This is a genomic window from Streptomyces sp. NRRL F-5755, from assembly GCF_001279365.1.
GTDB lineage: Bacteria > Actinomycetota > Actinomycetes > Streptomycetales > Streptomycetaceae > Streptomyces > Streptomyces rimosus.
The window spans coordinates 1-56,605 of record NZ_LGCW01000268.1; the positions used below are offsets into that span (position 1 = coordinate 1).

Consider the following 56,605-nt stretch of genomic DNA (forward strand, 5'->3'; position numbering starts at 1 on the left):
GCCCCCCTCCCCCCCACCCTCCTCACCCACCGCCCCGACGCCACGCTCCTCCGCTGCGGAAGTGTCGTGGCCAAGGCACACGCGCCGGACTGCGACGCGGAGCGGCTGGCCGTCCGGCTCCGGGTCGCGGCACACCCGTACCTGCGCGGCACCGTGCTGCCGCCGCTCCCGGTCACCGGCCCCGACGGCCTCCCCGCCCCGCTCGCCGACGGCCTTCTCGCCCTGCTCGCCGACGGCCGCCCCGCGACCTGCTGGCCCTACGGCAGGCCGGTCTCCCCGGGCGATCCGGACGCCGCCCCGTGGGAGGAGACGGCCCGGCTGCTCGCCCGCCTGCACTCCGTTCCGGCGGCGCGGCTGCCGGGCCCGGTGCCGCCGATGCGCGGCCCGGCCAAGGCGGCCCGCGCCCTGACCCGTATGCGCGCCGCGCTCACCGCGTCCGGCCCGCCGCCCTTCCCCTCCGCCGTCCTCGCCGTCGAACACGCCTGGTCCCTGCTGCCCCCATGGGCCCGCAACGAGGCGCCGTCCCCGCGCGCCGACGTCCTGTGCCACGGCGACCTGCACCTCGGACAGCTCGTCAGGCACCCCGGTCCGGACGGCCCCTGGCTGCTCATCGACATCGACGACCTGGGCCTCGGCGACCCCGCGTGGGACCTGGCCCGCCCCGCCGCCTGGTTCGCCACCGGGCTGCTGGCCCCTGACCTCTGGTCCCGGTTTCTCGGCGCCTACCGGGCGGCGGGCGGACCCGCGGTACGCCCGTACGGCGATCCCTGGCCCGAACTGGACGTGCCCGCCCGCGCCCTGACGGTCCAGACGGCAGCCCTCGCCCTCGCCAGGGCCGCGCCCACCGGCCGCCCACCGGACGCCGACGAGACGGCTTGCGTGGACGCCTGCGACCGGATGGTCCGCGAGGCCCGTAAGGCCCGAACGGCTTGCGTTCTAAGGGAGTTGGCGGGCCGCCCGCGGCCGTAGGGTGAATCCGTCACCACCGGACGGCCGCTCCGGGAGCCGCCTCTCGTCAGGAGACGATCGCCATGCAATGTCCCAAGTGTCACGGCCCGATGCAGACGTACAACCGCAACGGCGTGCAGATCGAGCAGTGCGCCGGCTGCCGGGGGATCTTCCTGGACTACGGGGAGCTGGAGGCGCTGTCCCGTATGGAGGCGCAGTGGTCCACCCAGGCCCCACCGCCTCCGGCCCCGCCGCAGGCGTACCCGCACGCCCCGATGGCGTACCCGGCCGCCCCGGCCTGGGGTACCGCGCACCACGGCCATCACGGGCACCACGGCCACCGCGGATTCGGGCGGATGCTGTTCTCCTCCTGAGCCGCGGTCCGGACCCGCACCCACAACGGCGAAGGGCCGGAGCGTCTGCTCCGGCCCTCGACCGTACGGTGTGGACGATACTGGGATTGAACCAGTGACCTCTTCCGTGTCAGGGAAGCGCTCTCCCGCTGAGCTAATCGTCCTCGGGACCGCGGCCGGGGCCGCGGGGTGCTGCGTGCGCGATACTGGGATTGAACCAGTGACCTCTTCCGTGTCAGGGAAGCGCTCTCCCGCTGAGCTAATCGCGCGGGGTCCGCCCTGCCCGAAGGCGGGGGGAGCGGTCCTTGCGGACCAGTGGACGATACTGGGATTGAACCAGTGACCTCTTCCGTGTCAGGGAAGCGCTCTCCCGCTGAGCTAATCGTCCTTGGAGGTGGAGACGGGATTTGAACCCGTGTAGACGGCTTTGCAGGCCGTTGCCTCGCCTCTCGGCCACTCCACCAGGAGTGCGGGGGTTCGGGAAGATCCCCCACTTCGAGCGGACGACGAGACTCGAACTCGCGACATCCACCTTGGCAAGGTGGTGCTCTACCAACTGAGCTACGTCCGCAGGTGCCTTTCCCGGACCAGGTCCGGGGAGGAACCCCGTCTGCCGTTTCGCTTCCGCGTCCCGGCGACGTGTTGAACTCTAGCGGATTCCCGGGCCAGTACAAAAACGCGTTTGTGCAGCGTGCTGCGCTGCTCGCCCGATCGGGGCGGCCGGCGGCCCCCAGCCATAGACTCGATGGCGTGAACGACCTCCCCCCGCTGGCCCGATTCGGCGGCCGTACAGCCACTGACCTGCGCGATGTCACCCGTGATCCGGAGGCCCTGGACTCGGCCGGCTGGTGGGCCGTCGTCGCCGACTACGAGGGGGGCGTGATCTGCGCGCGCTTCGGCGACGTGCGGGACACCGGGTCCATGCCCCCGCCCGACCCCGCCCGCTGGCGGGGCCCGGCCCCCGGGGACTGGCGCAGTTCCCTGGACCGCGCCGCCTACACCGCGGGCGTACGGCGCATACGCGAGTACATAGCCGCGGGCGAGGTCTATCAGGTGAACCTCTGCCGCATTCTGAGCGCGCCGCTGCCGGATCCCGCGCGCGCGGACGTGGAGGCGCTGTCCGCCGTCCTGGCCCGCGGCAACCCGGCCCCGTACGCGGGCGTGGTCCGGCTCCCCGCGCACGGCACCGAGGTCGCCACCGCCTCCCCCGAGCTGTTCCTGCGCCGCTACGGACGCATCGTCGAGTCCGGCCCGATCAAGGGCACCGGACGGGTCCCCGAGGACCTGCGGGACAAGGACCGGGCGGAGAACGTGATGATCGTGGACCTGGTCCGCAACGATCTCGGGCGGGTCTGCCGCACCGGTTCCGTCACCGTCCCGGCACTGTGCGCGGTCGAGGCGCACCCCGGCCTGGTCCACCTGGTCTCCACCGTGCGCGGCGAGCTGGCCGAGGAGCACCGGAAGACGGCCTGGGCGGACCTCCTCGACGCCACCTTCCCGGCCGGTTCGATCACCGGGGCCCCCAAGCTGGCGTCCCAGCGGATCATCGAGGAGCTGGAGACCGCGCCGCGCGGCCCCTACTGCGGCGGCATCGGCTGGGTGGACGCCGACCGCGGCACCGGTGAGCTGGCCGTGGGCATCCGTACATTCTGGATCGACCGGACGGCCCCCGAGGGCCCGGTGCTGCGTTTCGGCGCCGGTGCCGGGATCACCTGGGGGTCGGACCCCGAGGGGGAGTGGGACGAGACCGAGCTGAAGGCCCGCAGGCTGCTGGCGGTAGCGTCGGGCCTGCACGAGCCGACTGGAGGGAGACGACCATGAAGATCTGGCTCGACGGGGAGCTGCGGGACGCGGACGGCGCCCGGGTTTCGGTCTTCGACCACGGGCTGACGGTCGGCGACGGGGTCTTCGAGACGCTGCGGACCGTGGACGGGCGCGCCTTCGCGCTCACCCGCCACCTGGACCGGCTCGCCTCCTCCGCCCGCGGCCTGGGCCTGCCCGACCCCGACCTCGACGAGGTACGGCGCGCCTGCGCGGCCGTCCTGGACGCCAACCCGGTGCCCCTCGGCCGGCTGCGCATCACCTACACCGGCGGCCTCTCGCCGCTCGGCTCGGACCGGGGCGAGGCGGGCCCCACCCTGGTCGTCGCGCTCGGCGAGTCCCCACGCCGCCCCGACACCACCGCGGTCGTCACCGTTCCCTGGACCCGTAACGAGCGCGGCGCGCTGGCGGGCCTGAAGAGCACGTCGTACGGCGAGAACGTCGTCGCGCTGGCCCGCGCCCGCGCGGCGGGCGCCTCCGAGGCGCTGTTCGGCAACACCGTCGGGCAGCTCTGCGAGGGCACCGGCTCCAACGTCTTCGTCGCCCTGGACGGTGTGCTGCACACCCCGCCGCTGTCCTCCGGCTGCCTGGCGGGCATCACCCGCGCTCTGACCGTCGAGTGGACCGGCGCCAAGGAGACCGACCTGCCGCTGGACGTCCTGGAGCACGCCGACGAGGTGTTCCTGACCTCCACGCTGCGCGACGTACAGGCCGTCACCCGCGTGGACGGGCGGCAACTGGGTGACACACCGGGCCCGTTGACCGCCGAGGCGATGCGGGTCTTCGCGGAGCGCGCCGCCGCCGACTTCGACCCGCGCTGATGACGGACGCCCGGGAAACCGGGTAGAAAGCCAGCGTGACCACTACGCTGCGCCCCGCCGGGCCCGAAGAACGACGCGCCGACGGCGGCCGGGCCCGTACGTACGAAGTCTGCGTCAACAGCCGTCCGGTGGGCCGGATAAGCCTGACCACCGACGCCGGGCTGGGCCCGTCCGCCGGGCGCATCGCGAACCTGCGCATCGACGACCCCGACCGGCACCGCGGCCGCGGCACGGTCGCGGCCCTCGCCGCCGAAGAGGTGCTGCGCGGCTGGGGCTGCCGGCGGATCACGGTGGACGTGCCGGCCGACGCCGATGTGGCCCTGCGGCTGGCCGCCGCCCTCGGCTACACGGAGCACAGCCGCCGGATGCGCAAGGAGCTGACCACCCGGCCCGGCCTCCCGGCGGGCAGCGCCGACCGGCCGATGGACGCGGCGGAGTACCCGGCCTGGCTGGCCGCCGCACACACCGAGTACGTCGACGTGCAGGTCGCCCACGGCATGCCGCGCGGGCGGGCGCAGGAACGGGCGACGCGGGACCACGCGCGGCTGCTGCCGGACGGCCCGGCCAGCGCGCACCAGTCGCTGCGCGTGCTGGCCCACGAGGGCACGGACGTCGGCACCGTCTGGGTGACGACATACGACCCGGCCCGGCCCGGCGGTTTCGTCATGGACGTCCAGGTGGCACCCGAGCACCGCGGCCAGGGCCACGGCCGTACGCTCATGCTCGTCGCCGAGCGGGAAACCCTCGCCGCGGGCCGCGACGTGCTGGGGCTCAACGTCTTCGCCGACAACCAGCGGGCCCGCGGCCTGTACGAATCGCTGGGCTACCGCCCGGCCGGCTACTCCCTGCACAAACTGCTGCTGTGAGCGGGCGCGGCCCGCCCGCCCCGGCGGACCGCGTCAGTCCTGCTCGGCCAGCAGCCGCCCGGCGATCTCCTCGATGCGCTCGCGCAGGCCCTCCTGGCTCTTGCTGCCGTCCAGCAGTTCCCCGCCGATCACGTACGTGGGCGTGCCGGTCACCCCGATCGCCTTGCCCTCCGCCTGGTCCGCGTCGACGGCGAGCAGATGGCGGCCGTCGATCAGCGCGGTGTCCATCTCCTCGGCGTCCAGCCCCAGTTCACCGGCCACCTCGACCAGCAGCGGCTCGCCCTTGCGGCCGAGCTCTTCCGTACGGGCCAGGACGGCTTCCACGTACGGCCAGCCCCTGCCCTGCTCCGCGGCCTCCTCGGCGGCCTGGGCGGCGGCGTACGCGTGCTGGTGCTTGGACAGCGGGAAGTGGCGCAGCCGGATGTCCAGCCGGTCCCCGTGGCGCTCGCGCAGGGCCCGCAGGTCGTCCAGCGCGGCGGTGCAGTCCGGGCACTGCAGCTCGCACCACACGTCGAGGACGACGGGGCGGGCCGGGCCGGAGGTCGTGGCGTCGTTCATGGGGCCAGTCTCCCAGCAAGCGCCGCCGGGCCCGAACCGGGACCTGCGGAGGAGCCCGACCCCGAGATGTCCCTGAGCCCGCCTCCGATCGTGGCCCCGGGCGCCCGCGAGAGGGCAGGATGGAAGGAGGAACGGGGGCGCCGCCGTGTGCGCAGCGCCGTACGGAATCGACCGGCAGGAGGACCGGATGCTGACCTCGACCGTCTGTGCCGCGGTGTCGGCGGCGGGCCTGGGCATCGCCGCGCTGACGGCCTACCGCAAGCGCTTCCTGGCCGCCACGCGCATCGCGGCGTTCTCCCTGGTGCCCGTGGGCCTGGTGATGACCGGCGTGATCGACTGGCTCACCGATGTGGTCTTCAAGCCCACGGTCTGGGCGGGCTTCGGGGTGCTGGCCCTCTCCGTCGTGCTTTTCATGATCGCGAGGGTGGCCGAGCGGCATTCCCTCAAGGCCGGCGGCAGCCGCAAGGAGCGGCGGGCCGCGGCCCGGCAGCGGGGGCCCGCCGCGGTGGCGCCGGCGGCCTCCGCGCCGTCGCTCGGCGCGGGCGCCCCGGCGAAGCGGCCCGCGGCCCAGGGCAAGGGCGGCGCGCCGCAGGAGGATTTCTCCGACATTGAAGCCATCCTGAAGAAGCACGGCATCTGAGAGGTGCGCTGGTGGTGGCGCCTCCCCAGCCCGCCGTACGGCCCGCGTGGGTGACACCTCGGACACCGTAGCGATCACGCAAATGCACGGGAAGGGATGAACTCCCTGCGCTGAGGGGTGATCCGGCCGCCGCGGCCTGATCGCCTGCGCCATCATCGGCGGGAGATGAACGACGAGTGCGCCCTGCCCCGGGACCCCGCCGTCACACCGGCCGAGCCCCCGTCCCCCGAACCGCGCGGCTGCCTTTACGCGCTGTCCCAGCCGCCGCTGATGCTCTTCCTCACCTTCATCGCCGTCCTCCTGCTCATCGGCGCCCTCCACGACCTCCTGCTGCTGTGAGGCTCCCGCGCGGCGCGCCGGGCGGGCGTCAGCGCGTGGCCTCCCGGCGGCGCGCCCGGTACGCGGCGACGTGCAGCCGGTTGCCGCACGTACGGCTGTCGCAGTAGCGGCGCGAGCGGTTGCGGGACAGGTCCACGAACGCGAACCGGCAGTCCGGCGCCTCGCAGTGCCGCAGCCGCTCCCGTTCCCCGGCCACGACCAGGAACGCCAGCGCCATCCCGCCGTCCGCCGCCAGGTGCTCGGCGACCGAGGCGCCCGGCGCGAAGTAGTGCACATGCCAGTCGTAGCCGTCGTGGTCGGTCAGCCGCGGGGTGGTGCCCGCCGCCGCGACCAGCTCGTTGAGCCGCTCGGCGGCCGTACGGTCGTCCGGCGCGGCGAAGACCTGCGCGAGCCGCGTCCGCACCGACCGCACGGCCGCCAGGTCGCGCTCGTCGAGCGTGCCCACGTCGCTGATCGCGTTGCGCGCGACGAACGCCTGGAGCGCCGACAGGTCGGTGAGGCTGTCCGGGGCGCCGGCAGCGTCGCCTTCCGGAGCGGTGTTCAACAGGTCGACGACCGCGTCGAGCGCGCACCGGGTGTCGTGGGTGATCATCACGGTTTCGCTCCCTGGCCGGGCGGGGTCGGACGGCGCCGCCCCGGTGTCCTTGCCGAATGGTCGCCGACTCTAGCGCGTCCAACAAGCTTCGGCGCCGTCTCCGCGGTGGGTCCGCGGCGACGGCGCCGGCTCGTGCCGTATGAACTTATAGGTCCTGTCCCGTCGCCCCGAGTCGGACGGTGCAGGTGTGCGCGGTTCGGTGCGGTGAGGGGCCGCGGGCGGCCGCCGCGCCGTCGTTCAGTTCTCCGCGAGGATGTGGGAGAGCTCGGTGTCGAGATCGAAATGCCGGTGTTCCGTGCCCGGTGGCACGGCGGCGTCGGTCCGCTTCAGGAACGACTCCAGGGCCCGCGCCGGGGCCTCCAGAAGGGCCTCGCCCTCCGGGGAGCTCAGGGCGATGCAGACGACGCCCTGTCCATGGCTCCGGGACGGCCAAACGCGGACGTCTCCGGTGCCCGTGGGCCGGTGCAGGCCCTCGGCGAGGAGGTCGCGGGCGAAGACCCACTCGACGGTTTCCTCGGCTCCGGTGTGGAAGGTCGCGTGCACGGCATACGGATCGGCCGTGTCATACCGCAGGCCCGCGGGTACAGGCAGTGACGACTCGCTCGACACAACGAGGCGCAGGTGCAGCTCGCAGCTGACCGTGGTGTTCATAAGCGCCAGGGCCTTTCGCTCAGTGTGCGCTCGGGGATTCGCACGTCGGCGAAATCGACATGCCACCTACGGTGCCGTTGTAAACCCCTCTGAGGGTTTTGGGTGACTTCCGGTACCTCTTACGGCGGAGTTGCCAATCCTCCCGGGCGGCCATTCCGGTGACCGTCTTCCGTCGGGTAGGTTGGGCCGTATGAATACGGAGAGTAACGGGGGGCCGGGGATCGCCGACGTGGCGGCTCCGGCTGCGGATCCGGCCGCCGCGGGGGAGACTGCGGGCGTGGAACAGCGTCTCGGCTCGCGGGCGCCGCACTTCATCAGGCGTTCCCGCCCGCTGCACCTGAGCTGGCAGGTCGGCATCTTCATCGTCGGCCTGGCGGTGGTCGTCGGCGGCATCATCATGCTGCCGCTCCCCGGCCCCGGCTGGCTGGTCATCTTCGCCGGTATGGCGATCTGGGCGACCGAGTTCGTCTGGGCGCAGCTGGTGCTGCGCTGGACCAAGCGCAAGGTCACCGAGGCCGCGCAGAAGGCACTGGACCCGAAGGTGCGGCGCCGCAACATCATCCTGACCAGCGTCGGCGCGGTGATCATCGTGGCCGGGCTCGCGGTCTACCTGTGGAAGTTCGGCTTCGTGCTGCCGTGGAACGCGGACCGCTGATCGCTGCCCGGCTCCGCAGGTGGTCACGAGACCCCTCCGACGTGCGGTAATGTTCTCTCTGCGCCCGGGCGATTAGCTCAGCGGGAGAGCGCTTCGTTCACACCGAAGAGGTCACTGGTTCGAACCCAGTATCGCCCACACCGGCCGACGGCCCGGAGGTCCCAGACCTCCGGGCCGTCTTCCGTTTTCTTCTCGCCATTCCCCCTCACGGGCGCCGCCCGCGCGGCAGACTCGGGTCATGCCCGCCCGGCCGCACGCCCTGCACCGCTACCGCTTCCGCAGCGAGTGGCGCCTGCCCGCGCCGCCCACCGCGGTCTACGCCGCCCTGGAGGACGCCGAGACGTACCCGCACTGGTGGCCCCAGGTGCGCCGGGTGACCCGCGTCGACGAGCGCAGCGGCACGGCGTCCTTCCGGTCCCTGCTCCCGTACGTCCTCACCGTCACCGCCACCGAGGCGCGGCGCGACCCGGAGGCCGGGATCCTGGAGATCACGATGCGCGGGGACCTGGAGGGCTTCGCGCGCTGGACGGTCGGCGCGGCCGGCGGCGGCACGCGCGCCGTCTTCGAGCAGGAGGTCGAGGTGCGGAAGCCGTCGATGCGCCGGCTGGCGGTGCCGGGGCGGCCGTTCTTTGTCGTCAACCACTCGCTGATGATGCGTGCCGGGCGCCGGGGACTGGCCTCCTGGCTGGCCCGTGAATGATCTCCGGGCCGGTGTTCCCGGGCCGGCCGGCGCCGGAACGGGAACGCGGTGGCGGGGAATTTGATGGAAAGGCGCGGCGGCCTGTATTGTTCAGGTCGTTCGCGGGGGAAACCCCGGGGACACGAAACCCGGGCGATTAGCTCAGTGGGAGAGCGCTTCGTTCACACCGAAGAGGTCACTGGTTCGAACCCAGTATCGCCCACCGGGACCGAGGGCCGGACTGCCAACAGGCAGCCCGGCCTTTGGCGTTGGTACGGGACGTACGGCGCGCGCCGGTCAGGCCGCGGCCGGGAGCTCCGGGCGCATCGGCCAGTGCGGGTCCACCGCCTCCTCCGTGCCGTTGCGCGCGAACCACGCCTCCAGGCCGCGCGCCTGCGCCGCGTGCCACACCGCCTGCCGGGTGTGCAGCTGGGCCGGGCTCAGCGACTCCAGCCGCTCCGCGAACCGGCGCCCCAGCGCCCGTACGACCTGGAGCGCGGCGTCCGCGTCGGCCGCGGCGTCATGGGCGCCGGTCAGCTCGACGCCGTACTCCGCGCACAGGTCGGACAGGGTGCGGCGGCCCTTGCGGTAGCGGTCCAGGTGCTTGTCCAGCACCCGCGGGTCCAGTACGGACAGCGGGTGGGTGCCCAGGTAGTGCTGGAGCGAGGCGGCGCGGTGCCGCCGCAACTCGCGGTCCAGCAGCGTCAGGTCGAACGGCGCGTTCATCACGATCAGCGGCCGCCCGGCGAGCGACTGATCGGTCAGCGCCCGGGCTATCTCCTCCATCACGGGCGACGGCCAGCGGCCGTTGAGCGCCAGGTGCTCGGCCGTCAGACCGTGCACGGCGACGGCCGCTTCGGGGATCGGGACGCCCGGGTTGACCAGCCACCGGGTGACGCGGGGCACGCTGCGCGGGGTTTCCTGGACGACCAGGGCGGCGGACACGATGCGATCTCGCTCCACGTCGATCCCGGTCGTCTCGGTGTCGAAGGAGGCCAGCGGACCGTCGTACCAGCACGGCATTCTCACAACTCCTCGCGCTCGTGCGGTGGGTGGCCGACACGGCCACCCGACCTGGTGATACCCGAGGCTTCCGGTTGTCGAACCGTCCTGGTTTGTTGACCACTTGAGGCGGACAAGAACACAGCAACGGGCCGTCGCCACGATGACGGCCCCTTCGAACGACCCGGCCCGGAAGGCACTTGAGCGATGACGCTCGCGCAGCCAGAACCGGGAGGACCCATGCCCGCGCGCACGGCTTCGCTGCGCGGCGCGCTCGCCACCACGGCCTGTATGGAGACGCTCCAGGTGGGCTATCTTCACGCGGTGGCCGCCGCGTCGGGCTGCTCGCTGGCCCAGCCCTTCCCGGACAACGGCATCGACTGGCACGTCAGCCATGGCGCGCCCGGACACGCCGTCGACGACGAAGTGACCATCAAGGTGCAGTTGAAGTGCACGTACCAGGTCGCCCCCCGGCCGCCCGGTGCCAGCTTCGCCTTCACCTTGGACAACGACCATCTGGCGAAGCTGGCGCGCACGCCCGTGGCGGTGCACAAGATCCTGGTCGTGATGCTGGTGCCGCGGACCCAGGAGGACTGGCTGCGGGCCGGCCACGACCGTCTCGAACTGCGGCACTGCTGCTACTGGATCAACCTGGCCGGCCACCGGGTGACCGGCCGGCGCAGGACCAACGTGCGGATCCCGACCACGCGGATCTTCGACGACCGCGCGCTCTGCGAGATCATGACGCGGGTCGGGGCGGGAGGGAGACCCTGATGCACCGGCCGATCGATGCGTACGAATTGAGGCTCCCGGATCCGGCCCAGCTGGACCCGGCGGTGCTCGGCGCCCTGCTGGCGCGGCACGGCTGGCGGCGGCGGGGAGGCGCCGCCGGCCACTACGCCCGCTGGACACCGCCGGGCGGCGCCACCGGAGGCACCAGCCTGCTCGTGCCCCAGTCCCGGACGTTCCCGGACAGCACCGACCTCATCGCGGAGGCGCTGGCCGCCCTCGCGCACAGCGCCGCGCCGTCCGCGCGCGAGGTGCTGGCGGCGCTCGCGGTGCCCAGCGACGAGGTGCGCTGGGAGCGCGAGGTGCCGGACGACGGGGTGGGCGGCACGCCGTGGGTGGCGCAGGAGCAGCTGCGGACCGCCGCGCGCTCGATGCTGATGGCCGGCGCGCTCGGCACGTACGGGCGGGCGGGCTATTACGGCGCGCGGCACAAGCGCAAGGCCGAGGCGTTCATGGCGGACGTGCTGGTCGGGCCCGCGCCGGCCGGGCGGCGGCTGACCGCGTACGTCCCGGTGGCGGCGGGCCGCGCGGCCGTCGCCGGACTGCAGCGCGCGCTGCACGCCACCCGCGACGCCACCGACTACCAGCGGGCGACCGGCGGCATGGAGGCGTTCGAGGCGGCCGTGGAGCTGGGGGTGTGCCACGAGCTGGCGGAGGCGCTGATCTCGCTGGTGCGGGAGGCGGAGGGGGTGCGGATATCGGTGGAGTGGTCGCCGGGGGCGGGGCCGCCGCCCGGGTTCGCCGCCCGGCCGGAGCCGGTGGAGTTCTCGCCCGGCGACCTGCCCGCGCTCCAGGCGGCCGCCCAGCGCTACGTCCGCGACGAGCCGTCGCTGCCGGTGCGGGTGACCGGCGCGGTGGTACGCCTGCGGCGCGAGCGGCCCGGCGGCCCCGGCGTCGTACGGCTGCGGGTGCTGACCGGGGCCGACGTCATGCAGGTGCGGGTCGCGCTGGACGAGGAGGACTACCGCATCGCCGGGCACGCCCACCTGGTGGGCCTGCCCATCCGGGTCAGCGGGCGGCTGGAGAGCCGGGGCGGCTTCCGGCGCATCACGGGCGCGTCGGACGTCACCCCCGTACAGGTCGACGAGGCCGAACGGGACCGGCTGCTGAAGTCGCTCCAGGAGAACCTGGACTTCTTCGAGGAGGCGTGCGGCGGGCCGCTGCCGGGCGACTGAGCGCGCGCGGGCGCACCGGCCGGAAGGGGATGCCGGCCGGTGCGCCCGTCCGCCCGGGGGAGCGGACGGCACAACCGTTTCGCGAGGAAGACCGGTGGCTCGGTACGATTCGGCTGCGCAGCAAACGCTGACGCGCCCGAGAAGTCAGGAGAGACCGGTGTCAGACGTCCGTGTGACCATCCAACGCGATTCCGAGCGGGAAGAACGCGTGGTGACCACGGGCACTACGGCCGCCGACCTCTTCCAGGGCGAGCGCTCCGTCGTCGCCGCGCGCGTCGCCGGGCAGCTCAAGGACCTGGCGTACGAGCTCGCCGAGGGCGACGAGGTCGAGCCCGTCGAGATCACCAGCCAGGACGGCCTGGACATCCTGCGGCACTCCACCGCCCACGTGATGGCGCAGGCCGTGCAGGAGCTGTTCCCCGAGGCGAAGCTCGGCATCGGCCCGCCCATCAAGGACGGCTTCTACTACGACTTCGACGTCGAGACCCCGTTCACCCCCGAGGACCTCAAGCGCATCGAGAAGAAGATGCAGGAGATCCAGAAGCGCGGACAGAAGTTCGCCCGGCGCCCGGTGAGCGACGACGACGCCCGCGCCGAGCTGGCCGACGAGCCGTACAAGCTGGAGCTGATCGGCCTCAAGGGCTCCGCCGCGGAGGCCGCCGAGGGCGCGTCCGCCGAGGTCGGCGCCGGTGAGCTGACGATCTACGACAACCTCGACGCCAAGAGCGGCGAGCTGTGCTGGAAGGACCTGTGCCGCGGCCCGCACCTGCCGAGCACCCGGGTCATCCCGGCCTTCAAGCTGATGCGCTCGGCCGCCGCCTACTGGCGCGGCAGCGAGAAGAACAAGCAGCTCCAGCGCATCTACGGCACCGCGTGGCCGACCAAGGACGAGCTCAAGGCGTACCTGGAGTTCCTCGCCGAGGCCGAGAAGCGCGACCACCGCAAGCTGGGCGCGGAGCTGGACCTGTTCTCCATCCCGGAGGAGCTGGGCTCGGGCCTGGCCGTCTTCCACCCGAAGGGCGGCATCATCCGCCGGGAGATGGAGAACTACTCCCGCCGCCGCCACGAGGACGCGGACTACGAGTTCGTGAACACCCCGCACATCTCGAAGGAAGGGCTCTTCGAGACCTCGGGGCACCTGCCGAACTACGCCGAGGCGATGTTCCCGCCGCTGGAGTTCGACGGGCAGAACTACCGCCTGAAGGCGATGAACTGCCCCATGCACAACCTGATCTTCAAGGCGCGCGGCCGCTCGTACCGCGAACTGCCGCTGCGGCTCTTCGAGTTCGGCACGGTCTACCGCTACGAGAAGTCCGGCGTGGTGCACGGCCTGACCCGGGCCCGCGGCTTCACCCAGGACGACTCGCACATCTACTGCACCAAGGAGCAGATGGCGGACGAGCTGGACTCGCTGCTGACCTTCGTGCTGGACCTGCTGCGCGACTACGGCCTGAACGACTTCGAGCTGGAGCTGTCCACCCGCGACCCCGAGTCCGACAAGTTCATCGGCGAGGACGCGGAGTGGGAGGAGGCCACCGAGGCGCTGCGCCAGGCGGCCGAGAAGCAGGGCCTGCCGCTGGTCCCGGACCCGGGCGGCGCCGCCTACTACGGGCCCAAGATCTCCGTGCAGGCGCGGGACGCGATCGGCCGGTCCTGGCAGATGTCGACCATCCAGGTCGACTTCCAGCAGCCCAAGCGCTTCGGCCTGGAGTACACCGCGGCGGACGGCTCCAAGCAGCAGCCGGTCATGATCCACCGCGCGCTGTTCGGCTCCATCGAGCGGTTCTTCGCGGTGCTGCTGGAGCACTACGCGGGCGCCTTCCCGGTGTGGCTGGCCCCCGTGCAGGCCACCGGCATCCCGATCGGCGACGACCACGTCCCCTACCTCCAGGAGTTCGCGGCCGAGGCCAAGAAGACGGGGCTGCGCGTCGAGGTGGACTCCTCCGCGGACCGGATGCAGAAGAAGATCCGCAACGCGCAGAAGTCCAAGGTCCCGTTCATGATCATCGCGGGTGACGAGGACGTGTCCAACGGGGCGGTGTCGTTCCGCTACCGGGACGGCTCGCAGAAGAACGGCATCCCGAAGGCCCAGGCCATCCAGGAGCTGCTGGACGCGGTGGAGCGCCGGGTCCAGGTGTGAGACGGGCCCCGCGCACGCGGGGCACAGGCTCTGCGGGGCGGTCCCGGCCGGGACCGCCCCTCGCCGTCTGTACGCCAGGGCCGGGGAATATGCTGGCCCGCATGACGAGTGAGCCGGAGCAGCAGATCGGAGTCGGGACACAGGACGCCTTCCAGCGACTGTGGACGCCCCACCGGATGGCGTACATCCAGGGGGAGAACAAACCGACCGGACCGGGTGCCGAGGACGGCTGCCCCTTCTGCACGATTCCGGCCAAGTCGGACGAGGACGGGCTGGTGATCGCCCGTGGCGAGCGCGTCTACGCGGTGCTCAACCTCTACCCGTACAACGGCGGCCACCTGATGTCGGTCCCGTACCGCCACGTGGCCGACTACACCGACCTCGACCAGGCGGAGACGCTGGAACTGGCCGAGTTCACCAAGCGGGCGATGACCGCGCTGCGGGCCGCCTCCGGGGCGCACGGTTTCAACATCGGCCTCAACCAGGGCGCGGTCGCCGGGGCCGGTATCGCCGCCCACCTGCACCAGCATGTGGTGCCGCGGTGGGGCGGGGACACCAACTTCATGCCCGTCGTGGGCCAGACGAAGGTGCTGCCGCAGCTGCTCGCCGACACCCGCCAGATGCTGGCCGACGCCTGGCCGCAGTAGCCCGGACGCCGCAGCGCGGCCGAGACACGTCCTCCGTTTAATCGGATAAATAGACAAAATACGGACAGGTTGCCCTGTAATGGTGGGGTGACTTCCCTGCATCGTCGCTCCGTGCTGCGCGCCGCCCCGGCCGCGGTCGCCGGCGCGCTCGCGACGGGGTGCGCGACGGCCCGTACGGACACCACCGCCGTACGGGCCTCCGGCTCCCCGCCGCCGGGCGGCACCGGCCCGCCGGCCTCGGGGGCGCGCCCCTCGGGCCCGGGCGCCGCCCGCCCGCCGACCCGCGCCCCCGGCCAGCCCGTACAGATCCAGCACGGCCCGCCCCGGGGCAGCGCGGTCGCCCTCACCTTCCACGGCCAGGGCGACCCGAAGGCGGCCACCGCGCTGCTCGGCGAGGCCGAGCGGGCCGGTGCCCGGGTGACCGTACTGGCCGTCGGCAGCTGGCTCGACGAGCAGCCCGCGATGGCCCGCCGCATCCTCGACGGCGGCCATGAGCTGGGCAACCACACCCAGCGCCACCTCGACATCTGCGCCCTGCCGGCGGACGCCGCGTACGCCGAGATCACCGGCTGCGCACAGCGGCTGCGGAAGCTCACCGGCACGATCGGCAGCTGGTTCCGGCCCTCCCGCGCGCAGTACGCCACCGACCTGGTGACCCGGCTGGCCCGCCGGGCCGGATACCCCCACGTCCTCTCCTACGACGTCGACTCCCTCGACGCGGACGACCCGGGCGCGCCCGCCGTCCGGCGCACCGTGCTGGACCGGGCCCGCGCCGGATCCATCGTGAGCCTCCACCTCGGGCACCCCGGCACGGTTGCCGCGCTGCCCCCGATCCTCGACGGCCTGCACCGGCGCGGACTGCGCGCGGTGACGACAACGGAGCTTGTGACCTGATGGCTGACCGCACCCATATCCAAGATCCGAAGCGTGTACGCGGCGGCCGCCGGGCCGCGCTGCTGGCCGTCGCCTGCGCACTGGTGGCGGCCGGGTGCGGTGACGGCGGGACGAAGGCCGCCGACCGCAGCCCCGGCGCCTCGCCCCCGGCCTCGCCCGCCAAGGCCGCCAGGCCCCTGCTGCCCGGCATGCCGCCGCTGCTGGACGAGCACGACCTGTACGCGGCGGACCGCCCCGGCAAACTGGCGCCGCAGGTCAAGGACTTCCCCTCGCGCGTGTACGTGCCGAACACCGGCTCCGACACGGTGAGCGTCATCGACCCCAAGACGTACAAGGTCATCGAGACCATCCCGGTCGGGGTGCAGCCGCAGCACGTCGTCCCGTCGTGGGACATGAAGACGCTGTGGGTCAACAACAACCGCGGCCACGACCTGACGCCGATCGACCCGGCGACCGGCAGGTCAGGCCGGGCGGTGGACGTGCACGACCCGTACAACCTCTACTTCACGCCGAACGGCAAGTACGCGGTCGTGATGGCCTCGATGGACAAGGAGCTGGTCTTCCGCGACCCGAAGACCATGGAGGTGCGCAAGACCGTCCCGGTGACCTGCGCGGGCGTCAACCACGCGGACTTCTCCGCGGACGGCAAGTACTTCATCGTCTCCTGCGAGTTCTCCGCCGAGCTGCTGAAGGTCGACACCGAGAAGATGAAGGTCGTCGGACAGCAGAAACTGCCGTTCCGGGGCGCCATGCCGCAGGACGTGAAGATCTCGCCGGACGGGCGGACCTGGTACGTCGCGGACATGATGGCCGACGGCATGTGGGTGCTGGACGGCGACAAGTTCGAACAGCCCCGGCTGATGCCGACCGGCAAGGGCGCCCACGGGCTCTACGTCAGCCGCGACTCCAAGACGATGTACATCTCCAACCGCGGCGAGGGCTCGGTGTCCCTGCTGGACTTCAAGAGCGGCAAGCTCGTGGACAAGTGGCACATCCCCGGCGGCGGCAGCCCCGACATGGGCGGGGTCTCCGCCGACGGCAAGGTGCTGTGGCTCTCCGGCCGCTACAACTCCGAGGTCTACGCGATGGACACCCGGACGGGGAAGACCCTGGCCAAGATCCCGGTGGGGGAGGGGCCGCACGGCTTGGCGGTGTATCCGCAGCCGGGGCGGTACTCACTGGGGCATACGGGGATCTTCCGGTAGGCGGTTCGTACGCGGCGGGCCTGGCCGGGGTTCTCGGCCACCCGCCGCACCAGCGGCTACGCGTTGTACTCGTCCGCCTTGCGCGGCTCCGCGGCCTGCACCTGGCCGCTCAGCACCAGCGAACGGCTGTCGAAGCGCGCGATGTCCACGCCGTTCTCCTTGAGCACGCTCAGCGCGGCGGAGTGCACCACGCGCAGCACCGGCGTCGCGGCGCGCAGCGCGTCGTCGGCCATGAAGCGGTGCCGCCAGGGCTTGTCGGCCCAGGCGTGCCGCAGTCCGAACGGCTCCGGCAGGGTCAGCTTCCCGCCCAGGAACTCCAGGAAGCCGGGGAACCAGGTCAGCGGGGCGCGGGCGGCCAGGCGCACCACCTCGCTCGCGTCGACCAGCGGCAGGTTCACGGACTTGGTCTCCCAGAACTTGACCGTCTTGGAGACGCTCTTGGTCTTCGGCGAGGGCTTGGAGGTGAACAGCGGGTTCACCGGACCGAGGGCGTGGCCGGTGACCTCGACGCGCAGCGTCTCGTGCAGCACGGTGACGGTGATCAGCAGCGTTATCACCAGCTGCCCGTCCCACAGGACGAACTGCACGCCGAGGTAGTGCCGGCTGCCGGCGCCGAACTGCTGCTCGTTGCAGATCCGCTCTATCTCGTGGCCGCGCACCTGGAACGCCTCCACCTCCGTGCCCGAGGGGCGGGAGACCGAACCGGCCTTCTCGCCGACCGGCACCACGATCCAGTGGCGTACGGAAGGGGCGTCCTTGAAGCCGCCGGTGTGCAGCGGGCTGCGCTCCAGCAGGCGCAGCCGGTCGTGGACGACGCGGATGACGTCGTAGCTGCGGAACGGGTTGATCTCGCCGTTCTCGTCGGCGGGCCGCAGCTCCTCGGCCATCTGCCAGCTGCCCCAGCGGGTGCCCATGCCGAGTATGCCGTTGGGGCCCGCGTAGAAGGCGACGTTGCTCTGCTGCTCGGCGGTGAGCTTGGCCAGGTTCTGGCGCATCTGCTCGGCGGCGGTCTCGTTCGGGTCGCGGGGCACCGCCTCGGGGATCTTGGCGCCCACGCCGCCGCCTTCGAGCAGGCCCTTCCACGCGTCCCGCAGGTCCCGCGCGGTGGCCTCGCTGATCCGCTTCGCCCACCACCAGCCGATCACCGGCACCACGACCATGGCCCGCAGATACACCGACCAGAAGCCGGTGAACGGCAGCTTGACCAGGAACAGCACGGCCAGCCCGGCCATCGCGATCATCAGCGCCACGCCGAGCGCCGAGGTGCCGGTGCCCTGCGCCCTGGCGAGCAGCTTCTTGAGCTGGAAGGCGCCCAGCCACAGCAGTACGCCGGGCAGGAAGAGCAGCCCGAAGACCAGCATCAGCACGGTCAGTTTGACGTCGCGGATCTTGCGGATGCGGGTGGCGGCCAGGCAGTGCTCGACGACCGTCTGCGGTTCGATGCCGAAGGACTGGATGAGCGCGCCACGGGCCCCGCCGAGCATGCGCAGTTGCAGCGCGCGGGAGAACGCCTCACCCAGATTCGGCTCGAACAGGGACAGTTTGGGCGGCTTGATGGTCGACTTCGCGGTGTCGGAGTCCGCCTTCGAGATGTCCGAGAGCGGATTGTCCCGGTACGCGGCCGAGGCCAGCGCCTGCGTGGCCGCGGTCTGCCCGGCACCGCCGGACAGCGGGACCTGCGCCCCGGGACTGAAGTCGAAGCCGTCTGCTGCCACTGCCGCCCCCATCACCCGCACGCATCCGCTGCTGCGGCCTTCTTCCCAACTACCGCCGTTCGCACACCTTCTGAGCTGCGATCACAGCCTACCGGCCGACGGCCGCCCGGAAAGGGCCGAGGGGCCGCCGGCCGGCCAGGACTCACGAACCCTCGTCCTCCTGTTCCCGCAGCCGGGCGGCGAGCTGCGGCGGCATCGGCTCGTGCCGCGCGTAGGACCGGTGGAAGCGCCCGGTGCCGTGCGAGAGGGAGCGCAGGTCCACGGCGTACCGGCTGATCTCGATCTCCGGCACCTCGGCCCGTACGAGGGTGCGGCCGTGCCCGGCCTGCTCGGTGCCCACCACCCGGCCGCGCCGCCCGGACAGATCGCTCATCGCCGCGCCGACGTACTCGTCCGCCACCAGGACGGTCACCTCGGCCACCGGCTCCAGCAGGTGGATACGGGCGTTTGAGGCGGCCTCGCGCAGCGCCAGCGCCCCGGCCGTCTGGAACGCGGCGTCCGAGGAGTCCACCGAGTGGGCCTTGCCGTCCAGCAGCGTGACCCGGACGTCGACCAGCGGATACCCGGCCGCCACACCCCGCGCGGCCTGCGCCCGTACGCCCTTCTCGACGGACGGGATGAACTGCCGGGGCACCGCGCCGCCCACCACCTTGTCCACGAACTCGATGCCGCTGCCGCCGGGCAGCGGCTCCACCTCGATCTCGCAGATCGCGTACTGGCCGTGCCCGCCGGACTGCTTGACGTGCCGCCCGCGGCCCGCCGCCTTGTCGCCGAAGGTCTCGCGGAGCGGGACCTTGTACGGCACGGTGTCGACCTGTACGCCGTACCGCGACCGCAGCCGCTCCAGCGCCACGTCCACATGCGCCTCGCCCAGGCACCACAGCACCACCTGATGGGTGCCCTGGTTGTGCTCCAGCCGCATCGTCGGGTCCTCGGCGACGAGCCGGGACAGGCCCTGCGAGAGCTTGTCCTCGTCCGCCTTGCTGTGCGCCTGGATGGCGACCGGCAGCAGCGGGTCCGGCATCGACCACGGCTCCATCAGGAGCGGCGCGTCCTTGTCGGACAGGGTGTCGCCGGTCTCCGCGCGGGTCAGCTTCGCCACACAGGCCAGATCGCCGGCGATCGCCTTGGTCAGCGAGCGCTGCGTCTTGCCGAACGGGGCGGACAGCGCGCCGATCCGCTCGTCCACGTCGTGGTCCTCGTGGCCCCGGTCCTGCAGCCCGTGCCCGGACACATGCACCGTCTCGTCCGGGCGCAGGGTGCCGGAGAAGACCCGTACCAGCGAGAGCCGGCCGACGTACGGGTCCGAGGAGGTCTTGACCACCTCGGCGACCAGCGGGCCGGCCGGATCGCAGGTCAGCGCGGGGCGGGGCTTGCCGTCAGGAGTGGTGACCGCCGGGGCCTCGCGCTCGGCGGGGGTGGGGAAGCCGCGCGCGATCAGATCGAGCAGTTCGATCGTGCCCAGCCCCTGCCGGGCGCCCTCCGAGGCCGGCGCCGCGGCGAGCACGGGGTGGAAGGTGCCGCGCGCGACCGCCGTCTCCAGGTCCCCGACGAGCGTCTTGAGGTCGATGTCCTCGCCCGCCAGATAGCGGTCCATCAGGGACTCGTCCTCGCTCTCGGCGATGATGCCCTCGATGAGCCGGTTACGGGCCTCCTCGATCAGCGGCAGCTCGTCGGCCTCCGGCGCGCGCTCGACGCGTTCGCCGGAGGAGTAGTCGAAGACCCGCTGGGTGAGCAGGCCGATCAGGCCGTGCACGGGGGCGTGGCCGTCGGCGCCCGCCGCGCCGTACAGCGGCAGGTACAGGGGGAGCACGGCGTCCGGGTCGTCGCCGCCCAGGGTGGTGCCGCACAGCCGGGTCATCTGGTCGAAGTCCGCGCGGGCCGCCTCCAGGTGGGTGACGACCAGCGCGCGCGGCATGCCGACCGCGGCGCACTCGTCCCAGACCATACGGGTCGCACCGTCCACCCCGTCCGCCGCCGAAACGACGAAGAGGGCCGCGTCCGCTGCCCGCAGACCGGCCCTCAATTCCCCGACGAAGTCGGCGTACCCTGGGGTGTCCAATAGATTGATCTTGATACCGCCCCAGTCCACCGGGACCAGGGACAGCTGTACCGACCGCTGCTGCCGGTGCTCGATCTCGTCGTAGTCCGACAGGCAGCCGCCGTCCTCCACCCGGCCCGCCCGGTTGACCGCGCCGGTCGCCAGGGCCAGCGCCTCCACCAGCGTCGTCTTCCCCGCACCACTGTGGCCGACCAGCACCACATTTCTCAGGGACGTGGGCTGGTCGGCCGATGTCGCCCTGCCGGCGGCTCCCGGATGTGTCCTCTTCTCGCCCATGTGCCTCGCCTCCCGGTCGACACTTTGCGGTGGTTCGAGCTTTCCACCCTGGTCATGGCACGTCCATACATCGCACAAGGGACGATCAGGGATCTTGCGGGACGCGCCGAGCGGGTGCCTTGGGCGGTGCGGCGGTCCGCGCCCCGGCGGTGTGACGCCCCGCACCCCGGCGGCGCGACGGCCGCCGCCGCGCCGTCCTGGCCGGTCACCGGCAGTGCGCCGGGCCGTGGTGCGTTCGCGGTACGCGGGTGCCGCCTGGCTACGATGGGCCAGCCGGTGGCCCCTTGACCGCGCGGCCCGTATCGACCTTTCGGGAAGGCCATGCTGAACACGTACGCGCGTGCATTCTTCACGCGTGTCCTCACGCCATTCGCCGCCCTGCTCATCCGCCTCGGGGTCAGCCCGGACGCGGTCACCCTCGTCGGCACGGGGGGTGTGGTGGCGGGGGCCCTGGTCTTCTTCCCGCTCGGCGAGTTCTTCTGGGGCACGATCGTCATCACCCTGTTCGTCTTCTCCGACCTGGTGGACGGCAACATGGCGCGGCAGCTGGGCCGGTCCAGCCGCTGGGGCGCCTTCCTCGACTCCACCCTCGACCGGGTCGCCGACTCGGCGATCTTCGGCGGGCTGGCCCTTTGGTACGCGGGGGCCGGCGACAGCCTGTGGCTCTGCGCGGTGGCGATCTTCTGCCTGGCCAGCGGGCAGGTGGTCTCGTACACCAAGGCCCGGGGCGAGAGCATCGGACTGCCGGTCGACGTCAATGGACTCGTGGAGCGGGCCGAGCGGCTGGTCATCACGCTCGTCGCGGCCGGCCTCGCCGGGCTGCACGCCTTCGGGGTACCCGGCGTGCAGTACCTGCTGCCGGTCGCGCTGTGGGTGGTGGCCGTCGGCAGCGCCGTCACCCTCGCCCAGCGCGTGGTGACCGTACGCCGGGAGTCCGCCGAGGCCGACGCCATCGCACAAGGGGGGAACAGCGCGTGACGCGCCCGACTCGTACGGTCCCCGACCGTACCCGCACGATCATCGACCGCGAGAAGCTGACCGACGGGGCATACGCCCTCGGCTGGAAAGCGGTCAGAAAACTGCCCGAACCGGCCGCGAAGGCGCTGGGCCGGCGGATCGCCGACACCGTCTGGAAACGGCGCGGCAAGGGAATCCTCCGCCTGGAGGCCAACCTCGCACGCGTCGTACCGGACGCCACCCCGCAGCGCCTCGCCCAGCTCTCCCGCGCCGGGATGCGCTCCTACCTGCGCTACTGGATGGAGTCCTTCCGGCTGCCGGCCTGGAGCAAGGAGCGGATAAAAGGCGGCTTCGCGCCGGCCGACGTGCACCACCTGGTGGACGGCCTCAAGAGCGGCCGCGGCGTCATCCTCGCCCTGCCGCACATGGGCAACTACGACCTCGCGGGCGCCTGGGTCACCACCAAGCTGGGCGTGCCCTTCACCACCGTCGCCGAACGCCTCAAGCCGGAATCGCTCTACGACCGGTTCGTCGCCTACCGCGAGGGCCTGGGCATGGAGGTGCTGCCGCACACCGGCGGCGCCGCGTTCGGCACCCTCGCCCGGCGGCTGCGGGCCGGCGGCCTGGTCTGCCTGGTCGCCGACCGCGACCTGTCCGCCTCCGGCATCGAGGTGAAGTTCTTCGGCGAGGCCGCGAAGATGCCGGCCGGACCCGCGATGCTCGCGGTGCAGACCGGGGCGATGCTGCTGCCGGTCACCCTGTGGTACGACGAGAGCCCGGTCATGCGGGGGCGGGTGCACCCGGAGATCGAGGTGCCCCAGACCGGGACCCGCGCGGAGAAGGCCGCGGCCATGACGCAGATGATGGCCGACGCGTTCGCCTCCGGCATCGCCGATCATCCTCAGGACTGGCACATGTTGCAGCGGTTGTGGCTCGGTGACCTGGAGCCGCGCGAGCCCGCGCGGCGGACGGACGTGCCGGACGGCGGTGCGTCGGGTATGGATGGGGCGCCCGCGGGCGCGCGGCGGACGGAGCGGTCTTGAGGATCGGAATTGTCTGTCCGTATTCGTGGGACGTCCCCGGGGGCGTCCAGTTCCACGTACGGGATCTGGCCGAGCATCTGATCCGCCTGGGCCACGAGGTGTCGGTCCTCGCCCCGGCGGACGACGAGACACCGCTGCCGCCGTACGTGGTCTCCGCCGGACGCGCCGTACCCGTGCGGTACAACGGCTCGGTCGCCCGGCTCAACTTCGGCTTCCTGTCGGCCGCCCGGGTCCGCCGCTGGCTGCACGACGGCGCCTTCGACGTCATCCACATCCACGAACCCGGCACGCCGTCGGTCGGGCTGCTCGCCTGCTGGGCCGCGCAGGGCCCGATCGTGGCCACCTTCCACACCTCCAACCCGCGCTCCCGCGTCATGATCGCGGCGTATCCGATCCTGCAGCCCGCGCTGGAGAAGATCAGCGCGCGGATCGCGGTGAGCGAGTACGCGCGGCGCACCCTGGTCGAACACCTCGGGGGCGACGCGGTGGTCATCCCCAACGGCGTCGACGTCGACTTCTTCGCCCGGGCCGAGCCGCGGCCGGAGTGGCAGGGCCGCACGATCGGCTTCATAGGACGCATCGACGAGCCCCGCAAGGGACTGCCCGTCCTGATGCGGGCGCTGCCGCGGATCCTCGCGGAGGTTCCGGACGCGCGGCTGCTGGTCGCCGGTCGCGGTGACGAGGAGGAAGCCGTCGCGGAACTGCCCGCCGAGCTGCGGTCGCGGGTGGAGTTCCTGGGGATGGTCAGCGACGAGGACAAGGCGCGGCTGCTGCGCAGCGTGGATCTGTATGTCGCGCCCAACACCGGTGGCGAGTCGTTCGGGATCATTCTCGTCGAGGCGATGTCGGCGGGGGCGCCGGTGCTTGCCAGTGATCTTGACGCGTTCGCGCAGGTTCTGGATCAAGGGGAGGCGGGGGAGTTGTTCGCCAATGAGTCGGCGGAGGCGCTCGCCGCTGCGGCTGTGCGTCTTCTCGGTGATCCGGCGCGTCTGGCGGAGCTGCGGGAGCGGGGGAGTCGGCATGTGCGGCGGTTCGACTGGGGGACTGTCGGGGCCGACATTCTTGCGGTGTACGAGACGGTTGCTTCGGGGGCTGCGGCGGTGGCTACGGATGAGCGGGGGGGGTTTCGGGGGCGGTGGGGGTTGGCTCGGGAGTAGGGGGTCCTGGTCCGCGCATGCGGGGAGTGTCCCCCTGCACACCCCCTCCCGTCGGTTTGGCGAGTGCGGGCCGGTGGGGCTCCTGGTGACTGGGGCGGATGCCCAGTAGGGATACGCCGTGCCGGGCTCGGAAGCGGCGGGCTCGGCGGAGGGGGATCAGTACGGTGGCGCCCAGTACGACGGCTGTCTGGCAGCGGCCTATCAGCGGGACCACGTCTACGGGGAGCGTCAGGGCGGTGATGACTCCTACGGTCGCGTCGAGGAGTTGGCCTCCGCCCCATATCGCGGTGATTTTGCGCAGCTCCTGGCGTAGGGCGGGGGACGACTCCCAGAGACGGTTGCGCTCGGCGGAATCGCCTCCCAGTCGAATCCCGAAGTGGTAGGCGAACGGGCGCTGTGTGAGCAGTGAGCCCGTTATCCACGCGCCCAGTGCCACCGACATGCCTACGTCCTTGAGCAGGAGTACGCGTGGGCTGCCGCTGATCAGTGATGTGGCGGCGGATATGGCCAGCAGGCCGGCGACGAACAGGTCGATGCTGTCCGTGCGGCGGCCGGTGGCCAGGGTCCACACCACGCGGAGGGCAGGGACTGCGCTGCTGAGCAGTAGGGCCAGCCACTGTTCGGCTCCTTGCGCGCGTAGGGCGTAGAAGAGTGCGAGGGGCAGTACGGCGTTGATGGTGAGGGAGCGGGCCAGCGGGCCCCAGGGGCCGTGGCGCTTGTTGGGTTGAGGCATGGGTGGGTCTCCTGGCCGGTGCGAACGGGTGCCGGAAACGCTAGGGACGGGGCCCGTCGGGCGGATCGGAGTACGGGTCGGTTCCCGTGGGCCCTTCTCCACCTCCGGCGTCCACCCACGGGTTGAAGCGGGGCGGCCGGTACTGTGATCCGGCGTGACCACTTTGATCTGGATCGCGGCGGCCCTTGTCGTCATCGGCGTCTATCTGAGCTGGACCGCGGGGCGGCTGGACCGTTTGCACGCGCGTATCGACGCGGCCCGCGCGGCGCTGGACGCGCAGTTGTTGCGCCGTGCCTCGGTGGCCCAGGAGCTGGGGACGTCGGGGCTGCTCGACCCGGCCGCGTCGATCGTGCTCTACGAGGCGGCGCACGAGGCGCGGCAGGCGGCCGAGGAGCAGCGGGAGGTGGCGGAGAGCGGGCTGAGCCAGGCGTTGCGGGCCGTCTTCGACGACGAGGGGCAGTTGGAGGCCGTACGGGAGGCGCCCGGGGGGGAGCAGACGGTCACCGAGCTGACGGCGGCGGTGCGGCGGGTTCCGATGGCGCGGCGGTTCCACAACGACTCCGTACGGGCGGCCCGTGCGGTGCGCCGCCATCGGGTGGTGCGGTGGTTCCGGCTCGCGGGCCATGCGCCGTTTCCGATGGCCTTCGAGATGGACGACGAGCCGCCGGCTGTTCTGGGGGACCGGTCGGCGGGCCGGTGATCCGGGCGGGCCACGAGCCACCGCCTTGCAATTGGCCCTTTTCAGTGGCCCCCGGCAAAGGGTTGTGTGGGCGGCGGAGTACATCCGCCTGCACCGAGTGAGGTCATACCGTGTCCACCACGCCCAACGCCACGTCCGCCACCGCTGCCGCCGGTACGCCCGAGACCGGAACCGCCCGCGTCAAGCGCGGCATGGCCGAGCAGCTCAAGGGCGGCGTGATCATGGATGTCGTCACGCCGGAGGAGGCGAAGATCGCCGAGGACGCCGGCGCCGTCGCGGTGATGGCCCTGGAGCGGGTCCCCGCGGACATCCGCAAGGACGGCGGCGTGGCCCGTATGTCCGATCCGGACATGATCGACGGCATCATCGAGGCGGTTTCCATCCCCGTGATGGCCAAGTCGCGTATCGGGCACTTCGTGGAGGCCCAGGTCCTGCAGTCGCTCGGTGTCGACTACATCGACGAGTCCGAGGTCCTCACCCCGGCCGACGAGGTCAACCACTCCGACAAGTGGGCCTTCACCACCCCGTTCGTCTGCGGCGCGACCAACCTGGGCGAGGCCCTGCGCCGTATCGCCGAGGGCGCTGCCATGATCCGTTCCAAGGGCGAGGCCGGCACCGGCAACGTCGTGGAGGCGGTGCGCCACCTGCGTCAGATCAAGGGTGAGATCGCCAAGCTGCGCGGCTGTGACAACAACGAGCTGTACGCCGCCGCCAAGGAGCTGCGCGCCCCGTTCGAGCTGGTCAAGGAGGTCGCCGAGCTGGGCAAGCTGCCGGTCGTGCTGTTCTCCGCCGGCGGTGTGGCCACACCGGCCGACGCCGCGCTGATGCGCCAGCTCGGCGCCGAGGGCGTCTTCGTGGGCTCCGGCATCTTCAAGTCCGGCGACCCGGCCAAGCGCGCCGCCGCCATCGTGAAGGCCACCACCTTCTACGACGACCCGAAGGTCGTCGCGGACGTCTCCCGCAACCTGGGCGAGGCCATGGTCGGCATCAACTGCGACACCCTCCCCGAGGCCGAGCGCTACGCCAACCGCGGCTGGTGAGCGGACCCGGACACGAGGGAACGGCGAGCGGGAGAGCGACGGACGGATGAGCAACCCCACCATCGGCGTGCTGGCCCTCCAGGGCGATGTGCGCGAGCACCTGACGGCTCTGGCCACCGCGGACGCCCTGGCCAGGCCGGTGCGCCGGCCGGAGGAACTGGCCGAGGTCGACGGCCTGGTCATACCGGGCGGCGAGTCCACGACCATGTCCAAGCTGGCGGTCGTCTTCGGGATGCTGGAGCCGCTGCGGGAGTTCGTGGCTTCCGGCAAGCCGGTCTACGGCACCTGCGCGGGCATGATCATGCTGGCCGACAAGCTGCTGGACGGGCGCGCCGACCAGGAGACCCTGGGCGGCATCGACATGATCGTGCGCCGTAACGCGTTCGGGCGGCAGAACGAGTCCTTCGAGGCGGCCGTCGAGATGGCCGGCGTCGCGGGCGGGCCGGTCGAGGGCGTCTTCATCCGGGCGCCCTGGGTGGAGTCGACGGGCGCCGCCGTCGAGGTCCTGGCCACGTACGACGGGCACACGGTGGCGGTGCGGCAGGGTAACGTCCTCGCCACGTCCTTCCACCCGGAACTCACCGGCGACCACCGGGTGCACGCGTCCTTCGTGGACATGGTGCGCCGCGCCTGACGGTCCCGCAGGGCCCGGGCCGCCGCCCTCGCGTGTGCGGCGGCCCGATCCCGTCCCGGTAGGATCTGTGGCGTTCGTTTCTCAATCTGGTTACGCGAAGGAGACAGGCGGATGTCCGGCCACTCTAAATGGGCTACGACGAAGCACAAGAAGGCCGTGATCGACGCCAAGCGCGGCAAGCTCTTCGCGAAGCTGATCAAGAACATCGAGGTCGCGGCCCGTATGGGCGGCGTCGACCTGGACGGTAACCCGACGCTCTACGACGCCGTCCAGAAGGCGAAGAAGCAGTCGGTCCCGAACAAGAACATCGACTCGGCGATCAAGCGCGGCGGCGGTCTCGAAGCCGGCGGCGCCGAGTACGAGACGATCATGTACGAGGGCTACGGCCCGAACGGTGTCGCGGTGCTCATCGAGTGCCTGACCGACAACCGCAACCGCGCGGCCTCCGACGTCCGCGTGGCCATGACCCGCAACGGCGGTTCGATGGCCGACCCGGGCTCGGTGTCCTACCTGTTCAACCGCAAGGGCGTGGTGATCGTCCCCAAGGGCGAGCTGACCGAGGACGACGTGCTGGCCGCGGTCCTGGACGCGGGCGCCGAGGAGGTCAACGACCTCGGTGAGTCCTTCGAGGTGCTCAGCGAGGCCACCGACGTGGTCGCGGTCCGCACCGCGCTCCAGAAGGAGGGCATCGACTACGACTCGGCCGACACCAACTTCGTGCCGACCATGCAGGTCGAACTGGACGAAGAGGGCGCGCGCAAGATCTTCAAGCTGATCGACGCGCTGGAGGACAGCGACGACGTGCAGAACGTCTTCGCCAACTTCGACGTCCCGGACGAGGTCATGGCCAAGGTCGACGCCTGACGGGCGGACGGCCGCGCACGTGGCGGGCCGGCGGGGACACACCCCGCCGGCCCGTTCTGCGTTGTCAGTGGCAGCCGATACTGTGCTGATCAGGGGCGACACGGCCCCGAGTCGAACAGTTGGTCCAACAGGAGAAGTGGGGGAGCGGGCCGATGAAGGTGCTGGGGGTGGACCCGGGGCTGACCCGCTGCGGCGTCGGCGTGGTCGACGGCGTCGCGGGCCGCCCGCTCACGATGGCCGGCGTCGGCGTCGTACGGACGCCCGCCGACGCCGACATCGCGCACCGCCTGGTCCTCATCGAGCGCGGCATAGAGGAATGGCTCGACGAGCAGCGGCCCGACTGCGTCGCCGTCGAGCGCGTCTTCAGCCAGCACAACGTCCGTACGGTCATGGGCACCGCCCAGGCCAGCGCGGTCGCCATGCTGTGCGCGGCGCGCCGCGGGCTGCCCGTCGCGCTGCACACCCCCAGCGAGGTCAAGGCCGCCGTGACGGGCTCGGGCCGCGCCGACAAGGCGCAGGTCGGAGCCATGGTCACCCGGCTGCTCCGGCTGGACGCGCCGCCGAAACCGGCCGACGCGGCGGACGCGCTCGCGCTGGCCATCTGCCACATCTGGCGCGCCCCCGCCGTCAACCGCCTCCAGCAGGCCCACGCGGCCGGCCGCCTCCAGCAGGCCCAGGCCGCCGCCCGGGCCCGCCCGGCGCCGGCCGGCGTCCGACGTACTCCCGCACGCGCTCTCGGACCGCGCTCCGAGGCACCCCAGAAGGGCACCCGATGATCGCCTTCGTCTCCGGCCCGGTCGCGGCCCTGGCCCCGGACACCGCCGTCGTGGAGGTCGGCGGTATCGGCATGGCCGTGCAGTGCACCCCCGGCACCCTGTCCGGACTGCGCGTCGGCCAGCAGGCCAAACTGGCCACCTCCCTTGTCGTACGGGAAGACTCGCTCACCCTGTACGGCTTCGCGGACGACGACGAGCGGCAGACCTTCGAGCTGCTGCAGACCGCCAGCGGCGTGGGCCCGCGGCTGGCGCAGGCCATGCTCGCGGTGCACTCCCCGGACACGCTGCGCCGCGCCGTCGCCAACGGCGACGAGAAGACGCTCACGGCCGTGCCCGGCATCGGCAAGAAGGGCGCCCAGAAGCTGCTGCTGGAGCTGAAGGACCGGCTCGGCGCCCCCGTCGGCACGGGCGCGGCGGGCGTCGGCAGCGCCGTGACGGCCGGGTGGAGCGACCAGCTGCACGCCGCGCTGATCGGCCTCGGGTACGCCACCCGCGAGGCCGACGAGGCGGTGGCCGCCGTCGCGCCGCAGGCCGAGGCGGCGCTCGCCGAGGGCGCGGCACCGCAGGTGTCGCAGCTGCTCAAGGCGGCCCTCCAGTCGCTGAACCGGGCCCGGTGAGCGCCGTGCGGACCCGGACCGGCAGCCCCGGCCACCCCCGTAAGAACCGCGACGCGAAGCCGGCCGACCGCGCCGGTACGACCACGTGAGGCAGGACGCAGTGAACTGGGACGAGCCCACCGAGCTCCAGGGCGGTACGGAGCAGCGCGACCGGCTGGTGGGGTCCGACGCGGACGGCGAGGACACCGCGGTCGAGGCCGCCCTGCGCCCCAAGGACCTCGATGAGTTCGTGGGCCAGGAGCGGGTGCGCGAACAGCTCGACCTGGTGCTGCGCGCGGCCCGCGCCCGCGGCGCCACCGCCGACCACGTCCTGCTCTCCGGCGCCCCCGGCCTCGGCAAGACCACCCTCTCCATGATCATCGCCGCCGAGATGGGCGCCCCGATCCGCATCACCTCCGGCCCCGCCATCCAGCACGCCGGCGACCTGGCCGCCATCCTGTCCTCCCTCCAGGAGGGCGAGGTGCTCTTCCTCGACGAGATCCACCGGATGTCCCGGCCCGCCGAGGAAATGCTCTACATGGCCATGGAGGACTTCCGCGTCGACGTGATCGTCGGCAAGGGCCCCGGAGCCACCGCCATCCCCCTGGAGCTGCCGCCCTTCACCCTGGTCGGCGCCACCACCCGGGCCGGCCTGCTCCCCCCGCCGCTGCGCGACCGCTTCGGCTTCACCGGCCACATGGAGTTCTACGCCCCCGGCGAACTGGAACGCGTCATCCACCGCTCCGCCGGACTGCTCGACGTCCACATAGAAGCCGAGGGCGCCGCGGAGATCGCCGGGCGCTCCCGCGGCACCCCCCGCATCGCCAACCGCCTGCTGCGCCGCGTGCGCGACTACGCCCAGGTCAAGGCGGACGGCGTGATCACCCGCGAGACCGCCGCCCAGGCCCTGGACGTCTACGAGGTCGACGGCCGCGGCCTGGACCGCCTGGACCGGGCGGTGCTGAGCGCGCTGCTCAAGCTGTTCGGCGGCGGCCCGGTGGGCCTGTCCACCCTGGCCGTAGCGGTGGGGGAGGAGCGTGAGACCGTCGAGGAGGTCGCCGAACCGTTCCTCGTACGGGAGGGCCTGCTCGCCCGTACCCCCCGGGGCCGCATCGCCACCCCCGCCGCCTGGACCCACCTGGGCCTGACCCCGCCCCACCAGCAGGCAGGGGGAACCGGGCAGCAGGGCCTCTTCGGGGCGTGACGGCGCGGGGACTCGCCGGGTCAGGAACCGCGGTGCCATGCTGGGCGTTGTTCCACTGGTGCGGACTCGCTTAGACTCCGCCGATGCCGACCGTATGGTCCGGCATTCCCACCCCCGTATATCAGACCGCCGCGCCGCGGTCGTGCGAAGGATTTCCGTCCCGTGAGTATCGTGACTCTCCTCCCCTTCATCGTCCTCATCGGGGCCATGTTCCTGATGACCCGCTCCGCCAAGAAGAAGCAGCAGCAGGCGGCGCAGATGCGCGACGAGATGCAGCCCGGCACCGGCATCCGGACGATTGGGGGCATGTACGCCACCGTCAAGGAGATCCACGACGACACCGTCCTCCTTGAGGTGGCCCCGGGCGTGCACGCCCTCTACGCCAAGAACGCGGTCGGCGCCGTCCTCGCGGACGAGGAGTACAACCGCATCCTCGACGGTGCCGAGGGCAAGGACCACCCGGTCGTCCCGGACGACGCCTCCTCGCTGACCGAGGCCGCCCCGGCCGCCACCGCCGCGGACGACAAGGCCGACGACAAGCCCGCGAACCTGGACAAGTCGCCGAAGGCTGACCTCTCCAAGTCCGAGCCCGCCGCCGACGCGAAGGACGCCGAGAAGGCCGAGGCCGCCGAGCCGGCGGAGAAGACCGAGGCCGCCGACGAGGCCGGCACCGGCACGCAGGCGGGCAAGGCCGACAAGAAGGACGGCGGCGCCGACGCGAAGTAGCCACGCGCCGAAGGAACCGCGGCGCGCCGTTCGAGCGGTGCGCTGCGGTTCCCGGACGGTCTAGGCTCCGGCGGGGGCACGTCCCCACTACACTTCGTGGCCGCCCGGCACGGCACCGTGCCGGGCGGTTGGACAGGGAGATACGAGAAGGTGGCAGCACCGAAAAAGGGCCGCAGGTCTCCTGGGGGCCAGGGAAGGCCGGGGCGCACCCTGGTCCTGATCGTGATCGCCATGGTGGCGCTGGTCGGCGGCATGTTCGCCTCCGGGACCTCGACGCCCAGGCTGGGCATCGACCTCGCGGGCGGCACGAGCTTCACGCTCCAGGCCCGCAACCAGCCCGGCAAGCCCAACGCGATCAACGAGACCAACATGAAGACCGCCGCGGGCATCATGGAGCGGCGGGTCAACGGTCTCGGTGTGTCCGAGGCCGAGGTCCAGACCCAGGGCACCAACCACATCGTCGTCAACATCCCCAAGGGGACGGACGCGAAGCAGGCCCGCCAGCAGGTCGGTACCACCGCTCAGCTCGGCTTCCGGCCGGTGCTGGCCGCCACCGCCGGTACGAAGACGCCGTCGGCCACCCCGAGCCCCTCCGCGAGCAGCGGCAAGAAGGACGACGGGAAGAAGGGCGACGACAAGAAGGACGGCGAGAAGGCGGAAGGAAAGCCCTCCGCGACGCCGTCCGCGAGCAACACCACCCAGGGCCGCGCCGTGACCAGCGCCCTCAAGAAGGGCCCGTCCGAGACGCCGAGCGCCTCCGGCAGCCCCTCGGCCAAGCCGGGCGACTCCGCGTCGCCGCAGCCCTCCACGGGCGGTGACCAGATCCCGGCCGCGCTGCAGAAGCAGTTCGCCGACCTGGACTGCTCCACCCCCCAGGCGCGCTCGCAGGCCAGTGAGAAGGCCGCCAACGCCAAGCCCACCGACCAGGTCGTCTCCTGCAAGGAGGACGGCACGCAGAAGTACGCGCTGGGCCCGGTCGCCGTCGAGGGCACCGATGTCAAGGACGCCTCCGCGGTGTTCGAGGCCCAGTCGGGCCAGGGCTGGATCGTCCAGATGGACTTCACCGGCGCCGGCGGCAAGAAGTTCGCGGACGTCACCGGCAAGCTCGCCGCCAAGGCGCAGCCGCAGAACCAGTTCGCCATCGTGCTCGACGGCCAGACCATCTCCGCCCCGTCGGTCAGCAAGGCCATCCCCGGCGGACAGGCCACCATCTCCGGCGGCTTCGACCAGAAGAGCGCCGGGGACCTGGCGAACATGCTGTCCTACGGTGCCCTGCCGCTCTCCTTCAAGATCGCCGACGAGACCACGGTCACCGCGGCGCTCGGCGGCGAGCAGCTCCAGGCGGGCCTGATCGCGGGCGCCATCGGCCTCGCGCTGGTCGTCGTCTACCTGGTCGCCTACTACCGCGGCCTGGCCCTGGTCGCGCTCGCGAGCCTCGCGGTCTCCGCGGTCCTGACGTACACGATCATGACGTTGCTGGGCCCGGCCATCGGCTTCGCGCTGAACCTGCCGGCCGTCTGCGGCGCCATCGTCGCCATCGGCATCACCGCCGACTCCTTCATCGTCTACTTCGAACGCATCCGGGACGAGATCCGCGAGGGCCGCACGCTGCGCCCGGCCGTCGAACGCGGCTGGCCGCGGGCCCGGCGCACCATCCTGGTCTCCGACTTCGTGTCGTTCCTGGCCGCGTTCGTGCTGTTCATCGTCACCGTCGGCAAGGTCAAGGGCTTCGCGTTCACGCTGGGCCTGACCACGCTCCTGGACATCGTCGTGGTCTTCCTCTTCACCAAGCCCCTGATGACCCTGCTGGCCCGGCGGAAGTTCTTCGCCGGCGGCCACCCCTGGTCGGGACTGGACCCCAAGCGCCTGGGCGCCAAGCCGCCGCTGCGCCGCCGTCGCACCACCGCCCCCACCGAGACGAAGGAGGCGTGAGATGTCGAAGCTCGGCAACATCGGCGCCCGGCTCTACCGCGGTGAGGTCGGTTACGACTTCATCGGCAAGCGGAAGATCTGGTATGGCATCTCGATCCTGATCACCATCACGGCCATCGTCGGCCTGGCGGTGCGCGGCATGAACCTGGGCATCGAGTTCAACGGTGGCGCGGTCTTCACCACGCCGTCGACGAGCGTGTCCTCCTCCGAGGCGGAGCACAAGGCCGAGGCCGCGGCCGAGGGCCACCAGGCCATGGTGCAAAAGCTCGGCAACGGTGGTCTGCGCATCCAGATCAGCGAGCTGGACACCGAGCAGTCCGTGCCGGTGCAGGAGGCCCTGGCCAAGGACCTGAATGTCCCGGTCAAGGACATCAACACCCAGCTCGTCGGCCCCAGCTGGGGTGAGGAGATCGCCAACAAGGCGTGGATGGGCCTGGGGATCTTCATGATCCTCGTGGTGATCTACCTGGCCATCGCCTTCGAGTGGCGGATGGCGCTGGCGGCCCTGATCGCGCTGATCCACGACCTGACGATCACCGTCGGTGTGTACGCGCTGGTCGGCTTCGAGGTCACCCCGGGCACCGTCATCGGTCTGCTGACGATCCTCGGTTACTCGCTCTACGACACCGTCGTGGTCTTCGACAGCCTCAAGGAGGCGTCGAGGGACGCCACCAAGCAGACCCGTTACACCTACAGCGAGCTGGCCAACCGCAGCATCAACTCGACCCTGGTGCGGTCCATCAACACCACGGTCGTGGCGCTGCTGCCGGTCGCCGGTCTGCTCTTCGTCGGTGGCGGCCTGCTCGGCGCCGGGATGCTCAACGACATCTCGCTCGCCCTGTTCGTCGGCCTGGCGGCCGGCGCGTACTCCTCGATCTTCATCGCGACCCCGCTGGTCGCCGACCTCAAGGAGCGCGACCCGGCCATGAAGGCGCTGGCCAAGCGGGTTCGCGCGAAGCGCGCCGCGGCTGCCGCCAAGGCCGGCGGGCCGGAGCGGCCGGAGGACGCCGCGGCGGACGCCGTGGACGAGGACGCGCCGCAGGACGCGGACGACGCCGAGGACACGGCGGCGGCCGGCAGCGGCATGGCCGGCCGGCGCCACCAGCCCGCGTCCCGGGGCCGGGGCCGCGGCCGCCCGTCGGGCAAGCGCCGATGAGCGCCCCCGAGGGTCTGCGGGAGCTGCTGCTCAGCCGTATCGCGGACGTGCCCGACTATCCGAAGCCCGGCGTGGTCTTCAAGGACATCACGCCGCTGCTCGCGGACCCGGCCGCCTTCGGCGCGCTGACCGACGCGTTCGCCGCGCTGTGCGAGCAGTACGCGGCCGACAAGGTCGTGGGCCTGGAGGCGCGTGGGTTCATCCTGGCCGCTCCGGTGGCCGTACGGGCCGGCATCGGCTTCGTGCCCGTACGCAAGGCGGGCAAGCTGCCCGGGGCGACGCTCCGGCAGGCGTACGACCTGGAATACGGCACGGCCGAGATCGAGATACACGCCGATGCGCTCAAGCCGGGCGACCGGGTGCTGGTCATCGACGATGTGCTGGCCACCGGCGGTACGGCCGAGGCGTCGCTGGAGCTCATCCGCCGGGCCGGGGCCGAGGTCGCGGGCGTCGCGGTCCTGCTGGAGCTGGGTTTCCTGGCCGGGCGGCAGCGGCTGGAGGCGGGCCTGAAGGGCGCTCCGACGGAGGCCCTGATCACGGTCTGAGGTGACAACGCCGTAGCGGAGCGGGCCCCGGGATCATCCCGGGGCCCGCTCCGGCGTACGGGGAACCGGAGCCGCCGGGTCCGGTGCCGGGGGCGTCCGGCGCGGCCCGAGTCCCTTCGTAACGCGCAGGCAAAAGAGCGCTCGGAAACAATTCCGGATGCCCTTTTGTTGTGATCTGTCGCCAGATAAAGATCCGGAGGCTGCCCAGGAGCCACGGCTCCGAGGTCGCTACCATGGCACCCTGACCAGGTTCGTGGTCTTGAGGTCCGGACCGCCTTGAGGAGTGCTCTTGCCAGACGAGGCCCAGCCGCTTTCTCCCGGACTCCGCCCGGGGGCGTCGCAGTCCGCCCACCCGGACCGGCCCGGCCCCGCGGACGCGGCCGCCTCGGGAACGCAGAAGGCGCAGAAGCAGAGCGACGGCACCGGTGTGCCCAGGTCCCAGCCGCCCGCCGTCCGGCCCGCCGCGTCGCCCGTACCGGCCAAGCCCGCCCCGCCCGTCTACACCGGCCGCTCGGGCTCCTCGAACCGGGTACGGGCCCGCCTGGCCCGCCTCGGCGTGCAGCGGCAGAGCCCGTACAACCCCGTCCTGGAACCGCTGCTGCGGATCGTGCGCAGCAACGACCCGAAGATCGAGGCCGCCACGCTGCGGCAGGTCGAGCGCGCCTACCAGGTCGCCGAGCGCTGGCACCGCGGCCAGAAGCGCAAGAGCGGCGACCCGTACATCACCCACCCCCTCGCGGTCACCACGATCCTCGCCGAGCTGGGCATGGACCCGGCCACCCTCATGGCGGGCCTGCTGCACGACACCGTCGAGGACACCGAATACGGCCTGGACACCCTGCGCCGCGACTTCGGCGACCAGGTCGCGCTGCTGGTGGACGGCGTCACCAAGCTGGACAAGGTCAAGTTCGGTGAGGCCGCGCAGGCCGAGACCGTGCGCAAGATGGTCGTGGCGATGGCCAAGGACCCGCGGGTCCTGGTGATCAAGCTGGCCGACCGGCTGCACAACATGCGCACCATGCGCTACCTCAAGCGCGAGAAGCAGGAGAAGAAGGCCCGCGAGACGCTGGAGATCTACGCTCCGCTGGCGCACCGCCTGGGCATGAACACCATCAAGTGGGAACTGGAGGACCTCGCCTTCGCGATCCTCTACCCCAAGATGTACGACGAGATCGTGCGGCTCGTCGCCGAGCGCGCCCCCAAGCGGGACGAGTATCTGGCCATAGTGACCGACGAGGTCCAGGCCGACCTGCGCGCGGCGCGCATCAAGGCCACCGTCACCGGCCGGCCCAAGCACTACTACAGCGTCTACCAGAAGATGATCGTGCGGGGCCGCGACTTCGCCGAGATCTACGACCTGGTGGGCATCCGCGTCCTCGTCGACACCGTCCGCGACTGCTACGCGGCGCTCGGCACCGTCCACGCCCGGTGGAATCCGGTCCCGGGGCGGTTCAAGGACTACATCGCGATGCCCAAGTTCAACATGTACCAGTCGCTGCACACGACCGTGATCGGTCCCAGCGGCAAGCCGGTCGAGCTCCAGATCCGTACGTTCGACATGCACCGGCGCGCGGAGTACGGCATCGCCGCGCACTGGAAGTACAAGCAGGAAGCCGTGGCCGGCGCGTCCAAGGTGCGGACCGACGTACCGAAGAACAAGGACGATGCCGTCAACGACATGGCGTGGCTGCGCCAGCTGCTGGACTGGCAGAAGGAGACCGAGGACCCGGGCGAGTTCCTGGAGTCGCTGCGCTTCGACCTGTCCCGCAACGAGGTCTTCGTCTTCACGCCGAAGGGGGACGTCATAGCGCTGCCCGCCGGTGCCACTCCCGTGGACTTCGCGTACGCCGTCCACACGGAGGTCGGCCACCGGACGATAGGCGCCCGGGTCAACGGGCGGCTCGTACCGCTCGAATCGACCCTGGACAACGGCGACCTCGTGGAGGTCTTCACCTCCAAGGCGCCCGGCGCGGGACCGTCCCGCGACTGGCTGGGCTTCGTGAAGTCGCCGCGCGCCCGCAACAAGATCCGCGCGTGGTTCTCCAAGGAGCGCCGCGACGAGGCCATCGAGCAGGGCAAGGACGCCATCGCCCGCGCGATGCGCAAACAGAACCTGCCGATCCAGCGCATCCTGACCGGCGACTCGCTGGTCACCCTCGCCCACGAGATGCGCTACCCGGACATCTCGTCCCTGTACGCCGCCATCGGCGAGGGCCATGTCACGGCGCAGAGCGTCGTACAGAAGCTGGTCCAGGCGCTCGGCGGACAGGACGAGGCGACCGAGGACATCGCCGAGTCCACCCCGATCCGCCCGCGCTCCAAGCGGCGCTCCAGCGCCGACCCGGGCGTGGTGGTCAAGGGCGTCGACGACGTATGGGTGAAGCTGGCCCGCTGCTGTACGCCGGTGCCGGGCGACCCGATCATCGGCTTCGTCACCCGCGGCAACGGCGTCTCGGTGCACCGCGCCGACTGCGTCAACGTCGACTCGCTGTCCAAGCAGCCGGAGCGCATCCTCGACGTCGAGTGGGCGCCCACCCAGTCCTCGGTCTTCCTCGTCGCCATCCAGGTCGAGGCGCTGGACCGCTCCCGGCTGCTGTCGGACGTCACCCGCATCCTCTCCGACCAGCACGTCAACATCCTGTCCGCGGCCGTCCAGACCTCCCGCGACCGGGTGGCCACCTCCCGCTTCACCTTCGAGATGGGCGACCCGAAGCATCTGGGGCACGTCCTGAAGGCGGTACGGAGCGTGGAGGGCGTGTACGACGTGTACCGCGTGACGTCGGCCCGCCGGCCGTAGGCAACGACCACGTACGAGGGCCCCGGTACGGATCTCCGTACCGGGGCCCTCGCGTACGGCCGCTCAGCCGCCGAACTCCTCAAGACCCTTCAGGGCCTGGTCCAGCAGTGCCTGCCGGCCCTCCAGCTCGCGGGCGAGCTTGTCCGCCTTGGCGTCGTTGCCCGCCGCGCGCGCCGCGTCGATCTGCTTCTGCAGCTTGTCGACCGCGTCCTGGAGCTGTCCGGTCAGACCCGCCGCACGCGCCCGCGCCTCGGGGTTGGTGCGCCGCCACTCGGCTTCCTCGGACTCCTGGATGGCCCGCTCGACGGCGTGCATCCGGCCCTCGATCTTCGGACGGGCGTCCCGCGGTACGTGGCCGATGGCCTCCCACCGCTCGTTGATCGAACGGAACGCGGCCCGCGCCGCCTTCAGGTCCTGGACGGGGAGCAGCTTCTCGGCCTCGGCGACCAGCTCCTCCTTGCGCGTCAGATTCTCCCGCTGCTCGGCGTCGCGCTCCGCGAACACCTCGCTGCGCGCCTGGAAGAAGATGTCCTGGGCGCCGCGGAAGCGGTTCCACAGGTCGTCCTCGTGCTCGCGCTGGGCGCGGCCCGCGGCCTTCCAGTCCGCCATCAGCTCGCGGTAGCGGGCCGCGGTCGGCCCCCAGTCCGTCGAGCCGGACAGCGCCTCGGCCTCGGCGACCAGCCGCTCCTTGGTCTTGCGGGCCTCCTCGCGCTGGGCGTCCAGCGAGGCGAAGTGGGCCTTGCGCCGCTTGGAGAACGCCGAGCGGGCGTGCGAGAAGCGGTGCCACAGCTCGTCGTCGGACTTGCGGTCCAGGCGCGGCAGGCTCTTCCAGGAGTCCACCAGGGCCCGCAGCCGCTCGCCGGCCGCCCGCCACTGCTCGCTGGCCGCCAGCTCCTCGGCCTCGGCGACCAGCTTCTCCTTGGCCTGCCGGGCCTCGTCGCTCTGCCGCGCCTTTTGGGCCTTGCGTTCCTCGCGGCGCGCCTCGACATCGGCGACCAGCTGGTCCAGCCGCTTGCGCAGGGCGTCGAGGTCGCCCACCGCGTGGTGCTCGTCGACCTGCTGCCGCAGATGGCCGATCGCGGCCATCGCGTCCTTGGCGGACAGGTCGGTGGTCCTGACCCGCCGTTCGAGGAGGCCGATCTCGACGACCAGGCCCTCATACTTGCGCTCGAAGTAGGCGAGGGCCTCTTCGGGGGTTCCCGCCTGCCACGATCCGACGACCTGCTCGCCGTCGGCGGTACGCACGTACACGGTCCCCGTCTCGTCGACGCGGCCCCATGGGTCGCTGCTCACAGCGCCTCCTCCACATGATGCCGACGGGGCGCGTCGCCCCCCGGCATCGTCCACAGTTTCTGTCCGGCGGGGCAGCGCCCCGGCCGGTCCGACGGGTGTCTTGCGGGTGCGGGTGGCAGCCGTCGGAGCAGGCACCCTACACAACGCCAATCTAGGCGACCGGCGGGCCGGCTGTCCGCATCCAGCGCGACCGAAATTTCGCGGTTCGCACACCGCGCGGGCGGCTCCGGCGCGCCCGGGGGCGCGCCGGTCAGGATCTGGCGACCGTCGCCCGGTTGATCACCACCGTCGCGTTGGGCGCGGTGTTGCCCGTCGACGGATCGGGCGTCGAGCCCGCCCCGGCGATCTTCTTCAGGACGTCCATGCCCTCGGTGATCGTGCCGAAGGGCGTGTAGTTCGGGGGCAGCTTGCTGTCCTGGTAGACGAGGAAGAACTGGCTGCCGCCGCTGTTGCGGGTCTTGTCGCTCTTGCCGTCGTAGCGGTTGGCCATCGCGACCGTGCCCGCCGGATAGACGTCGCCCTTGAGCTTGGGGTCCTTCAGGTTCTCGTCCGGGATCGTGTAGCCGGGCGTGCCCGCGCCGGTGCCGGTCGGGTCACCGCACTGCAGGACGTAGATGCCCTCGTCGACCAGGCGGTGGCACTTGCTGTGGTCGAAGAACTTCTCGCCCGCCAGGAAACGGAAGGAGTTGACGGTGTGCGGCGCCTTCGCGGCGTCCAGCTTGATCCCTATGTCGCCGCAGGTCGTCTCCAGCTTCATCGCGTAGGCGGCGGAGGTGTCGACGGACATCTCCGGTTCCTTCTTCCAGGTCTTCTTGGAGGGGGAGCCCGGGGCCGGCTTGCCGCACGGGTCGGCGGCCTTGCCCGGGCTCGGCGCCGCGGCGTCCGTGGTGCTGCCGTCGCCGCCGGCCAGCCCGACCGAGGCGTACGCCGCCGCGCCCGCGGCCAGCGCGACCGCCAGGGCCGACGCGACGATCACATTGCGGCGCTTGGCCTTGCGCCGGGCCGCGTCCCGCCGCTGCTGCTGGCGCTCGTACTTCTCACGGGCGAGCTGCCGCCGCCGTTGATCGCTGCTGACCACCGGTCGTCTCCTAGGTGTGCGCTGAGGTCTGCCGTGGGCCGTACCGTATACGGGTTCGCCCGGGTGGGAGTGCCGCCGGTAGGCTCTGGAACAGCCGAAATCTTCCGGATCGCCGTGGGCGATCCGTCCGCCGCCGTCGAATGTTGAGGACGAACGTGCTCATTGCCGGGTTCCCCGCCGGGGCCTGGGGGACCAACTGTTACCTGGTCGCCCCGGCCGCGGGTGAGGAGTGCGTGATCATCGACCCGGGCCACCGGGCCGCACAGGGCGTCGAGGAAGCGCTGAAGAAGCACCGGCTCAAGCCCGTCGCCGTCGTCCTCACCCACGGCCACATCGACCATGTCGCCTCGGTCGTCCCGGTGTGCGGCGCGCACGACGTGCCCGCGTGGATCCACCCCGAGGACCGCTACATGATGAGCGACCCGGAGAAGGCGCTCGGCGCCTCCATCGGGCAGCAGCTCATGGGCGAGCTGACGGTGGGGGAGCCGGACGACGTCAAGGAGCTGGGCGACGGCGCGAAGCTGGAGCTGGCCGGGCTGGAGTTCTCGGTCGCGCACGCACCGGGCCATACCAAGGGGTCGGTGACCTTCCGGATGCCCGAGCAGGCGGACGTTCCGCCGGTCTTCTTCTCGGGCGACCTGCTGTTCGCCGGCTCCATCGGACGTACCGACCTGCCGGGCGGCGACCACGCCGAGATTCTGCGGTCGCTGGAGCGCGTATGCCTGCCGCTCCAGGACGAGACCGTCGTGCTGTCCGGCCACGGCCCCCAGACCACCATCGGCCGCGAGCGCGCCACCAACCCGTTCCTGCGGGAGGTGGCCGCCGGCCTCGGAGACGGCGCACCGCACCGCCCGGCTCCGCGACGAGGAATGTGACGAGAACTTCGTGAGCACCTTCAAGGCCCCCAAGGGCACCTACGACCTGATCCCGCCGCAGTCCGCCACCTACCTGGCGGTCCGCGACGCGATCTCCGGACCTCTCAAGCGCTCCGGGTACGGGTACATCGAGACGCCCGGCTTCGAGAACGTCGAGCTGTTCGCGCGCGGCGTCGGCGAGTCCACCGACATCGTGACCAAGGAGATGTACGCCTTCGAGACCAAGGGCGGCGACAGGCTCGCGCTGCGCCCCGAGGGCACCGCCTCCGTACTGCGCGCCGCGCTGGAGGCCAACCTCCACAAGGCGGGCAACCTCCCCGTCAAGCTCTGGTACTCCGGTTCGTACTACCGCTACGAGCGTCCGCAGAAGGGCCGCTACCGCCACTTCTCCCAGGTCGGCGCGGAGGCCATCGGTGCCGAGGACCCGGCGCTGGACGCCGAGCTGATCATCCTGGCCAACGACGCCTACCGCTCGCTGGGGCTGAAGAACTTCCGCATCCTGCTGAACTCGCTCGGCGACAAGGAGTGCCGCCCCGTCTACCGGGCCGCCCTCCAGGAGTTCCTGTACGGGCTCGACTTGGACGAGGACACCCGCCGCCGCGCCGAGATCAACCCGCTGCGGGTGCTGGACGACAAGCGCCCGGACGTGCAGAAGCAGCTGGTCGGCGCGCCGCTGCTGCGCGACCACCTGTGCGAGGCGTGCAAGGCGTACCACGAGCAGGTGCGCGAGCTGCTGACCGCGGCGGGCGTCGCGTACGAGGACGACCCGAAGCTGGTGCGCGGGCTGGACTACTACACCCGTACGACCTTCGAGTTCGTCCACGACGGCCTGGGCTCGCAGTCCGCGGTCGGCGGCGGCGGGCGCTACGACGGCCTGTCCGAGATGATCGGCGGCCCCGCGCTGCCGTCGGTGGGCTGGGCGCTCGGCGTGGACCGCACGGTCCTCGCGCTGGAGGCCGAGGGCGTCGAGCTGGAGCTGCCCGCGAGCACCGCGGTCTTCGCCGTGCCGCTCGGCGAGGAGGCCCGCCGGACGCTGTTCGGCACGGTCACCGAGCTGCGCCGGGCCGGGGTCGCCACCGACTTCGCGTACGGCGGCAAGGGCCTGAAGAACGCCATGAAGTCGGCGAACCGCTCGGGCGCCCGCTTCGCGGTCGTCGCGGGTGAGCGCGATCTGGCCGAAGGCGTCGTCCAGCTCAAGGACCTGGAGAGCGGCGAGCAGACCCCGGTCGCGCTGGACGCGGTGGCCGAAGAGGTCCGCCGCCGGCTCGGCTGATCCCGTCCGCCTCTGTACGGGGCGCCCGTGATCGGGTAGGAGGCCCCCTTCCGGCCGTCCACCGTGCTGTGCGCGCGGTGGCTCGGAAGGGGGCCTTTATGCGCAGCGAACGGTGGTCGCGTGTCCGGTTGGGGCAGAATGAGGGCCCGGCGCGCGCCAGTTGGAACGCGCTCTCCGCTCACTCCCCAAGGCACCGACGGAACGGCGATATGACGACGACAGCGCTTGACGACGTGTCCACCGGCGACGATCACCCGCGCCGTGGCGGCGGCCCGACCGGTTCGGGACGGGGCCTGGCCTGGCTGCTGGTGGTCACCAGCGCCCTGGGACTCCTCGCGTCCTGGGTGATCACCCTGGACAAGATCGAGCTGCTGAAGGACCCCAACTTCAAGCCGGCCTGCAGCCTGAGCCCGATCGTCTCCTGCGGCAGCGTGATGCAGAGCCCGCAGGCCGAGGTCTTCGGTTTCCCCAACCCGGTGGCCGGCCTCATCGCGTTCGGCGTGGTCATCGGGATCGGCGTCGGGCTGCTCGCGGGCGCCCGCTACCGCGCCTGGTACTGGATCGGCCTGAACATCGGCACCCTCGCGGGGTCCGTGTTCTGCATGTGGCTGATGTCCCAGTCGCTGTACGTGATCAACTCGCTGTGCCTGTGGTGCACGCTGACCTGGTGCGTCACGATCCTGATGTTCTGGTACACCACCGTGCACAACCTCAAGCACGGGATCATCCCGGCGCCGGAGGGGCTGCGCAAGGCGGTGCTGGAGTTCCACTGGGTCGTGCCGGTGCTCTGGTACGGCGTGATCGCGCTGCTGATCCTCACCAAGTGGTGGTCCTACTGGAGCAGCCTGATCTGAGCTGCCGAACGCGGCCGGGGGCCGGTCGGCGCGGGTGCCGACCGGTCCCCGGCCGCGTTGTCAGTGGTGTGGCTTAGGCTCTGAACCGTGGAGCCCGACCTGTTCACCGCCGCTGCCGAAGACCGCCAGGAGAAAGACCCCACGGGGTCGCCCCTCGCCGTACGGATGCGTCCGCGCACCCTCGACGAGGTCGTCGGCCAGCAGCACCTGCTCAAGCCGGGCTCGCCCCTGCGCCGCCTGGTCGGCGAGGGCAACGGCGGCCCCGCCGGACCGTCCTCCGTCTTCCTGTGGGGCCCGCCCGGCATCGGCAAGACGACGCTCGCGTACGTGGTCAGCCAGGCCACGAACAAGCGCTTCGTGGAGCTGTCGGCGATCACCGCAGGCGTCAAGGAGGTGCGCGCCGTCATCGACGGCGCCCGCCGCGCCTCCGGCGGCTACGGCAAGGAGACCGTCCTCTTCCTCGACGAGATCCACCGCTTCAGCAAGGCCCAGCAGGACTCCCTGCTGCCCGCGGTCGAGAACCGCTGGGTGACGCTGATCGCCGCGACGACCGAGAACCCGTACTTCTCGGTGATCTCCCCGCTGCTCTCCCGCTCCCTCCTGCTGACGCTCGAACCGCTGACCGACGACGACCTGCGCGGCCTGCTGCGGCGCGCGCTGACCGACGCGCGGGGGCTGGCGGGCGCGGTCACGCTGCCCGAGGACACCGAGGCGCATCTGCTGCGCATCGCCGGCGGCGACGCCCGCCGCGCGCTCACGGCCCTGGAGGCCGGGGCCGGGTCCGCGATCTCCAAGGGCGAGAAGGAGATCACCCTCCAGACCCTGGAGGAGTCCGTCGACCGGGCCGCCGTGAAGTACGACCGGGCCGGTGACCAGCACTACGACGTCGCCAGCGCCCTGATCAAGTCCATCCGCGGCTCGGACGTGGACGCGGCACTGCACTATCTCGCGCGGATGATCGAGGCGGGGGAGGACCCGCGGTTCATCGCCCGGCGGCTGATGATCTCGGCGAGCGAGGACATCGGGCTGGCCGACCCGTCGGCGCTGCAGACCGCGGTGGCCGCCGCCCAGGCCGTCGCGATGATCGGCTTCCCGGAGGCCCGGATCACGCTCAGCCAGGCCACGATCGCGCTGGCGCTGGCCCCCAAGTCCAACGCGGCCTATCTGGCGATCGACGCCGCCCTCGCGGACGTACGGGCCGGACTCGCGGGCCCCGTGCCGCCGCACCTGCGCGACAGCCACTACAAGGGCGCCGAGAAACTGGGGCACGGCAAGGGCTATCAGTATCCGCACGACCTTCCCGGCGGCATCGCGGCCCAGCAGTACGCCCCCGACGAGGTGCACGGGAAGCGGTATTACACGCCTACGCGGTACGGCTCCGAGGCGCGGTATGCGGATGTGACCGAGCGGGTGCGGAGCCGCCTGCGCGGCGAGGAGCCGTAGTCGGCCGCGCCCACGGGGCTTCGGCTCGTCGCCGGGGGTCGGGTCCGTCGCGGCTGACGGCCGTCCTCAAACGCCGGACGGGCTGGAGGTGCACGGGCTTGATGCGAATCGAGCCCGTCCGGCGAAGGCGGCTCTACGGTTCACCCGGAAGCCGCCGCGTCGAACAGCGTGTGCATCGCGCGGCGCAGTTCCGAGACGTCCCGGACCGGGGCCGGGAAGTCGAAGCGGGCGTCGAAGGAGTGGCGGGCGGCGTCGGTGAAGCGGACGCGCAGGCCGAAGCGGTCCAGGGCCACCGGTACGGCGTGGTCGCGGAAGTCCCGGGCACGCCGGGACCGCTCGCCGAGCAGGGTGCACAGGCCGCGTACCTGGTCACTGTGGGCCGAGTGCAGATGCTGGAGCAGTTCCGCCTCGTGGGCCGCCAGCGGGTCCGGCTCGGCCGCGGCGAACTCCTCCGGTTCCACGGACTGCGCGCCCCACAGGTCGTCCACGGCGGCCTCGCCGACCTCCATGCGCAGCATCATCCAGGCGGGCCGCCCGAACATGCCCGGCGGCGGGTCCGGCTGGAGGGCCTCGCCGATGCCGAGCAGTTCGCCGACGGGGTGCCGCTCGGCGAGCAGCATCGCGGCGCGGGCGCGCTCGTCGTTGCGTACGGGGGTGAGCCAGCCGGCGACCCAGGCCCGGCCGCGGATGCGGTGCGGTACCGAGACGGGTGCCACGTCGGTGATCTCCATCACGGCGGTGAGGTCGTCGTCCTGGGCGTGGGCGGCGGCCCGGGCGGCCGCGGAGTCCCCGGGAACCAGCAGGAGCACGTCACCAGCACCGGTGACCGTACGGCATACTGGTGCGGAGAGTCCGGCGTCGTCGGGGTCCTCGATTCCGGGGATGCCGAGCGAGGCCATACCATTGGACTCGACGAGGGTTCGTACGCGCTCGGCGGCGGTTGGCTGCTGGGCGTCTTCCACGGGACGCGGCTGACCCATCCCAGTGCTCTGACCAGCACCGGGCAGGGGGATCCCAGGTCGAAACATGCGTTCTCCTCGCAGTAAGGTAAGCCTAACCTAACTTACATGGAGGTCTGTTCCACGTGAACCAGTCGCGTCCCAAGGTCAAGAAGTCGCGCGCGCTCGGCATCGCGCTGACGCCGAAGGCCGTCAAGTACTTCGAGGCCCGTCCTTACCCGCCCGGCGAGCACGGCCGTGGCCGCAAGCAGAACAGTGACTACAAGGTCCGTCTGCTGGAGAAGCAGCGTCTGCGCGCTCAGTACGACATCAGCGAGCGTCAGATGGTGCGCGCCTACGACCGCGCTCGGAAGGTCGAAGGCAAGACAGGCGAAGCGCTGATCATCGAGCTTGAGCGCCGTCTGGACGCGCTCGTCCTGCGTTCGGGCATCGCCCGGACGATCTACCAGGCCCGTCAGATGGTCGTCCACGGCCACATCGCGGTCAACGACCGCAAGGTCGACAAGCCGTCCTTCCGCGTCCGTCCCGACGACGTCGTGATGGTCCGCGAGCGCAGCCGCGAGAAGCACCCCTTCCAGGTCGCGCGTGAGGGTGGCTACGCCCCCGAGGGCGAGACCCCCCGCTACCTGCAGGTCAACCTCAAGGCCCTGGCCTTCCGCCTGGACCGTGACCCGCAGCGCAAGGAGATCCCGGTGATCTGCGACGAGCAGCTCGTCGTCGAGTACTACGCCCGCTGATCCAGGCGTAGTCACCGCACGGCCGCGCGCCCCGCGCGCGGCCGGCCGCGTGCTCAGCCCGCCGTCTCCCCGCCGTTCGCGGAGGGGGAGGCGGCGGGTTCGTCCGTTTCCGGGGACGGTTCCGGTCCCGTACCGGAGCGCGGGCCCAGTACGGGGCCGTCCGGCCGGGGCGCCGCGTCACCGCCGAGAATCCGGGCGGCCGTCGCGTCCAGGTCGAGCAGGGCGCCTTCCCGCAGGCAGTGCCCGTACCGCTCGGCCCCCAGCGCCTCCCGCGCCCGCTCCTCGCACAGCCGGTGCGGCTGGTTGAAGTGGCGCGAGCCGAACAGCGGCAGCCCCACCGAGGGCCAGATCCGCCCGGCGGCCCCCTGGAGCAGCGCCGCCTCCGCCGGATCGCCCTCGCCGAGCGTGACCAGCGCCAGCAGCTCGATGGCCAGCACCGCGCCCAGCAGGTCGTGGAAGGCGTGGTCGATGGCCAGGCACTCGGTCAGCAGGGCACGGGCCCGCGCCGCCTCGCCACGGCTCCAGGCCGCGTAGCCCAGTACGTACAGCGCGTACGCCAGGGTCCACCGCTCCCCGTGGTCGTCGCAGACCTGCCGCACGTCCTCGCACAGGCGCACCGCCTGCCCGAGGTCGCCCTGGAACGCCACCGCCATCGCCAGCTCGACCTGGCCCATCAGCACGTTGCTGTTGAGCTCGCCGATCTCCCGGTAGCGGCCGAGCGCGTCGCGCAGCAGCCGCTCGGCGCGCGGCATGTCGTCGCGGACCAGCGCGAGACAGCCGGTGCGGTGCAGCGCGTACGCGGCGGCGGTGGCGTTGCCGGTGCGCTCCGCGCCCTCGCGGCACTCCTGGAGGGCGATCGCCGCGCCGACCGCGTCGCCCTGGAGCACCGCCACGTACCCGGCCACCCACAGGGCCTTCAGCCGGGCGTCGTCGTGGTCGCCCTCCAGCTCCAGGGAGCGGTCGAGCCAGTGCCGCCCTTCCGAGAGCCGTCCGCACCCCGCCCAGTAGAACCACAGCGTGCCCGCCAGATACTGGCCCAGGTGCGCGTCCCCGGTGCTGTCGAGGCTGTATTCCAGCGCGACCCGCAGATTCGGCAGTTCGCACTCGATACGGGCGGCCACCTCGGCCTGCCGCGGACTGAACCAGTCCAGCTCGCACCAGGTCGCCAGGCCCACATACCAGTCGCGGTGCCGCCGGCGCATCCGCTCGGCGTCGCCCGCCGCGTCCAGCCAGCCCGCCCCGTACTCCCGGACGGTGTCCAGCATCCGGTGGCGCACGCCCGCCGGGGTCTCCTCCCGTACGACCACCGACTGGGCCACCAGTTCCCCGAGCACGTCGACCAGTTCGTCCGCGGGCAGGTCCGGGCCCGAGCAGACGTACTCGGCCGCGTCGAGGTCGAACTGCCCGGCGAAGACCGACAGCCGTGCCCACAGCAGGCGCTCGGCGGGCGTGCACAGCTCGTGGCTCCAGCCGATGGCCGTCCGCAGCGTCCGGTGGCGGCACTCGGCCGCGCCCCGCGGGGGCGAGAGGCCCGCGCGGGTGCCGGGGTAGCCGCCGGTCAGCAGCCGGAAGCGGTCGTCGAGCCGGGCCAGCACCTGTTCCACCGACAGGGCCCGCAGCCGCCCGGCGGCCAGTTCCAGCGCGAGCGGGATGCCGTCCAGGCGGCGGCACAGTTCGGCGACGGCGGCCTCGCCCGACGCGTCCGTGGTGAAGCCGGGGACCACGGCCGTGGCGCGGTCGTGGAACAGGTCCACCGCGTCCGGGCCGTCCATCGGGGGCAGCGGCAGGTTCTGCTCGCCGGGCAGGCCGAGCGGGCGCCGGCCCGCGGCCAGTACACGCAGGCCGGGCGCGCGCCGCAGCAGGTCGGCGGCGAGGTCGGCGCAGTCGTCGACCAGGTGCTCGTAGCCGTCCAGGACGAGCAGCAGGTCGCGGCCCGCGAGGTGGTCGCGCAGCGCGGCGCGCGGCGGCCGTCCGGTGTGGTCGGCGAGGCCCAGCGCCTCGGCGACCGCGTGGTCGAGCAGGTGCCCGTGGCGCAGCGGGGCCAGCTCGGCCAGCCACACGCCATCGCAGAAGCGATCCTGCAAGCTCTTGGCAGCGTGCGTGGCCAGCCGGGACTTCCCCACGCCGCCGACCCCGGTGAGCGTCACCAGCCGGGCGGACTCCAGATGCCCGGCCAGCGCGGCGAGTTCGCCGTCGCGGCCGATGAACCGGGTCAGCTCCGCGGGCAGATTGCCGGGCACCCGCAGGCGCGCGGAGGAAGGACGGGGCAGGGAGCGTCGCATGGGACACGGAGCGTACTCGCAGGTGTGCGGACCGTACAAACGCCCGGCGGTGGGCCCCGCGCCGCACGGGGAAGGCGGTACGGTCGCGCGCCCGCGGCGCGATAGGCTCGGGATCTGCCGTTCGAGCAGGACGCAACCGGAACAGAATCAGTCGGAGAGTGGTGCCAACGTGACCGGTGGAGAGGTGGCCGGGATCCTCGTGGCCGTCTTCTGGGCGATCCTCGTGTCCTTCCTCGCCCTCGTGCTGGTGAGGCTCGCACAGACGCTCAAGGCGACGACCAGGATGGTCGCCGAGGTGTCCGAGCAGGCCGTACCGTTGCTGGCCGACGCGTCCGCGACCGTCCGCTCCGCGCACACCCAGCTCGCCCGGGTCGACGCCATCGCCTCCGACGTCCAGGAGGTCACCGCCAACGCCTCCGCGCTCTCCTCGACCGTCTCCTCCGCCTTCGGCGGACCCCTGGTCAAGGTCGCGGCGTTCGGCTACGGCGTGCGCCGCGCGATCGGCAGGAAGGGCGCACCGCCCGAGCCGAAGCGCACCGTCGTCGGCCGTACCCTGCCCGCCGCCCGCCGCGGCGGGCGCCGCAACCGTCGCTCCAAGGACTGATCGCCGCGATGTTCCGCCGCGCATTCTGGTTCACCACCGGCGCCGCCGCCGGGGTGTGGGCCACCACCAAGGTCAACCGCAAGCTGCGCAAGCTCCAGCCCGACAGCCTCGCGGCGCAGGCCGCCGACAAGGCCGTCGAGACCGGACACCGGCTGCGCCAATTTGCAGTGGACGTACGCACGGGAATGTCGGACCGTGAGGGGCAGCTGTACGAAGCCCTGGGCCTGACGGACCGGGGCGACGCACGCGAGCTGCCCGCTGCGCGCTCCCGCGCCGCACTCGAAACGCCGCAGTACCAGATCACGCAGCACCGAACGATTACCCCCGGACCGACCGGACCGACCGGAAATGAGGACCACTGATGGAGTCGGCTGAAATCCGCCGCCGCTGGCTGCGCTTCTTCGAGGAGCGCGGGCACACCGTCGTGCCGTCGGCGTCGCTCATCGCGGACGACCCGACGCTGCTGCTGGTCCCCGCGGGCATGGTGCCCTTCAAGCCGTACTTCCTCGGCGAGGTCAAGCCGCCGTGGCCGCGCGCCACCAGCGTCCAGAAGTGCGTGCGCACGCCGGACATCGAAGAGGTCGGCAAGACCACCCGGCACGGCACGTTCTTCCAGATGTGCGGCAACTTCTCCTTCGGCGACTACTTCAAGGAAGGCGCCATCAAGCACGCCTGGGAGCTGCTGACCAGCTCCCAGGACGATGGCGGCTACGGCCTGGACCCGGAGAAGCTCTGGATCACCGTCTACCTGGACGACGACGAGGCCGAGCGCATCTGGCACGAGGTCGTCGGGGTGCCCAAGGAGCGCATCCAGCGCCTGGGCAAGAAGGAGAACTACTGGTCCATGGGCGTCCCGGGCCCCTGCGGCCCGTGCTCCGAGATCAACTACGACCGCGGCCCGGAGTTCGGCGTCGAGGGCGGCCCGGCCGTCAACGACGAGCGGTACGTGGAGATCTGGAACCTGGTCTTCATGCAGTACGAGCGCGGCGCGGGCATCGGCAAGGAGGACTTCGAGATCCTCGGTGACCTGCCGAGCAAGAACATCGACACCGGCCTCGGCCTGGAACGCCTGGCGATGATCCTCCAGGGCGTCCGCAACATGTACGAGACCGACACGCTGCGCGTCGTCATCGACAAGGCCGGCGACCTGACCGGCGTACGCTACGGCGCCGCCGCCGACGCCGACGTGTCGCTGCGCGTGGTCGCCGACCACATGCGTACGTCCACCATGCTCATCGGCGACGGCGTCACCCCCGGCAACGAGGGCCGCGGCTATGTGCTGCGCCGCATCATGCGCCGCGCCATCCGCAACATGCGCCTGCTCGGCGCCACCGGCCCGGTCGTCGCCGACCTGCTGGACGTGGTCATCAAGACGATGGGCCAGCAGTACCCGGAGCTTCTGGAGGACCGCAAGCGCATCGAGACGGTCGCGCTCGCCGAGGAGGCCGCCTTCCTCAAGACGCTCAAGGCCGGCACCAACATCCTCGACACCGCCGTCACCGAGACCAAGGCCGCCGGCGGCACGGTGCTCCCCGGCGACAAGGCGTTCCTGCTCCACGACACCTGGGGCTTCCCCATCGACCTCACCCTCGAAATGGCCGCCGAACAGGGCCTTTCGGTGGACGAGAACGGCTTCCGCCGGCTGATGAAGGAGCAGCGGGAGCGCGCCAAGGCCGACGCCCAGGCCAAGAAGCACGGCCACGCCGACCTGTCCGCCTACCGCGAGGTGGCCGACCGCTCCGGCGCCACCGTCTTCACCGGCTACACCCGCACCGAGGGCGAGTCCTCCGTCGTCGGCCTGCTGGCCAACGGCGTGTCGGCCCCCGCGGCCCAGGAGGGCGACGAGGTCGAGGTCGTCCTGGACCGCACCCCCTTCTACGCCGAGGGCGGCGGCCAGCTCGCCGACACCGGCCGGATCAAGCTGGAGTCCGGCGCCGTCGTCGAGGTCCGCGACGTGCAGCAGCCGGTGCCCGGCGTCACGGTGCACAAGGGCGTCGTGCAGGTCGGCGAGGTCGTGGTCGGCTCGCCCGCGTACGCCACCATCGACGTCAAGCGCCGCCGGGCCATCGCCCGCGCCCACAGCGCCACCCACCTCACCCACCAGGCGCTGCGCGACGCGCTCGGCCCCACGGCCGCCCAGGCCGGTTCGGAGAACTCCCCGGGCCGCTTCCGCTTCGACTTCGGCTCGCCGACCGCCGTGCCTGGTACGGTCCTGACCGACGTGGAGCAGCGCATCAACGAGGTGCTCTCCCGCGAACTGGACGTCCAGGCCGAGGTCATGAGCATGGAGGACGCCAAGAAGCAGGGCGCCATCGCCGAGTTCGGCGAGAAGTACGGCGACCGGGTGCGCGTGGTGACCATCGGCGACTTCTCCAAGGAGCTGTGCGGCGGCACCCATGTGGCCAACACTGCCCAGCTGGGCCTGGTCAAGCTGCTCGGCGAGTCCTCCATCGGCTCCGGCGTGCGCCGTGTGGAGGCCCTGGTCGGCGTGGACGCGTACAACTTCCTCGCCCGCGAGCACACCGTCGTCTCGCAGTTGACCGAGCTGGTCAAGGGCCGCCCCGAGGAGCTGCCCGAGAAGATCTCCGGCGTGCTGGCCAAGCTCAAGGAGGCCGAGAAGGAGATCGAGCGCTACCGCGCCGAGAAGGTCCTCCAGGCCGCCGCCGGGCTGGCCCAGGAGGCCAAGGACGTACGGGGCGTCGCGCTGGCCGCCGCCCAGGTCGCCGACGGCACCTCCGCCGACGACCTGCGCAAGCTGGTGCTGGACGTGCGCGGCCGCATCCCGGGCGACCGCCCGGCCGTGGTGGCGCTGTTCACCGTGGCCAACGGCCGCCCGCTGACCGTGATCGCCACCAACGAGGCCGCCCGCGAGCGCGGCATCAAGGCCGGTGACCTGGTCCGTACGGCCGCCAAGACGCTCGGCGGCGGCGGTGGCGGCAAGCCGGACGTGGCCCAGGGCGGCGGCCAGAACGCCGCCGCGGTGCCCGAGGCCGTCGAGGCCGTCGAGCGCCTCGTGGCCGAGGCGGCCTGAGCGCGTGAGGGAGATGCGGCGCGGCAGGCGCCTCGCCATCGACGTCGGGGACGCCCGGATCGGGGTCGCCTCGTGCGACCCCGACGGGGTCCTCGCGACCCCCGTGGAGACGGTGCCGGGCCGGGACGTCCCGGCCGCGCACCGGCGCCTGAAGGCGATCGTCGAGGAGTACGAGCCCATCGAGGTCGTCGTCGGCCTGCCCCGCTCCCTGAACGGGGGAGAGGGGCCGGCCGCGGCCAAGGTGCGGGCCTTCGCGCAGGAGATGGCGCGCGGGATCGCTCCGGTGGGGGTACGCCTGGTCGATGAGCGCATGACAACCGTCACAGCCACGCAGGGCCTGCGGGCCTCCGGGGTGCGCAGCAAGAAGGGCCGCTCGGTGGTGGATCAGGCCGCTGCGGTGGTCATTCTCCAGAGTGCACTGGAGACCGAACGGGTGTCTGGTCACCCACCCGGCGAGAGCGTCGAAGTGGTCATCTGATCGCGGTACGGTAACGTTCCGCGCGACGTCGCGGCGGATCGAACAACCGCACGTGCAGAAAGAGGCGGTCGGTACCGCAGGCGCTGCCACCCAGGAGCGCACCGCCTCGCGGCTCTAGGGGATCGATGACTGAGTATGGCCGGGGCTACGGCTCCGAACCGTGGCATCCCGACGACCCTCTCTACGGAGACCAGGGTCGATACGGAGGCCGGCCGCAACGGCCTCAGCAAGGTTCTTACGAAGGGCAGTACGGCGGCCCGCACCAGCAGCAGGCCGCCTACGGAGGCCAGCCGCAGGGCGGCCAGCAGCACTACGGTCAGCAGCACCAGGGGCCGCATCCCCAGGGCCAGCAGCACCAGGGGCAGCACCCCCACGGCCAGCAGCAGCCCCAGTGGGATGAGCTGTCCGGCCCGTACCCGGCCCAGCAGCAGTACAACGGCGGCTGGGACGCCTCCCAGGGCGGCGCCCCGTACGACCCGTACGGCCAGCAGCCGCCGGTCGACCCGTACAGCGGCCAGAGCCCCGACTACTACGGGACCCAGGACGCGTACCCGCCGCCGCAGCCGCAGCACCTGCGTCAGCAGCAGGGCGGGCAGCCCGGGCCGCAGGGCCAGGGCGAGCACGGCGAGCAGATCGGCCAGACGGCGCAGTTCGAGGCGGTGCGCCCGGAGCAGCTGCGCCAGCCGCCGCACCCCTCCCCGCCCGGCGACGACTTCCGGGCCGCTCCCGGACCCGAGCAGGACGAGCAGGTCCGGGACCCGGCGCACTCCTTCTTCAAGGACGACCCGGACGGCGACGATGACGACGACCCGCGCGAGGAGCGCCGGGCCGGCCGGGAGCGCCGCGGCAAGGGCGGCAAGGGCGGCAAGAAGCGCAGCCGCATGACCTGCCTGGTCGTCGCCGGCGTCTTCCTCGTCGGCGGCGGCGCGGTCGCCTACTTCGGCTACGACTTCTTGATGAGCCACTTCGGCCCGGCCCCCGACTTCGAGGGCGAGGGCAGCGGCGAGGTACAGGTCCAGATCCCGTCGGGCACCTCGGTCATGGAGATGGGCCTGATCCTCAAGCGCGAGGGCGTGGTCAAGAGCGCCGACGCCTTCACCGAGGCGGCGAACGAGAACGACCAGGGCAAGAAGCTCCAGGCCGGTGCCTACTCGCTGCGCAAGCAGATGTCGGCGGCGTCCGCGGTCAAGCTGATGCTGGACCCCAAGAGCCGCAACGGCCTGACCGTCCGCGAGGGCCTGCGCAACGGCGCCGTCTACGACCTGATCGACAAGAAGCTGCACCTGAACCCCGGTACGACCAAGGACGTGGCGCGCTCCGAGGCCAAGAACCTGGGGCTGCCCTCCTGGGCGAACAGCAACCCGAAGATCAAGGACCCGCTGGAGGGCTTCCTCTACCCCTCCACGTACAGCGTCAGCGGCAAGGCCAAGCCGGCCGAGGTCCTCAAGGAGATGGTGGCGCGGGCCAACCGGGAGTACGCCAAGTACGACCTGGAGGAGAACGCGAAGAAGTTCGGCCTCAAGTCGCCGCTGGACCTCATCACGGTCGCCAGCCTCACCCAGGCCGAGGGCATCACCCACGACGACTTCCGCAAGATGGCCGCGGTCGTCTACAACCGGCTCGCGACGAGCAACACGGTCACCAACCAGAAGCTCGAATTCGACTCGACGTACAACTACCTGAAGAACCAGAGCAAGATCGACATCGGTACGCGCGAGATCCGCAACTACGACGACCCGTACAACACGTACTTCTACAAGGGCCTGCCGCCGGGACCGATCGGCAACCCCGGCGAGGACGCGCTGAAGGCGTCGATCGACCCGGACCAGAGCGCCAAGTGGCTGTTCTTCATCTCCATCGACGGGAAGAAGACGGACTTCACGACCAACCTCAAGGACCACGAGAAGCTGGTCCAGGAGTTCAACAAGCGCAAGCGCCAGTCGTAGGCCCCGGTGTCCGGCCGTCGCGGGGCGGCGGCCGGTCCGGGGCGCCCCGGCCGCCGCGGGACGGTTCGTCTATCGTTTCGCGGGTCCGAGCTGAGGAGCACCATGTCCAGTGAAGTCCAGGTCCGCCGCCGGGCGGCGGTCCTCGGGTCGCCCATCGCCCACTCCCTGTCCCCGGTCCTGCACCGGGCCGCCTACGCCGAACTGGGCCTGGCCGACTGGGAGTACGGCCGCCACGAGATCGACGAGGCCGCGCTGCCCGGCTTCATGGAGCGGCTGGACGGCACGTGGGCGGGCCTGTCCCTGACCATGCCGCTCAAGCGCGCGGTGATCCCGCTGCTGGACGCGATCAGCGACACCGCCGCCTCCGTCGAGGCCGTGAACACCGTCGTCTTCACCGAGGACGGGCGGCGCACCGGCGACAACACCGACATCCCCGGCATGCTGGCCGCGCTGCGCGAGCGCGGCGTCCACGAGGTCGAGGGCGCGGCCGTGCTGGGCGCCGGCGCCACCGCCTCCTCCGCGCTCGCCGCCCTGTCCCGGATCTGCACGGGCGAGGTGACCGCCTACGTACGCAGCGAGGCGCGGGCCGCGGAGATGCGCGGCTGGGGCGAACGGCTGGGCGTCACCGTCCGTACCGCCGACTGGTCGAAGGCGGCCGCGGCCTTCGAGGCGCCGCTGGTCATCGCCACCACCCCGGCCGGAACCACCGACGCGCTGGCCGCCGCCGTGCCGGAACGTCCCGGCACCCTCTTCGACGTGCTGTACGAGCCGTGGCCGACCGCCCTGGCCGCGGCCTGGAGCGTCCGCGGCGGCGCGGTCGTGGGCGGCCTGGACCTCCTCGTCCACCAGGCCGTCCTCCAGGTGGAGCAGATGACCGGCCGCTCCCCGGCCCCGCTGGCGGCGATGCGCGCGGCGGGGGAGGCGGCGCTCGGCGGACGGTGACCCCGCCCGGTGTGTCCACCGCCGGTCCGCTTCCTGGACGGGGAGCGGTCCGCCGGGGCGGACGTGGGAGGATCAGGGGAAGACTGTTCGCGCAGTAGCAGGACATGAGGAGCATCGTTGAGCAGGTTGCGCTGGCTGACGGCGGGGGAGTCGCACGGCCCCGCACTCGTGGCGACGCTGGAGGGCCTCCCGGCCGGCGTCCCGATCACCACGGACATGGTGGCGGACGCCCTGGCCCGTCGCCGGCTCGGCTATGGCCGCGGTGCCCGCATGAAGTTCGAGCGCGACGAGGTCACCTTCCTCGGCGGCGTCCGGCACGGCCTCACCCTCGGCTCGCCCGTCGCGATCATGGTCGGCAACACCGAGTGGCCCAAGTGGGAAAAGGTCATGGCGGCCGACCCGGTCGACCCCGCCGAGCTGGCCGAACTGGCCCGTAACGCCCCGCTGACCCGCCCCCGCCCCGGCCACGCCGACCTGGCCGGCATGCAGAAGTACGGTTTCGACGAGGCCCGTCCGGTCCTGGAGCGCGCCTCCGCCCGTGAGACCGCGGCGCGTGTCGCGCTCGGCACGGTCGCCCGCTCCTACCTCAAGGAGACGGCCGGCATCGAGATCGTCTCGCATGTGGTCGAGCTGGCCGCCGCCAAGGCCCCGTACGGCGTGGTTCCCCAGCCCTCGGACGTGGAGCGGCTGGACGCCGACCCGGTGCGCTGCCTGGACCCGGAGGCGAGCGCGGCGATGGTCGCCGAGATCGACCAGGCCCACAAGGACGGCGACACCCTCGGCGGCGTGGTCGAGGTGCTGGCGTACGGCGTCCCCGTCGGCCTGGGCTCGCACGTGCACTGGGACCGGCGGCTGGACGCGCGGCTGGCCGGTGCCCTCATGGGCATCCAGGCGATCAAGGGCGTCGAGGTCGGCGACGGCTTCGACCTGGCCCGGGTGCCCGGTTCCCAGGCGCACGACGAAATCGTCTCCACGGACGAGGGCCTGCGCCGCGCCACCGGCCGTTCCGGCGGCACCGAGGGCGGCCTGACCACCGGTGAGCTGCTGCGCGTACGGGCCGCGATGAAGCCGATCGCGACCGTCCCGCGCGCCCTGGCCACCGTCGACGTGACCACCGGC

Annotated in this window: 53 protein-coding genes and 7 tRNA genes (1 of these 60 cut by a window edge); 44 read left to right on the plus strand and 16 right to left on the minus strand. The window is 71.9% G+C overall.

Annotated elements, in window-relative coordinates; translation table 11 throughout:
* Both ADK86_RS24360 and ADK86_RS24365 read left to right on the plus strand, forming a co-directional pair.
* A partial coding sequence (locus tag ADK86_RS24360; protein WP_063789075.1) for a phosphotransferase family protein occupies positions 1–969 on the plus strand: 969 nt, incomplete at its 5' end.
* Between the two features lie 62 nt (positions 970–1,031).
* Positions 1,032–1,322 (plus strand): zf-TFIIB domain-containing protein, encoded by a 291-nt coding sequence (locus ADK86_RS24365; RefSeq protein WP_063789076.1) that lies wholly within the window; start codon positions 1,032–1,034, stop codon positions 1,320–1,322.
* A 71-nt stretch (positions 1,323–1,393) separates the two neighbouring features.
* On the opposite strand, the gene ADK86_RS24370 is transcribed toward ADK86_RS24365, so the two are convergent.
* The 5 genes from ADK86_RS24370 to ADK86_RS24390 form a co-directional block, all read right to left on the minus strand.
* A tRNA-Val gene (locus ADK86_RS24370) sits at positions 1,394–1,465 on the minus strand.
* A gap of 33 nt (positions 1,466–1,498) precedes the next feature.
* Positions 1,499–1,570: transfer RNA gene (locus ADK86_RS24375), tRNA-Val, on the minus strand.
* Between the two features lie 47 nt (positions 1,571–1,617).
* Positions 1,618–1,689, minus strand: a tRNA-Val gene (locus ADK86_RS24380).
* A 1-nt stretch (position 1,690) separates the two neighbouring features.
* A tRNA-Cys gene (locus ADK86_RS24385) sits at positions 1,691–1,764 on the minus strand.
* A 35-nt stretch (positions 1,765–1,799) separates the two neighbouring features.
* Positions 1,800–1,872 (minus strand) — tRNA-Gly (locus ADK86_RS24390).
* A gap of 179 nt (positions 1,873–2,051) precedes the next feature.
* Here ADK86_RS24390 and ADK86_RS24395 point away from each other — a divergent pair.
* The 3 genes from ADK86_RS24395 to ADK86_RS24405 are packed head-to-tail and all read left to right on the plus strand — an operon-like array spanning position 2,052 to position 4,809.
* Positions 2,052–3,122 carry a chorismate-binding protein gene (locus tag ADK86_RS24395; protein ID WP_053698518.1) on the plus strand — a complete coding sequence of 357 codons (1,071 nt, stop codon included), beginning with the start codon at positions 2,052–2,054 and terminating at the stop codon, positions 3,120–3,122.
* Positions 3,119–3,943 carry an aminotransferase class IV gene (locus ADK86_RS24400; protein WP_053698519.1) on the plus strand — a complete coding sequence of 275 codons (825 nt, stop codon included), beginning with the start codon at positions 3,119–3,121 and terminating at the stop codon, positions 3,941–3,943. Before ADK86_RS24395 ends, ADK86_RS24400 begins: the two co-directional genes overlap by 4 nt.
* A gap of 35 nt (positions 3,944–3,978) precedes the next feature.
* Entirely contained in the window at positions 3,979–4,809 is an 831-nt protein-coding gene (locus tag ADK86_RS24405; RefSeq protein ID WP_053698520.1) for a GNAT family N-acetyltransferase, read from the plus strand.
* Between the two features lie 33 nt (positions 4,810–4,842).
* Here ADK86_RS24405 and ADK86_RS24410 read toward each other — a convergent pair whose 3' ends face one another.
* Entirely contained in the window at positions 4,843–5,367 is a 525-nt protein-coding gene (locus ADK86_RS24410) for a DsbA family protein (protein ID WP_053698521.1), read from the minus strand.
* Positions 5,368–5,554: 187 nt separating this feature from the next.
* On the opposite strand from ADK86_RS24410, the gene ADK86_RS24415 reads away from it, so the two are divergent.
* Entirely contained in the window at positions 5,555–6,007 is a 453-nt protein-coding gene (locus ADK86_RS24415; RefSeq protein WP_030590516.1) for a hypothetical protein, read from the plus strand.
* Positions 6,008–6,172: 165 nt separating this feature from the next.
* Positions 6,173–6,346 (plus strand): hypothetical protein, encoded by a 174-nt coding sequence (locus ADK86_RS43895; RefSeq protein WP_167538338.1) that lies wholly within the window; start codon positions 6,173–6,175, stop codon positions 6,344–6,346.
* Positions 6,347–6,374: 28 nt separating this feature from the next.
* Here the strand turns inward: ADK86_RS43895 and ADK86_RS24420 are convergent, their stop codons facing one another.
* The gene (locus ADK86_RS24420; RefSeq protein WP_030178072.1) at positions 6,375–6,941 is read right to left on the minus strand and encodes a CGNR zinc finger domain-containing protein; all 567 of its coding nucleotides are present in this window, start codon (positions 6,939–6,941) and stop codon (positions 6,375–6,377) included.
* Positions 6,942–7,178: 237 nt separating this feature from the next.
* Entirely contained in the window at positions 7,179–7,592 is a 414-nt protein-coding gene (locus ADK86_RS24425; protein WP_003987206.1) for an SsgA family sporulation/cell division regulator, read from the minus strand.
* 190 nt (positions 7,593–7,782) lie between these two features.
* Here ADK86_RS24425 and ADK86_RS24430 point away from each other — a divergent pair, with 190 nt between their 5' ends.
* The 4 genes from ADK86_RS24430 (at position 7,783) to ADK86_RS24445 (ending at position 9,149) form a co-directional block, all read left to right on the plus strand.
* Entirely contained in the window at positions 7,783–8,247 is a 465-nt protein-coding gene (locus ADK86_RS24430; protein WP_199834465.1) for a TIGR02611 family protein, read from the plus strand.
* A 66-nt stretch (positions 8,248–8,313) separates the two neighbouring features.
* Positions 8,314–8,385 (plus strand) — tRNA-Val (locus tag ADK86_RS24435).
* Between the two features lie 100 nt (positions 8,386–8,485).
* Complete coding sequence (locus tag ADK86_RS24440; protein WP_053698523.1) at positions 8,486–8,947, plus strand: SRPBCC family protein; 462 nt, start codon at positions 8,486–8,488, stop codon at positions 8,945–8,947.
* Between the two features lie 130 nt (positions 8,948–9,077).
* Positions 9,078–9,149: transfer RNA gene (locus tag ADK86_RS24445), tRNA-Val, on the plus strand.
* Between the two features lie 74 nt (positions 9,150–9,223).
* On the opposite strand, the gene ADK86_RS24450 is transcribed toward ADK86_RS24445, so the two are convergent.
* Positions 9,224–9,949 (minus strand): 3'-5' exonuclease, encoded by a 726-nt coding sequence (locus ADK86_RS24450; protein ID WP_053698524.1) that lies wholly within the window; start codon positions 9,947–9,949, stop codon positions 9,224–9,226.
* A 186-nt stretch (positions 9,950–10,135) separates the two neighbouring features.
* On the opposite strand from ADK86_RS24450, the gene ADK86_RS24455 reads away from it, so the two are divergent.
* The 6 genes from ADK86_RS24455 to ADK86_RS24480 all read left to right on the plus strand — a co-directional run bounded on the left by ADK86_RS24455 (position 10,136) and on the right by ADK86_RS24480 (position 16,778).
* Entirely contained in the window at positions 10,136–10,702 is a 567-nt protein-coding gene (locus tag ADK86_RS24455; protein ID WP_030590527.1) for a DUF4365 domain-containing protein, read from the plus strand.
* Positions 10,702–11,892, plus strand: coding sequence for a hypothetical protein (locus tag ADK86_RS24460; RefSeq protein WP_030590529.1), 1,191 nt, complete (start codon positions 10,702–10,704; stop codon positions 11,890–11,892). The genes ADK86_RS24455 and ADK86_RS24460 overlap by 1 nt, the downstream gene beginning before the upstream one ends.
* A gap of 157 nt (positions 11,893–12,049) precedes the next feature.
* The gene (gene thrS, locus ADK86_RS24465; protein WP_053698525.1) at positions 12,050–14,032 is read left to right on the plus strand and encodes a threonine--tRNA ligase; all 1,983 of its coding nucleotides are present in this window, start codon (positions 12,050–12,052) and stop codon (positions 14,030–14,032) included.
* Between the two features lie 89 nt (positions 14,033–14,121).
* Positions 14,122–14,679, plus strand: a complete 558-nt coding sequence (locus ADK86_RS24470) for an HIT family protein (protein ID WP_030590532.1) — start codon at positions 14,122–14,124, stop codon at positions 14,677–14,679.
* Between the two features lie 87 nt (positions 14,680–14,766).
* Positions 14,767–15,573, plus strand: coding sequence for a polysaccharide deacetylase family protein (locus ADK86_RS24475; protein WP_053698526.1), 807 nt, complete (start codon positions 14,767–14,769; stop codon positions 15,571–15,573).
* Positions 15,573–16,778, plus strand: coding sequence for a YncE family protein (locus tag ADK86_RS24480; RefSeq protein ID WP_053698527.1), 1,206 nt, complete (start codon positions 15,573–15,575; stop codon positions 16,776–16,778). Before ADK86_RS24475 ends, ADK86_RS24480 begins: the two co-directional genes overlap by 1 nt.
* Positions 16,779–16,834: 56 nt before the next feature.
* On the opposite strand, the gene ADK86_RS24485 is transcribed toward ADK86_RS24480, so the two are convergent.
* Together ADK86_RS24485 and ADK86_RS24490 are read right to left on the minus strand one after the other, a co-directional pair.
* Positions 16,835–18,505 carry a hypothetical protein gene (locus ADK86_RS24485; protein ID WP_053698528.1) on the minus strand — a complete coding sequence of 557 codons (1,671 nt, stop codon included), beginning with the start codon at positions 18,503–18,505 and terminating at the stop codon, positions 16,835–16,837.
* 130 nt (positions 18,506–18,635) lie between these two features.
* Complete coding sequence (locus ADK86_RS24490) at positions 18,636–20,831, minus strand: elongation factor G-like protein EF-G2 (RefSeq protein ID WP_053698529.1); 2,196 nt, start codon at positions 20,829–20,831, stop codon at positions 18,636–18,638.
* 321 nt (positions 20,832–21,152) lie between these two features.
* Here ADK86_RS24490 and pgsA point away from each other — a divergent pair, with 321 nt between their 5' ends.
* From pgsA to ADK86_RS24505, 3 genes are read left to right on the plus strand one after another with little or no spacing between them, the layout of a single operon-like run.
* Positions 21,153–21,809, plus strand: a complete 657-nt coding sequence (pgsA, locus tag ADK86_RS24495) for a phosphatidylinositol phosphate synthase (RefSeq protein WP_030590543.1) — start codon at positions 21,153–21,155, stop codon at positions 21,807–21,809.
* A complete protein-coding gene (locus tag ADK86_RS24500) occupies positions 21,806–22,831 on the plus strand; it encodes a phosphatidylinositol mannoside acyltransferase (RefSeq protein ID WP_053698530.1) in 1,026 nt (341 codons plus the stop codon). Before pgsA ends, ADK86_RS24500 begins: the two co-directional genes overlap by 4 nt.
* Complete coding sequence (locus ADK86_RS24505) at positions 22,828–23,988, plus strand: glycosyltransferase family 4 protein (RefSeq protein ID WP_053698531.1); 1,161 nt, start codon at positions 22,828–22,830, stop codon at positions 23,986–23,988. Before ADK86_RS24500 ends, ADK86_RS24505 begins: the two co-directional genes overlap by 4 nt.
* Here ADK86_RS24505 and ADK86_RS41310 read toward each other — a convergent pair.
* Complete coding sequence (locus tag ADK86_RS41310) at positions 23,936–24,721, minus strand: VC0807 family protein (protein WP_234346010.1); 786 nt, start codon at positions 24,719–24,721, stop codon at positions 23,936–23,938. The two genes, ADK86_RS24505 and ADK86_RS41310, sit on opposite strands and share 53 nt — an antisense overlap.
* A gap of 154 nt (positions 24,722–24,875) precedes the next feature.
* Here ADK86_RS41310 and ADK86_RS24515 point away from each other — a divergent pair, with 154 nt between their 5' ends.
* The 12 genes from ADK86_RS24515 to ADK86_RS24570 all read left to right on the plus strand — a co-directional run bounded on the left by ADK86_RS24515 (position 24,876) and on the right by ADK86_RS24570 (position 37,691).
* Positions 24,876–25,421 (plus strand): membrane protein, encoded by a 546-nt coding sequence (locus ADK86_RS24515; protein ID WP_030590554.1) that lies wholly within the window; start codon positions 24,876–24,878, stop codon positions 25,419–25,421.
* A 110-nt stretch (positions 25,422–25,531) separates the two neighbouring features.
* The gene (gene pdxS, locus ADK86_RS24520) at positions 25,532–26,461 is read left to right on the plus strand and encodes a pyridoxal 5'-phosphate synthase lyase subunit PdxS (RefSeq protein WP_003984813.1); all 930 of its coding nucleotides are present in this window, start codon (positions 25,532–25,534) and stop codon (positions 26,459–26,461) included.
* 46 nt (positions 26,462–26,507) lie between these two features.
* Positions 26,508–27,095 carry a pyridoxal 5'-phosphate synthase glutaminase subunit PdxT gene (gene pdxT / locus ADK86_RS24525; protein WP_053698533.1) on the plus strand — a complete coding sequence of 196 codons (588 nt, stop codon included), beginning with the start codon at positions 26,508–26,510 and terminating at the stop codon, positions 27,093–27,095.
* 111 nt (positions 27,096–27,206) lie between these two features.
* The gene (locus ADK86_RS24530; RefSeq protein WP_030590561.1) at positions 27,207–27,959 is read left to right on the plus strand and encodes a YebC/PmpR family DNA-binding transcriptional regulator; all 753 of its coding nucleotides are present in this window, start codon (positions 27,207–27,209) and stop codon (positions 27,957–27,959) included.
* A gap of 152 nt (positions 27,960–28,111) precedes the next feature.
* Positions 28,112–28,735, plus strand: coding sequence for a crossover junction endodeoxyribonuclease RuvC (gene ruvC, locus ADK86_RS24535; RefSeq protein ID WP_053698534.1), 624 nt, complete (start codon positions 28,112–28,114; stop codon positions 28,733–28,735).
* On the plus strand, positions 28,732–29,352 hold the full coding sequence (gene ruvA, locus ADK86_RS24540; RefSeq protein ID WP_030590566.1) for a Holliday junction branch migration protein RuvA: 621 nt from the start codon (positions 28,732–28,734) through the stop codon (positions 29,350–29,352). The genes ruvC and ruvA overlap by 4 nt, the downstream gene beginning before the upstream one ends.
* Positions 29,353–29,452: 100 nt before the next feature.
* Positions 29,453–30,535, plus strand: coding sequence for a Holliday junction branch migration DNA helicase RuvB (gene ruvB, locus ADK86_RS24545; RefSeq protein WP_053698535.1), 1,083 nt, complete (start codon positions 29,453–29,455; stop codon positions 30,533–30,535).
* A gap of 162 nt (positions 30,536–30,697) precedes the next feature.
* Positions 30,698–31,261 carry a preprotein translocase subunit YajC gene (yajC, locus tag ADK86_RS24550; protein ID WP_053698536.1) on the plus strand — a complete coding sequence of 188 codons (564 nt, stop codon included), beginning with the start codon at positions 30,698–30,700 and terminating at the stop codon, positions 31,259–31,261.
* Positions 31,262–31,411: 150 nt separating this feature from the next.
* Complete coding sequence (gene secD / locus ADK86_RS24555) at positions 31,412–33,193, plus strand: protein translocase subunit SecD (protein WP_053698537.1); 1,782 nt, start codon at positions 31,412–31,414, stop codon at positions 33,191–33,193.
* A gap of 1 nt (position 33,194) precedes the next feature.
* Positions 33,195–34,349, plus strand: coding sequence for a protein translocase subunit SecF (secF, locus tag ADK86_RS24560; protein WP_053698538.1), 1,155 nt, complete (start codon positions 33,195–33,197; stop codon positions 34,347–34,349).
* The gene (locus ADK86_RS24565; RefSeq protein ID WP_030590583.1) at positions 34,346–34,894 is read left to right on the plus strand and encodes an adenine phosphoribosyltransferase; all 549 of its coding nucleotides are present in this window, start codon (positions 34,346–34,348) and stop codon (positions 34,892–34,894) included. The genes secF and ADK86_RS24565 overlap by 4 nt, the downstream gene beginning before the upstream one ends.
* Before the next feature lie 289 nt (positions 34,895–35,183).
* Positions 35,184–37,691, plus strand: a complete 2,508-nt coding sequence (locus ADK86_RS24570) for a RelA/SpoT family protein (RefSeq protein ID WP_030375449.1) — start codon at positions 35,184–35,186, stop codon at positions 37,689–37,691.
* 63 nt (positions 37,692–37,754) lie between these two features.
* Here ADK86_RS24570 and ADK86_RS24575 read toward each other — a convergent pair whose 3' ends face one another.
* Both ADK86_RS24575 and ADK86_RS24580 read right to left on the minus strand, forming a co-directional pair.
* Complete coding sequence (locus ADK86_RS24575) at positions 37,755–38,984, minus strand: DUF349 domain-containing protein (RefSeq protein ID WP_053698539.1); 1,230 nt, start codon at positions 38,982–38,984, stop codon at positions 37,755–37,757.
* Positions 38,985–39,234: 250 nt separating this feature from the next.
* A complete protein-coding gene (locus ADK86_RS24580; protein WP_053698540.1) occupies positions 39,235–40,062 on the minus strand; it encodes a peptidylprolyl isomerase in 828 nt (275 codons plus the stop codon).
* 155 nt (positions 40,063–40,217) lie between these two features.
* Between ADK86_RS24580 and ADK86_RS24585 the strand changes: the two genes are divergently transcribed.
* From ADK86_RS24585 to ADK86_RS24600, 4 genes are all read left to right on the plus strand, one after another.
* Entirely contained in the window at positions 40,218–40,937 is a 720-nt protein-coding gene (locus ADK86_RS24585; RefSeq protein WP_053698541.1) for an MBL fold metallo-hydrolase, read from the plus strand.
* A gap of 10 nt (positions 40,938–40,947) precedes the next feature.
* Positions 40,948–42,210: a histidine--tRNA ligase gene (gene hisS, locus ADK86_RS24590; RefSeq protein WP_053698542.1), complete on the plus strand. Its 1,263-nt coding sequence runs from the start codon at positions 40,948–40,950 to the stop codon at positions 42,208–42,210.
* 209 nt (positions 42,211–42,419) lie between these two features.
* Positions 42,420–43,064 carry a vitamin K epoxide reductase family protein gene (locus ADK86_RS24595; RefSeq protein ID WP_030375444.1) on the plus strand — a complete coding sequence of 215 codons (645 nt, stop codon included), beginning with the start codon at positions 42,420–42,422 and terminating at the stop codon, positions 43,062–43,064.
* Positions 43,065–43,151: 87 nt separating this feature from the next.
* The gene (locus ADK86_RS24600; RefSeq protein ID WP_053698543.1) at positions 43,152–44,507 is read left to right on the plus strand and encodes a replication-associated recombination protein A; all 1,356 of its coding nucleotides are present in this window, start codon (positions 43,152–43,154) and stop codon (positions 44,505–44,507) included.
* Positions 44,508–44,647: 140 nt separating this feature from the next.
* Here the strand turns inward: ADK86_RS24600 and ADK86_RS24605 are convergent, their stop codons facing one another.
* The gene (locus tag ADK86_RS24605; protein WP_053698544.1) at positions 44,648–45,406 is read right to left on the minus strand and encodes a DUF2470 domain-containing protein; all 759 of its coding nucleotides are present in this window, start codon (positions 45,404–45,406) and stop codon (positions 44,648–44,650) included.
* A 185-nt stretch (positions 45,407–45,591) separates the two neighbouring features.
* On the opposite strand from ADK86_RS24605, the gene rpsD reads away from it, so the two are divergent.
* Positions 45,592–46,203, plus strand: a complete 612-nt coding sequence (rpsD, locus tag ADK86_RS24610) for a 30S ribosomal protein S4 (protein ID WP_003984683.1) — start codon at positions 45,592–45,594, stop codon at positions 46,201–46,203.
* 53 nt (positions 46,204–46,256) lie between these two features.
* Here rpsD and ADK86_RS24615 read toward each other — a convergent pair whose 3' ends face one another.
* Entirely contained in the window at positions 46,257–48,485 is a 2,229-nt protein-coding gene (locus ADK86_RS24615; protein ID WP_053698545.1) for an ATP-binding protein, read from the minus strand.
* A 169-nt stretch (positions 48,486–48,654) separates the two neighbouring features.
* On the opposite strand from ADK86_RS24615, the gene ADK86_RS24620 reads away from it, so the two are divergent.
* From ADK86_RS24620 to aroC, 7 genes are all read left to right on the plus strand, one after another.
* Entirely contained in the window at positions 48,655–49,089 is a 435-nt protein-coding gene (locus tag ADK86_RS24620) for a DUF948 domain-containing protein (protein ID WP_030178044.1), read from the plus strand.
* Positions 49,090–49,097: 8 nt separating this feature from the next.
* The gene (locus ADK86_RS24625) at positions 49,098–49,451 is read left to right on the plus strand and encodes a DUF6167 family protein (RefSeq protein WP_030590625.1); all 354 of its coding nucleotides are present in this window, start codon (positions 49,098–49,100) and stop codon (positions 49,449–49,451) included.
* Positions 49,451–52,120 carry an alanine--tRNA ligase gene (gene alaS, locus ADK86_RS24630; RefSeq protein WP_053698546.1) on the plus strand — a complete coding sequence of 890 codons (2,670 nt, stop codon included), beginning with the start codon at positions 49,451–49,453 and terminating at the stop codon, positions 52,118–52,120. Before ADK86_RS24625 ends, alaS begins: the two co-directional genes overlap by 1 nt.
* Before the next feature lie 13 nt (positions 52,121–52,133).
* Positions 52,134–52,598, plus strand: coding sequence for a Holliday junction resolvase RuvX (gene ruvX, locus ADK86_RS24635; protein WP_030590632.1), 465 nt, complete (start codon positions 52,134–52,136; stop codon positions 52,596–52,598).
* 125 nt (positions 52,599–52,723) lie between these two features.
* Positions 52,724–54,544: an endolytic transglycosylase MltG gene (gene mltG / locus ADK86_RS24640; protein ID WP_053698547.1), complete on the plus strand. Its 1,821-nt coding sequence runs from the start codon at positions 52,724–52,726 to the stop codon at positions 54,542–54,544.
* A gap of 102 nt (positions 54,545–54,646) precedes the next feature.
* Positions 54,647–55,486, plus strand: coding sequence for a shikimate dehydrogenase (locus ADK86_RS24645; protein WP_053698548.1), 840 nt, complete (start codon positions 54,647–54,649; stop codon positions 55,484–55,486).
* A 117-nt stretch (positions 55,487–55,603) separates the two neighbouring features.
* A protein-coding gene (aroC, locus tag ADK86_RS24650; RefSeq protein ID WP_053698549.1) for a chorismate synthase crosses the window boundary here: on the plus strand, positions 55,604–56,605 show its 5' portion. The gene runs 183 nt beyond the window's last position; 1,002 of the gene's 1,185 nt are visible here — the first part of the coding sequence; it begins with the start codon at positions 55,604–55,606; its stop codon lies beyond the right edge, outside the window.

Coding starts and splice junctions, on each gene's coding strand:
- ADK86_RS24365 (WP_063789076.1), top strand. CDS start 1,032: ATGCAATGTCCCAAGTGTCACGGCCCGATGCAGACGTACAACCGCAAC.
- ADK86_RS24400 (WP_053698519.1), top strand. CDS start 3,119: ATGAAGATCTGGCTCGACGGGGAGCTGCGGGACGCGGACGGCGCCCGG.
- ADK86_RS24410 (WP_053698521.1), bottom strand. CDS start 5,367: ATGAACGACGCCACGACCTCCGGCCCGGCCCGCCCCGTCGTCCTCGAC.
- ADK86_RS24415 (WP_030590516.1), top strand. CDS start 5,555: ATGCTGACCTCGACCGTCTGTGCCGCGGTGTCGGCGGCGGGCCTGGGC.
- ADK86_RS43895 (WP_167538338.1), top strand. CDS start 6,173: ATGAACGACGAGTGCGCCCTGCCCCGGGACCCCGCCGTCACACCGGCC.
- ADK86_RS24425 (WP_003987206.1), bottom strand. CDS start 7,592: ATGAACACCACGGTCAGCTGCGAGCTGCACCTGCGCCTCGTTGTGTCG.
- ADK86_RS24430 (WP_199834465.1), top strand. CDS start 7,783: ATGAATACGGAGAGTAACGGGGGGCCGGGGATCGCCGACGTGGCGGCT.
- ADK86_RS24440 (WP_053698523.1), top strand. CDS start 8,486: ATGCCCGCCCGGCCGCACGCCCTGCACCGCTACCGCTTCCGCAGCGAG.
- ADK86_RS24450 (WP_053698524.1), bottom strand. CDS start 9,949: ATGCCGTGCTGGTACGACGGTCCGCTGGCCTCCTTCGACACCGAGACG.
- ADK86_RS24455 (WP_030590527.1), top strand. CDS start 10,136: ATGACGCTCGCGCAGCCAGAACCGGGAGGACCCATGCCCGCGCGCACG.
- ADK86_RS24460 (WP_030590529.1), top strand. CDS start 10,702: ATGCACCGGCCGATCGATGCGTACGAATTGAGGCTCCCGGATCCGGCC.
- ADK86_RS24470 (WP_030590532.1), top strand. CDS start 14,122: ATGCTGGCCCGCATGACGAGTGAGCCGGAGCAGCAGATCGGAGTCGGG.
- ADK86_RS24480 (WP_053698527.1), top strand. CDS start 15,573: ATGGCTGACCGCACCCATATCCAAGATCCGAAGCGTGTACGCGGCGGC.
- ADK86_RS24485 (WP_053698528.1), bottom strand. CDS start 18,505: ATGGGGGCGGCAGTGGCAGCAGACGGCTTCGACTTCAGTCCCGGGGCG.
- ADK86_RS24490 (WP_053698529.1), bottom strand. CDS start 20,831: ATGGGCGAGAAGAGGACACATCCGGGAGCCGCCGGCAGGGCGACATCG.
- pgsA (WP_030590543.1), top strand. CDS start 21,153: ATGCTGAACACGTACGCGCGTGCATTCTTCACGCGTGTCCTCACGCCA.
- ADK86_RS41310 (WP_234346010.1), bottom strand. CDS start 24,721: ATGCCTCAACCCAACAAGCGCCACGGCCCCTGGGGCCCGCTGGCCCGC.
- pdxT (WP_053698533.1), top strand. CDS start 26,508: ATGAGCAACCCCACCATCGGCGTGCTGGCCCTCCAGGGCGATGTGCGC.
- ADK86_RS24530 (WP_030590561.1), top strand. CDS start 27,207: ATGTCCGGCCACTCTAAATGGGCTACGACGAAGCACAAGAAGGCCGTG.
- ruvC (WP_053698534.1), top strand. CDS start 28,112: ATGAAGGTGCTGGGGGTGGACCCGGGGCTGACCCGCTGCGGCGTCGGC.
- ruvA (WP_030590566.1), top strand. CDS start 28,732: ATGATCGCCTTCGTCTCCGGCCCGGTCGCGGCCCTGGCCCCGGACACC.
- secF (WP_053698538.1), top strand. CDS start 33,195: ATGTCGAAGCTCGGCAACATCGGCGCCCGGCTCTACCGCGGTGAGGTC.
- ADK86_RS24565 (WP_030590583.1), top strand. CDS start 34,346: ATGAGCGCCCCCGAGGGTCTGCGGGAGCTGCTGCTCAGCCGTATCGCG.
- ADK86_RS24595 (WP_030375444.1), top strand. CDS start 42,420: ATGACGACGACAGCGCTTGACGACGTGTCCACCGGCGACGATCACCCG.
- ADK86_RS24605 (WP_053698544.1), bottom strand. CDS start 45,406: ATGGCCTCGCTCGGCATCCCCGGAATCGAGGACCCCGACGACGCCGGA.
- ADK86_RS24615 (WP_053698545.1), bottom strand. CDS start 48,485: ATGCGACGCTCCCTGCCCCGTCCTTCCTCCGCGCGCCTGCGGGTGCCC.
- ADK86_RS24625 (WP_030590625.1), top strand. CDS start 49,098: ATGTTCCGCCGCGCATTCTGGTTCACCACCGGCGCCGCCGCCGGGGTG.
- alaS (WP_053698546.1), top strand. CDS start 49,451: ATGGAGTCGGCTGAAATCCGCCGCCGCTGGCTGCGCTTCTTCGAGGAG.
- ruvX (WP_030590632.1), top strand. CDS start 52,134: ATGCGGCGCGGCAGGCGCCTCGCCATCGACGTCGGGGACGCCCGGATC.
- mltG (WP_053698547.1), top strand. CDS start 52,724: ATGACTGAGTATGGCCGGGGCTACGGCTCCGAACCGTGGCATCCCGAC.
- ADK86_RS24645 (WP_053698548.1), top strand. CDS start 54,647: ATGTCCAGTGAAGTCCAGGTCCGCCGCCGGGCGGCGGTCCTCGGGTCG.